At 68.8% G+C, this 53,943-nt stretch carries 54 protein-coding genes and 1 other RNA gene (1 of these 55 only partly in view); 27 read left to right on the top strand and 28 right to left on the bottom strand.

Going from position 1 to position 53,943, the window contains the following annotated elements:
• Positions 1 to 179: 179 nt before the first annotated feature.
• The 6 genes from ACXRVZ_RS00005 (at position 180) to ACXRVZ_RS00030 (ending at position 3,215) form a co-directional block, all read left to right on the top strand.
• Positions 180 to 587 carry a DUF6249 domain-containing protein gene (locus ACXRVZ_RS00005; RefSeq protein WP_457421701.1) on the top strand — a complete coding sequence of 136 codons (408 nt, stop codon included), beginning with the start codon at positions 180 to 182 and terminating at the stop codon, positions 585 to 587.
• Positions 584 to 1,126: an RNA polymerase sigma factor gene (locus ACXRVZ_RS00010; RefSeq protein WP_457421699.1), complete on the top strand. Its 543-nt coding sequence runs from the start codon at positions 584 to 586 to the stop codon at positions 1,124 to 1,126. Before ACXRVZ_RS00005 ends, ACXRVZ_RS00010 begins: the two co-directional genes overlap by 4 nt.
• Positions 1,123 to 1,440, top strand: coding sequence for a hypothetical protein (locus ACXRVZ_RS00015; protein ID WP_458232142.1), 318 nt, complete (start codon positions 1,123 to 1,125; stop codon positions 1,438 to 1,440). Before ACXRVZ_RS00010 ends, ACXRVZ_RS00015 begins: the two co-directional genes overlap by 4 nt.
• Positions 1,441 to 1,585: 145 nt before the next feature.
• Positions 1,586 to 2,179: a CAP domain-containing protein gene (locus tag ACXRVZ_RS00020; protein WP_457421695.1), complete on the top strand. Its 594-nt coding sequence runs from the start codon at positions 1,586 to 1,588 to the stop codon at positions 2,177 to 2,179.
• 29 nt (positions 2,180 to 2,208) lie between these two features.
• Positions 2,209 to 2,799, top strand: coding sequence for a GNAT family N-acetyltransferase (locus tag ACXRVZ_RS00025; RefSeq protein WP_457421693.1), 591 nt, complete (start codon positions 2,209 to 2,211; stop codon positions 2,797 to 2,799).
• 32 nt (positions 2,800 to 2,831) lie between these two features.
• The gene (locus tag ACXRVZ_RS00030; protein ID WP_457421691.1) at positions 2,832 to 3,215 is read left to right on the top strand and encodes a VOC family protein; all 384 of its coding nucleotides are present in this window, start codon (positions 2,832 to 2,834) and stop codon (positions 3,213 to 3,215) included.
• A gap of 10 nt (positions 3,216 to 3,225) precedes the next feature.
• Here ACXRVZ_RS00030 and ACXRVZ_RS00035 read toward each other — a convergent pair whose 3' ends face one another.
• Both ACXRVZ_RS00035 and ACXRVZ_RS00040 read right to left on the bottom strand, forming a co-directional pair.
• A complete protein-coding gene (locus tag ACXRVZ_RS00035) occupies positions 3,226 to 3,603 on the bottom strand; it encodes a hypothetical protein (RefSeq protein WP_457421690.1) in 378 nt (125 codons plus the stop codon).
• On the bottom strand, positions 3,600 to 3,896 hold the full coding sequence (locus tag ACXRVZ_RS00040) for an autorepressor SdpR family transcription factor (RefSeq protein ID WP_457421688.1): 297 nt from the start codon (positions 3,894 to 3,896) through the stop codon (positions 3,600 to 3,602). The genes ACXRVZ_RS00035 and ACXRVZ_RS00040 overlap by 4 nt, the downstream gene beginning before the upstream one ends.
• A 358-nt stretch (positions 3,897 to 4,254) precedes the next feature.
• Between ACXRVZ_RS00040 and ACXRVZ_RS00045 the strand changes: the two genes are divergently transcribed.
• From ACXRVZ_RS00045 to ACXRVZ_RS00060, 4 genes are read left to right on the top strand one after another with little or no spacing between them, the layout of a single operon-like run.
• Positions 4,255 to 5,247: an ABC transporter substrate-binding protein gene (locus ACXRVZ_RS00045; protein WP_457421686.1), complete on the top strand. Its 993-nt coding sequence runs from the start codon at positions 4,255 to 4,257 to the stop codon at positions 5,245 to 5,247.
• Between the two features lie 13 nt (positions 5,248 to 5,260).
• A complete protein-coding gene (locus ACXRVZ_RS00050; protein ID WP_457421684.1) occupies positions 5,261 to 6,088 on the top strand; it encodes an ABC transporter permease in 828 nt (275 codons plus the stop codon).
• 2 nt (positions 6,089 to 6,090) lie between these two features.
• Positions 6,091 to 6,912, top strand: coding sequence for an ABC transporter ATP-binding protein (locus tag ACXRVZ_RS00055; protein ID WP_457421682.1), 822 nt, complete (start codon positions 6,091 to 6,093; stop codon positions 6,910 to 6,912).
• A gap of 53 nt (positions 6,913 to 6,965) precedes the next feature.
• Positions 6,966 to 7,673: a GntR family transcriptional regulator gene (locus ACXRVZ_RS00060; protein ID WP_457421680.1), complete on the top strand. Its 708-nt coding sequence runs from the start codon at positions 6,966 to 6,968 to the stop codon at positions 7,671 to 7,673.
• 21 nt (positions 7,674 to 7,694) lie between these two features.
• Here ACXRVZ_RS00060 and ACXRVZ_RS00065 read toward each other — a convergent pair whose 3' ends face one another.
• Positions 7,695 to 8,600: a TIGR02285 family protein gene (locus tag ACXRVZ_RS00065; protein ID WP_457421678.1), complete on the bottom strand. Its 906-nt coding sequence runs from the start codon at positions 8,598 to 8,600 to the stop codon at positions 7,695 to 7,697.
• A gap of 56 nt (positions 8,601 to 8,656) precedes the next feature.
• The gene (locus ACXRVZ_RS00070) at positions 8,657 to 9,028 is read right to left on the bottom strand and encodes an MmcQ/YjbR family DNA-binding protein (protein ID WP_457421676.1); all 372 of its coding nucleotides are present in this window, start codon (positions 9,026 to 9,028) and stop codon (positions 8,657 to 8,659) included.
• Positions 9,029 to 9,165: 137 nt separating this feature from the next.
• On the opposite strand from ACXRVZ_RS00070, the gene ACXRVZ_RS00075 reads away from it, so the two are divergent.
• The 3 genes from ACXRVZ_RS00075 (at position 9,166) to ACXRVZ_RS00085 (ending at position 12,101) form a co-directional block, all read left to right on the top strand.
• Complete coding sequence (locus ACXRVZ_RS00075) at positions 9,166 to 9,915, top strand: tetratricopeptide repeat protein (RefSeq protein WP_457421674.1); 750 nt, start codon at positions 9,166 to 9,168, stop codon at positions 9,913 to 9,915.
• A gap of 37 nt (positions 9,916 to 9,952) precedes the next feature.
• Positions 9,953 to 10,870 (top strand): LysR substrate-binding domain-containing protein, encoded by a 918-nt coding sequence (locus ACXRVZ_RS00080; RefSeq protein WP_457421672.1) that lies wholly within the window; start codon positions 9,953 to 9,955, stop codon positions 10,868 to 10,870.
• Positions 10,871 to 10,946: 76 nt separating this feature from the next.
• A complete protein-coding gene (locus ACXRVZ_RS00085) occupies positions 10,947 to 12,101 on the top strand; it encodes an alpha-hydroxy acid oxidase (RefSeq protein ID WP_457421670.1) in 1,155 nt (384 codons plus the stop codon).
• 4 nt (positions 12,102 to 12,105) lie between these two features.
• On the opposite strand, the gene ACXRVZ_RS00090 is transcribed toward ACXRVZ_RS00085, so the two are convergent.
• Complete coding sequence (locus tag ACXRVZ_RS00090) at positions 12,106 to 12,678, bottom strand: ArsR family transcriptional regulator (protein WP_457421668.1); 573 nt, start codon at positions 12,676 to 12,678, stop codon at positions 12,106 to 12,108.
• Positions 12,679 to 12,769: 91 nt separating this feature from the next.
• Between ACXRVZ_RS00090 and ACXRVZ_RS00095 the strand changes: the two genes are divergently transcribed.
• The gene (locus tag ACXRVZ_RS00095; RefSeq protein WP_457421666.1) at positions 12,770 to 13,939 is read left to right on the top strand and encodes a serine hydrolase domain-containing protein; all 1,170 of its coding nucleotides are present in this window, start codon (positions 12,770 to 12,772) and stop codon (positions 13,937 to 13,939) included.
• Between the two features lie 9 nt (positions 13,940 to 13,948).
• Here ACXRVZ_RS00095 and ACXRVZ_RS00100 read toward each other — a convergent pair whose 3' ends face one another.
• Positions 13,949 to 16,711, bottom strand: coding sequence for a hypothetical protein (locus ACXRVZ_RS00100; RefSeq protein ID WP_457421664.1), 2,763 nt, complete (start codon positions 16,709 to 16,711; stop codon positions 13,949 to 13,951).
• A 39-nt stretch (positions 16,712 to 16,750) separates the two neighbouring features.
• On the opposite strand from ACXRVZ_RS00100, the gene ACXRVZ_RS00105 reads away from it, so the two are divergent.
• Entirely contained in the window at positions 16,751 to 17,908 is a 1,158-nt protein-coding gene (locus ACXRVZ_RS00105; RefSeq protein WP_457421662.1) for a serine hydrolase domain-containing protein, read from the top strand.
• Here ACXRVZ_RS00105 and ACXRVZ_RS00110 read toward each other — a convergent pair whose 3' ends face one another.
• Entirely contained in the window at positions 17,909 to 18,244 is a 336-nt protein-coding gene (locus tag ACXRVZ_RS00110) for a YnfA family protein (protein ID WP_457421660.1), read from the bottom strand.
• A gap of 94 nt (positions 18,245 to 18,338) precedes the next feature.
• Here ACXRVZ_RS00110 and ACXRVZ_RS00115 point away from each other — a divergent pair, with 94 nt between their 5' ends.
• Both ACXRVZ_RS00115 and ACXRVZ_RS00120 read left to right on the top strand, forming a co-directional pair.
• Positions 18,339 to 18,599, top strand: coding sequence for a hypothetical protein (locus tag ACXRVZ_RS00115; RefSeq protein ID WP_457421658.1), 261 nt, complete (start codon positions 18,339 to 18,341; stop codon positions 18,597 to 18,599).
• 9 nt (positions 18,600 to 18,608) lie between these two features.
• Positions 18,609 to 19,064, top strand: a complete 456-nt coding sequence (locus tag ACXRVZ_RS00120) for a MerR family transcriptional regulator (protein ID WP_457421656.1) — start codon at positions 18,609 to 18,611, stop codon at positions 19,062 to 19,064.
• Positions 19,065 to 19,068: 4 nt separating this feature from the next.
• On the opposite strand, the gene ACXRVZ_RS00125 is transcribed toward ACXRVZ_RS00120, so the two are convergent.
• Positions 19,069 to 20,403 carry a hypothetical protein gene (locus ACXRVZ_RS00125; protein ID WP_457421654.1) on the bottom strand — a complete coding sequence of 445 codons (1,335 nt, stop codon included), beginning with the start codon at positions 20,401 to 20,403 and terminating at the stop codon, positions 19,069 to 19,071.
• 91 nt (positions 20,404 to 20,494) lie between these two features.
• Between ACXRVZ_RS00125 and ACXRVZ_RS00130 the strand changes: the two genes are divergently transcribed.
• The gene (locus ACXRVZ_RS00130; protein WP_457421652.1) at positions 20,495 to 21,052 is read left to right on the top strand and encodes a YceI family protein; all 558 of its coding nucleotides are present in this window, start codon (positions 20,495 to 20,497) and stop codon (positions 21,050 to 21,052) included.
• A gap of 57 nt (positions 21,053 to 21,109) precedes the next feature.
• Here ACXRVZ_RS00130 and ACXRVZ_RS00135 read toward each other — a convergent pair whose 3' ends face one another.
• From ACXRVZ_RS00135 to ACXRVZ_RS00155, 5 genes are all read right to left on the bottom strand, one after another.
• Positions 21,110 to 23,296, bottom strand: a complete 2,187-nt coding sequence (locus tag ACXRVZ_RS00135; RefSeq protein ID WP_457421650.1) for a S46 family peptidase — start codon at positions 23,294 to 23,296, stop codon at positions 21,110 to 21,112.
• Between the two features lie 104 nt (positions 23,297 to 23,400).
• Entirely contained in the window at positions 23,401 to 23,802 is a 402-nt protein-coding gene (locus ACXRVZ_RS00140) for a hypothetical protein (protein WP_457421648.1), read from the bottom strand.
• A 72-nt stretch (positions 23,803 to 23,874) separates the two neighbouring features.
• Entirely contained in the window at positions 23,875 to 24,687 is an 813-nt protein-coding gene (locus ACXRVZ_RS00145) for a cupin domain-containing protein (protein WP_457421646.1), read from the bottom strand.
• 9 nt (positions 24,688 to 24,696) lie between these two features.
• Positions 24,697 to 25,413, bottom strand: a complete 717-nt coding sequence (locus ACXRVZ_RS00150) for a sigma-70 family RNA polymerase sigma factor (RefSeq protein ID WP_457421644.1) — start codon at positions 25,411 to 25,413, stop codon at positions 24,697 to 24,699.
• A gap of 8 nt (positions 25,414 to 25,421) precedes the next feature.
• Positions 25,422 to 25,829 (bottom strand): cupin domain-containing protein, encoded by a 408-nt coding sequence (locus ACXRVZ_RS00155; protein ID WP_457421642.1) that lies wholly within the window; start codon positions 25,827 to 25,829, stop codon positions 25,422 to 25,424.
• A 93-nt stretch (positions 25,830 to 25,922) separates the two neighbouring features.
• Here ACXRVZ_RS00155 and ACXRVZ_RS00160 point away from each other — a divergent pair, with 93 nt between their 5' ends.
• Entirely contained in the window at positions 25,923 to 26,408 is a 486-nt protein-coding gene (locus ACXRVZ_RS00160; protein ID WP_457421640.1) for an SRPBCC family protein, read from the top strand.
• 55 nt (positions 26,409 to 26,463) lie between these two features.
• Positions 26,464 to 26,865, top strand: coding sequence for a GFA family protein (locus ACXRVZ_RS00165; RefSeq protein WP_457421638.1), 402 nt, complete (start codon positions 26,464 to 26,466; stop codon positions 26,863 to 26,865).
• A 5-nt stretch (positions 26,866 to 26,870) separates the two neighbouring features.
• Here the strand turns inward: ACXRVZ_RS00165 and dcd are convergent, their stop codons facing one another.
• From dcd to ACXRVZ_RS00190, 5 genes are all read right to left on the bottom strand, one after another.
• A complete protein-coding gene (gene dcd, locus ACXRVZ_RS00170; RefSeq protein ID WP_457421636.1) occupies positions 26,871 to 27,437 on the bottom strand; it encodes a dCTP deaminase in 567 nt (188 codons plus the stop codon).
• A gap of 114 nt (positions 27,438 to 27,551) precedes the next feature.
• Positions 27,552 to 29,111 carry an ABC transporter substrate-binding protein gene (locus ACXRVZ_RS00175; protein WP_457421634.1) on the bottom strand — a complete coding sequence of 520 codons (1,560 nt, stop codon included), beginning with the start codon at positions 29,109 to 29,111 and terminating at the stop codon, positions 27,552 to 27,554.
• On the bottom strand, positions 29,108 to 31,129 hold the full coding sequence (locus ACXRVZ_RS00180; protein WP_457421632.1) for an amidohydrolase family protein: 2,022 nt from the start codon (positions 31,127 to 31,129) through the stop codon (positions 29,108 to 29,110). Before ACXRVZ_RS00180 ends, ACXRVZ_RS00175 begins: the two co-directional genes overlap by 4 nt.
• A gap of 38 nt (positions 31,130 to 31,167) precedes the next feature.
• Positions 31,168 to 31,632 carry a ribonuclease HI gene (gene rnhA, locus ACXRVZ_RS00185; RefSeq protein WP_457421630.1) on the bottom strand — a complete coding sequence of 155 codons (465 nt, stop codon included), beginning with the start codon at positions 31,630 to 31,632 and terminating at the stop codon, positions 31,168 to 31,170.
• On the bottom strand, positions 31,625 to 32,341 hold the full coding sequence (locus tag ACXRVZ_RS00190) for a class I SAM-dependent methyltransferase (protein ID WP_457421628.1): 717 nt from the start codon (positions 32,339 to 32,341) through the stop codon (positions 31,625 to 31,627). The genes rnhA and ACXRVZ_RS00190 overlap by 8 nt, the downstream gene beginning before the upstream one ends.
• A 34-nt stretch (positions 32,342 to 32,375) precedes the next feature.
• On the opposite strand from ACXRVZ_RS00190, the gene gloB reads away from it, so the two are divergent.
• Positions 32,376 to 33,170, top strand: a complete 795-nt coding sequence (gloB, locus tag ACXRVZ_RS00195) for a hydroxyacylglutathione hydrolase (protein ID WP_457421705.1) — start codon at positions 32,376 to 32,378, stop codon at positions 33,168 to 33,170.
• Complete coding sequence (locus tag ACXRVZ_RS00200; RefSeq protein ID WP_457421626.1) at positions 33,167 to 34,780, top strand: transglycosylase SLT domain-containing protein; 1,614 nt, start codon at positions 33,167 to 33,169, stop codon at positions 34,778 to 34,780. The genes gloB and ACXRVZ_RS00200 overlap by 4 nt, the downstream gene beginning before the upstream one ends.
• Here the strand turns inward: ACXRVZ_RS00200 and ACXRVZ_RS00205 are convergent.
• From ACXRVZ_RS00205 to dnaX, 4 genes are read right to left on the bottom strand one after another with little or no spacing between them, the layout of a single operon-like run.
• Positions 34,777 to 35,169, bottom strand: coding sequence for an MAPEG family protein (locus ACXRVZ_RS00205; RefSeq protein ID WP_457421624.1), 393 nt, complete (start codon positions 35,167 to 35,169; stop codon positions 34,777 to 34,779). The genes ACXRVZ_RS00200 and ACXRVZ_RS00205 overlap by 4 nt on opposite strands.
• Positions 35,170 to 35,180: 11 nt before the next feature.
• Entirely contained in the window at positions 35,181 to 35,762 is a 582-nt protein-coding gene (gene recR / locus ACXRVZ_RS00210) for a recombination mediator RecR (RefSeq protein WP_457421622.1), read from the bottom strand.
• Positions 35,763 to 35,765: 3 nt separating this feature from the next.
• Positions 35,766 to 36,092, bottom strand: a complete 327-nt coding sequence (locus tag ACXRVZ_RS00215; RefSeq protein ID WP_394483923.1) for a YbaB/EbfC family nucleoid-associated protein — start codon at positions 36,090 to 36,092, stop codon at positions 35,766 to 35,768.
• A 10-nt stretch (positions 36,093 to 36,102) separates the two neighbouring features.
• Complete coding sequence (dnaX, locus tag ACXRVZ_RS00220; protein ID WP_457421620.1) at positions 36,103 to 38,001, bottom strand: DNA polymerase III subunit gamma/tau; 1,899 nt, start codon at positions 37,999 to 38,001, stop codon at positions 36,103 to 36,105.
• A gap of 45 nt (positions 38,002 to 38,046) precedes the next feature.
• Between dnaX and ACXRVZ_RS00225 the strand changes: the two genes are divergently transcribed.
• The 4 genes from ACXRVZ_RS00225 to ACXRVZ_RS00240 all read left to right on the top strand — a co-directional run bounded on the left by ACXRVZ_RS00225 (position 38,047) and on the right by ACXRVZ_RS00240 (position 41,940).
• A complete protein-coding gene (locus ACXRVZ_RS00225; protein ID WP_457421618.1) occupies positions 38,047 to 39,156 on the top strand; it encodes an AIR synthase-related protein in 1,110 nt (369 codons plus the stop codon).
• Positions 39,157 to 39,160: 4 nt separating this feature from the next.
• Positions 39,161 to 39,547 (top strand): SirB2 family protein, encoded by a 387-nt coding sequence (locus tag ACXRVZ_RS00230; RefSeq protein WP_457421616.1) that lies wholly within the window; start codon positions 39,161 to 39,163, stop codon positions 39,545 to 39,547.
• Positions 39,548 to 39,557: 10 nt separating this feature from the next.
• Positions 39,558 to 39,654, top strand: an RNA gene (gene ffs, locus ACXRVZ_RS00235) — signal recognition particle sRNA small type.
• Positions 39,655 to 39,783: 129 nt separating this feature from the next.
• Entirely contained in the window at positions 39,784 to 41,940 is a 2,157-nt protein-coding gene (locus tag ACXRVZ_RS00240) for a prolyl oligopeptidase family serine peptidase (RefSeq protein WP_457421614.1), read from the top strand.
• A 299-nt stretch (positions 41,941 to 42,239) separates the two neighbouring features.
• On the opposite strand, the gene ACXRVZ_RS00245 is transcribed toward ACXRVZ_RS00240, so the two are convergent.
• The 6 genes from ACXRVZ_RS00245 to hrpA form a co-directional block, all read right to left on the bottom strand.
• Positions 42,240 to 42,659, bottom strand: coding sequence for a hypothetical protein (locus ACXRVZ_RS00245; RefSeq protein WP_457421612.1), 420 nt, complete (start codon positions 42,657 to 42,659; stop codon positions 42,240 to 42,242).
• Positions 42,660 to 42,696: 37 nt separating this feature from the next.
• Entirely contained in the window at positions 42,697 to 43,632 is a 936-nt protein-coding gene (locus ACXRVZ_RS00250; RefSeq protein WP_457421610.1) for an OmpA family protein, read from the bottom strand.
• Positions 43,633 to 43,649: 17 nt separating this feature from the next.
• Positions 43,650 to 44,018, bottom strand: coding sequence for a DUF4398 domain-containing protein (locus tag ACXRVZ_RS00255; RefSeq protein ID WP_457421608.1), 369 nt, complete (start codon positions 44,016 to 44,018; stop codon positions 43,650 to 43,652).
• Between the two features lie 329 nt (positions 44,019 to 44,347).
• Entirely contained in the window at positions 44,348 to 46,735 is a 2,388-nt protein-coding gene (locus ACXRVZ_RS00260; protein ID WP_457421606.1) for a protein kinase domain-containing protein, read from the bottom strand.
• Between the two features lie 12 nt (positions 46,736 to 46,747).
• Entirely contained in the window at positions 46,748 to 48,523 is a 1,776-nt protein-coding gene (locus ACXRVZ_RS00265; protein WP_457421604.1) for a serine/threonine protein kinase, read from the bottom strand.
• Positions 48,524 to 48,757: 234 nt separating this feature from the next.
• A complete protein-coding gene (gene hrpA, locus ACXRVZ_RS00270) occupies positions 48,758 to 52,714 on the bottom strand; it encodes an ATP-dependent RNA helicase HrpA (RefSeq protein WP_457421602.1) in 3,957 nt (1,318 codons plus the stop codon).
• On the opposite strand from hrpA, the gene argA reads away from it, so the two are divergent.
• Positions 52,713 to 53,943, top strand: the 5' portion of a protein-coding gene (gene argA / locus ACXRVZ_RS00275) for an amino-acid N-acetyltransferase (RefSeq protein ID WP_457421600.1). 113 nt of this gene lie beyond the right edge of the window; 1,231 of the gene's 1,344 nt are visible here — the first part of the coding sequence; its start codon is at positions 52,713 to 52,715; its stop codon lies off the right edge, out of view. The genes hrpA and argA overlap by 2 nt on opposite strands.

Raw genomic sequence — 53,943 nt, forward strand, 5'->3', positions numbered from 1 at the left:
CGCGCAGCGGCCGGGGGACACGCAGCAGCAGGTCTGCCCGTTCTCCTGCGCCCAGGCCAACCGACGCTTGAACTTCACAAAGCAATGCGCAAAGAGCCAAAGTATTTCGCCGGACCTGAATCCAAACCGCCCCGCCCGCCGCTCCAAGGAAGCAGCATCCCCCGCTTCCTGGAGCCCACATGTTCGAAATCTTCCGAAACCTCGGCCCGCTGATGATCCCCATCCTGGCGCTGCTGATCCCCATCGTCGCCATCGTGTCGCACTACATCAGCCGCACGAGCACCGAGCGCGAGCGCCACGAGACCATCCGCGAGCTGGCCCGCGCCGGCCAGCCCATCCCGCCCGAACTGCTGGGCGACGTGCAGGACAGCGACTGGCATCGCGCCAGGCGCGACACCGCCAACCCCAACCGCATCCTCATCCCCGCCATCATCAACGTCGCCGTCGGCCTGGGCCTGATGGGCATGTTCTCGGCGATGAGCCCGGGCTCCTGGCTCTGGAGCATCGGCTTGCTGCCGCTGTTCCTCGGGCTGGGGCTGGCGGTGTACTGGTCCGTCGAGCGCAAGCAGCCGCAGCAGCAGCCGTGACGCCTGCCGGCGCAGAGCAGGAGGCCCGACTCGTGGCCCGCGCCGCCGCTGGGGACCGCAGCGCCTTTGCGGCCCTCGTGCAGGCCCACCAGGGCTATCTGCGCAAGCTGCTCGGTCGCGTCTGCCGGGGCGACCAGGCCCGCGCCGACGACCTCGCCCAGGAAGCCTTCGTGCGCGCCTGGCGGGCCCTGCCCAAGTTCCGCGGTGAGGCGCGCTTTCGCACCTGGCTGACACGCCTGGCCTACTCCTCGCTGGCCGCCGAACGCCCCAGCCTGCCCCGGGTAGACGACGCCCCGCCCGAGCTGGGCGCGCACAGCGACTTCGCGCCCGGTGCCGACTGGCGCATCGACCTCGACCGCGCGCTGGCCACCCTCAGCGAACCGCAACGCCACGCGCTGCTGCTGTGCTACGGCGCCGACCTCAGCCACGCCGAAGCCGCCCTGGTGCTGGGCTGGCCGCTCGGCACCGTCAAGACCCAGGTGCTGCGCGCCAAGGCCCGCCTGCGCACCCAACTGCAAGCATGGGAGCCCACGCCATGACAGACCCTCTTCAGGACTCTTTCGACACCGCCCTGCGCCAGCATCTTCATCAAGGCGAGCCCGAGCCCGACGACGCCGGCTTCAGCTTGAACGTGATGGCCGCGCTGCCCGGCCGCGTGGCCCCCAGCGGCCGCCGCTGGGGGCGCCGCATCAAGTTCGCGCAATGGACGGTCTCCACGGTAGCGGCCTGCGGCGCGGCGACGATGTTCTCCACCGGCACCGCCAATCTCGACGCGCCCCACGCGCTGGCGGCCATCGCGCTGCTGGGGTTGCTGATCTTCTGGTCGATTCCGAGCCGGTGGACCCGGGGGTAGACAGGCCCTGGTGGACATCAGTTGTGTAGGGATGTTGCCGGCCGTCCCGGTGCGCTGCACGCGGTAACCGAGCGCGGTGCTACGCGTGCCAAGCTGGCCGCCTATGAGTTCCTGCCCTGCCGCACTCCCCGCCTCTCGCCCGCCCGTGCCCCAACTGGCCGCTGTCGCCGCGCTGGCCCTGCTGTTCTCGCTCGCCGGCTGTGGCGGCGGCGGGAGTTCGGCAACAGCGGGCGGCAGTACGCCCGCCCCCGCACCGGTCGCGCCCGTTGTGCCGCCACCCACGACCGCAGGCACCCGCATCACCTGCAACCTGCCCAACTTCGAAGCCGAGATGCTGACGGCCGTCAACACGCACCGGCGCAGCGGCGCCACCTGCGGCGCGCGGGGCAGCTTCCCGGCGGCACGCGAGCTGGCCTGGAACGCCGCGCTCACGCAGGCCGCCGTGGCGCACAGCGACGACATGGTGGCGAACAACTTCTTCGACCACACCGGCAGCAACGGCAGCACGCTGGGCACCCGCGTGACCGCCGCCGGCTACCTGTGGAGCAGCGTGGGCGAGAACATCGCCGCCGGCCAGGCTGGCGTGGCAGAGGTGGTGGACGGCTGGATGAAGAGCGACGGCCACTGCGCCAACCTGATGAACGCGACGTTCCGCGACATCGGCGTGGCCTGCGTGGCGGGCAATGCCAACACCAGCTACCGGACGTACTGGACGCAGGACTTCGGCACGCCGCGCTAGCGGCTTGTGCGACACCTGAAGGCCACGCGATGACCGACAGCGCCGCTCCACCCAAACTCAAGACCAAACCGGTCACGGCCGACACCTGGGCCGACTTCGACAAACTCTTCTGCGCCCGGGGCGGTCCCAGCTACTGCTGGTGCATGGCTTGGCGGGCCGACCACAAAGACCCCAAGATGGCCACCAAGGCTGGTCGCAAGGCTGGGATGAAGAAGCTCGTCAGGGACGGCGCGCCGGTGGGCCTGCTCGGCTACCTGGACGGCGAGCCCGTGGCCTGGTGCTCCATCGCACCGTTCGACACGCACCTCACAAAGTTGCGCAAGGTGGCCGAGGGGGAGGAGACAGCACGCATCTGGTCCATCACCTGCTTCTTCGTGCGGCGCGACCTGCGCGGCCAGGGGCTGACGAAGCAGCTGCTGGCGGCGGCGGTGAAGCTGGCGAGGAAACACAAGGCCAAGCTGGTGGAGGGGTACGGCGTGAAGCCGGAGTCACCTAGCTATCGGTACATGGGATTTGTGCCGATGTTCAAGGATGCGGGGTTCGAGGAAGTGGGAAGAGAGGGGACGAGGCGGCATGTGATGCGGATGCCGCTGCACAGGGCGAGGCCCGTGCGCGAATAGGATTGGCGCCAACCCAACACGCAGGAGTCCCCATGAAACGAGTGACCGGCATCGGCGGCATCTTCTTCAAAGCCAAGGATCCCAAGGCCTTGAACGATTGGTATCAGTGCCACCTCGGCCTGAACGTCAGCGAATGGGGCGGCGCCACCTTCCAGTGGGCCGATGACAACCCGACCGGCGCCGGCATGACGCTGTGGACGCCGTTCAAGGCGGATACCGACTACTTCGCGCCGAGCACCGCACCCTTCATGATCAATTTCCGCGTCGCGGACCTGCATGCGCTGCTGGCGGCGCTGCGGGCCGAGGGCTGCAATGTGCAGGACAAAGTCGACGAGTCCGAGTACGGCAAGTTCGGCTGGGTGGTGGACCCGGAGGGAAACAAGGTGGAGCTGTGGGAGCCGCCGGCTGGGCAGTGAGCCGACTGAATCAGGTCGCGTCCTTGAACTTGTTCCGCTGCGACAGGCAATAGGCCACCGGCACCGCGACCCCCGCCAACACCGCAGCAGACCCGACCGCGACCGCCACCGGGATGGGGGCGAACGCCCACAAGGCGACATAGACAAGCCCGCTGATGGTGATGGACCAGCCGCCGAGCCGGTTGACCTTGCGGGCCAGTTCATGCGGGAAAAAGCGCTTGGGCATTCGGTTGCCGTACCAGGCAATCATCAGCCCGTTCATGGCGATGACCACCCGCGTGACGGTGTCGCCGTCCACATAGCCCAGCTTGCGCGCCTGGGTCATGCAAAGCGCCAGGGCGATCAGCCCACCGGCCCACGCCAGACCTTCAATCAGATCCTTTTTCATCTTGCAATCTCCTTTTTGCGCGCCGGCGCCTGGGCGCCCACGCCGAATGAATGGACGAAGCCCAGCAGCGCTTCTTCGAGCACCGAGAGCTTCAGGTGATAGATGACGGACTTGCCCTCTTTCTCGGTGTGCACGAGGTCGGCCTCCTTCAGCACCGCGAAGTGGGCGGACATCGTCGGCTTGGAGACGTTGAACTGATCGCTCAGTTCGCCCGCGCTCAGCGGCCCATCGCGCAGGAGCTGCAGCACCTGGCGGCGGGTGGGGTCGGAAAGGGCTTTGAAGACCTGGCTCATGACTCGATGATTAGCTAATCATCGAAATGTGTCAAGGCACAAATCCTGATGAGGTCGTGCTTGAGCAAGTCGCGTTGGCGGCGCAGGTCGCACCACCGATGGGTGCATACCGCCCCAAGCTGATGCAGGACGGCCTCCAGCGCTGCGGCTGACAAGGGCGCACAGCAGGCGCGCAAACGGGCGGTGCCCCGCGCGCCAGAGGAAGCCTGCGAGGCTGACGCCCGGATGGCGCCCGGATGCAGCAACTGGCACGCCTGATGCTTGCGTACCAGACGGTATACCAGAACGTACACGCAGTGCGGTCGGCAGGTCGACCCGCGCCGTACCGGCACGTTCCCATCCAACCCAGGAGTTGAAGATGCCTCATTCGTCGTTGATCAAACCCCAGCGCCGCACGCTGCTCGGCGCAGCCGCCGCCATCGCCACCCTGGGCGCACCGGCCGTGCTGCGCGCCCAGACGCCCAAGATCCGCATCGGCTACTGGCCGGTGGCGGCGGGCCTGCCCTTCTACGCGGCCGTGGAGAAGGGCTACTTCAAGGAGGCTGGCCTGGACGTGGAGGCGCTGAAGTTCGCCGGTGCGCAGCAGGTGATGGAGGCCATGCTGGCCGGCCGTTGCGACGGCAGCTCCAACGGCACGGGCTCGGGCAACCTGGGCGTGGGCGAGATCGCGTCGCCGGGGCTGTTCAAGATCATCGCCACCAACCCGAGCAACCAGAAGTACGTGCTCGACCAGTTCCTCGTGCCCAAGGACAGCCCCGTCAAGACACTGGCCGAGCTGAAGGGCAAGCGCGTGGCCAGCGGCCCCGGCATCCAGAACAAGGTGCTGGCGATGGCCGTGCTGGAGCGCGCGGGGGCGCCCGGCACGAGCGTGACGGAGCTGCCCATCGGCCAGCATGTGGCCGCGCTCGCCGCCGGCCAGGTGGACGCCGTCTACACGCTGGAGCCTACCGGCACCGTGGGCCGGCTCAACGGCACGACGCGCGTGCTGGAGGCCGGCGTCATCGCCAAGTACATCCTGGGCGACCCGCTGGCGCCCTGGCATGGCGGCTCGGCCACGCTGACGACCGAGTTCATCAAGAAGCACCCGGCCGAGACCAAGAAATACATCGCCGCCTACGCCCGCGGCATCGACCTCGTGCGCAAGGACCCGGCCCAGGCGCGCGCCTTTCTGAAGGGCTACACGGCCATCGAAGGCCCGCTCACCGGTGAGGTGCCGCTGGCCTCCTACATGCTCTACAACGAGTTCACGCCCAGCGACGTGGCGCACTTCCAGAAGTTCTTCGACCTCTTCACCGAGAAGGGCGTGTTCGAGAAGAAGCTGGACGTGGCCTCCCTGCTCTACAAGTCTTGAGGGGCTGAACACCATGGAAACCTCCCCTGTTGCCTCACCGCCGTGGCAGGCCGCCCAGCAGGGCCAGCCCGCCGTGCGCCTGCCGCGCTTCAACGTCGCCAAGCTGCTGCCCTTCATCGGCCCGCTGATCCTCTTCATCATCTGGGACCTGGTGGTGCGCTTCGGCCTCATCCGTCCCATCCTGCTGCCGCCACCGCTAGCGACCTTGCAAACGCTGGTAGTCGGCCTGGCCGGTGGGCCGCTGCTGCTGGACTTTGCCGTCACCGTGTGGCGCACGGTGCAGGCCTTTTTGATCGCCGCCGTCGTTGGTGTGCCGCTGGGCGTGCTGCTGGGCAGCAACGAGCGCGCCTACCGCAGCGTCGAGTTCCTGATCGACTTCTTCCGCTCGACGCCGTCGTCCGCGCTGATCCCGCTGTTCCTGCTGATCTTCGGCGTGTCGGACATCAACAAGATCGCCATCGCCGCCTTCGGCGCGCTGCTGATCGTCGTGTTCAACAGCGCCTACGGCGTCATCAACGCGCGCAAGCAGCGGGTCATGGCGGCCAAGGTGATGGGCGCGTCGCGCTGGCAGATCTTCAAGGACGTGCTGGTGTGGGAGAGCCTGCAGCCCAGTTTCGTGGGCCTGCGCTCTGCCGTGTCGATGGCGCTGGTCATCGTCGTCGTGGCCGAGATGTTCATCGGCTCGGACAACGGCCTGGGCCACCGCATCATCGACGCGCAGCAGGTGCTGAACGTGAAGACCATGTACGCCGCCATCCTGGCCGCGGGCATCCTGGGCTATGTGCTCAACATCCTGTTCCTGGTGCTGGAACGCAAGATCGTCCATTGGAGTGGGAGGTAATCATGAACGCAGTCCTGAACGCGCCCGTCGTCGCCGACGTGCCGGTGCGCCCCTTCCAGCCCGGCCCCGCCGGCACCCACATCACCATCCGCGGGCTGACGAAATACTTCGCCGGCTGGCCGCTGTATGAGGACTTCAACCTCGACATCCCGAAGCACAAGATCGTCTCCGTCTTCGGCCCCAACGGCTGCGGCAAGAGCACGCTGATCAACATGATCGCGGGGCTCATCCCCATCGACTCGGGCCAGATCCTGTTCGACGGCAAGGGCCTGAAGGACACCAAGATCGGCTACGTCTTCCAGAACTATCGCGAGGCGATGTTCCCGTGGATGCGCACCATCGACAACATCGCCTACCCGCTGAAGATGGAAGGCCGCAGCAAGGCCGAGGTGGACCGCCGCATGGCCGAGCTGGTGGAGAGCTTCGACGTGAAGTTCGACCTGAAGCGCTACCCGTATGAACTCTCCGGCGGCCAGCAGCAGACGGCCTCCATCATGCGGGCGCTGGCGCCCGGCCCCGAGGTGCTGTTCCTGGATGAACCCTTCTCCGCGCTGGACTTCGAGATGACGCTGTTCATCCGCGAGAAGCTGCAGGAGGTCTTCATGCAGACGGGCACGACCATGATGCTGGTGTCGCACGACCTGGAGGAGGCCGTGTATCTGGCCGACGAGGTGCTGCTGCTGACCAAGCGGCCCACCCGGGTCGCCGAGATCCTGAAGTACGAGGACCCGCGGCCGCGCACGGTGGCCACGCTGTCCGAGCCCAGCTTCATCGCGGCCAAGAAGCTGAGCCTGGAGATCTTCCAGCGCGAGGTGCGGCGTTGACGATGCGCCCACCGATCTGCTGATGGCAGCGCCGGCTCGCTAACATCGGCGCCATGCGGCCTCCCCTCGATCCTTCTGCCAACAGCCGCCTCAATCTGGGCGAACAGGTCTACGCCCGGCTCAAGGCCGAGCTGAACGATTTCCAGCTGGTGCCGGGCGACCGCTTCTCGGAGGCCGAGCTGAGCCAGCGCCTGGGCGTCAGCCGCACGCCGGTGCGCGAGGCGCTGTTCAAGCTGCGCAACGAGGGCTTTCTCGACGTGGAGGCCAAGTCGGGCTGGTCCGTGCGGCCCATCGATTTCGGCCGGCTGGAGCAGCTCTACGACCTGCGCGTCATCCTGGAGCTTGCCGCCGTGTCACGGCTATGCGCCCACACCGGCACGCCGCCGCCGGAGCTGGAGTCGCTGAAGGCCATCTGGCTGGTGCCGGCCGCCGAGCGCCTGAGCGATGCGCGCACAGTGGGCCAGCTCGACGAAGCCTTCCACGCCACGCTGGTGCGCGCCGCCGGCAATGCCGAGATGGCGCGCGTGCACTGGGACGTGACCGAGCAGATCCGCATCATTCGCCACCTGGACTTCACACGCGGCCACCGCATCGAGGCCACCTATGTGGAGCACGCCAAGATCCTGCGCGCGGTGATGCAGCGCAAGGTCGAGCAGGCCCAGCTGCTGCTGCGCAGCCATGTCGAGCAGAGCAAGGCCGAGGTACGCAAGATCACGCTGGCGACGCTGCATGAGGCGCGGGAGCGGTCGAAGAACGCCTAGCTCGGGATGCTGGCCGGGCGACTAGCGCGACCCGGGCCAGACCGGGTACTTGCCCGGGTCGGCAGGCCGCGCACGACGCTGGAAGAACTCGGTCTGCTGCTTTTGGTACCGCTTCGCGACCTCGGGCGCCAGCCAGCGATTCACCGCGTTGCGATAGTCCGGCCGGCTTGACGCCTTGGCGATGGCGGCGTCGATCGCGATGATGGCCTTGCGGCCCCATTCGGTGTGCGGGCAGGCGACGCCCACCTGGATGGGCGCGGTGCCGGCCAGCGGCAGCGCCTGGAGCGGCACGCCCTGTTTCACACCGGGGTTGCGCGACTGCAGCAAGGTCAGAACGAAGTCGTATTCGATGAGGTAGTCCGCGCGGCCGAGTCGCAGCATCTTGATCAGGTTGATGCCGCCCTCGGTGGCCAGCACCGCGCGTATGCCGGAGTCGGCGCTGCGCCGGTTCAGCAGTGCGTCGAGCGTTGCCGAATAGCTGCGCTGGGGTATCACCAAGCCACGCAGGTCGGGGCGGTCGAACAGGACGGCCGGCAGAACCTCACCCTGCTCGTTACGCGGCAGCCGCTCGACGGTGTCGGCGCGGGCGAGCAGTTGCAACGGCGGCAGCAGATAGGCCAGCGTGAAGTAGGCAATGCGCTCGCGCTCGGGCGTATGCAGCGCCGAGCCGAAGCAAGCCTGAGCGCCCTCGCTGAGCATCAGCATCGCCCGTGCGGTGTTGGCCACCGTCACCTTGTGCTCCCAATCAGGCATTTCTTCAAAGACGAGCTTGAGGGCCGTGTCGTTGATGCCGTCAGTGAGCCTGCCGTTGACGGGCATGGAGCCGGGGGGCAGATCGAGCACGACCCAGGTCAGGACCGGCTTGCCAGCGGCTTGGGCACCGCACGCCGCCAGCGCCAGCGGCAGGGCCACGAGGCCTTGAAACAAAGACCGACCCAGGAACGATAGAGGCCTGTTCATGGCGCAAGCCTACGCCGTCTGCTTCAGCGGTCTGCGGCGTCTGTCGCCATCCCGAGGCTGAGCCGCAGCTTCTTCGACAGTTTGCCCGCCACCAGCTCATGCGAGCGTTTGACCAATGCCTTCAGCTCTGACAGCGGCAGCGCCTTCGCATCCGACACCGCCACCCAGTGATACCGCGCTGCATACGGCGCCGGCTTGAAGCCGGGCAGGCCGGTCAGTTCCAGGAAGCGATGCTCGTCGACCTTGAAGCTGCAATGCGTCCACTGGCCCGGATGCGGCCCGCCGACGAAGAACATCTTGCCGCCGACGCTGGCGACCCAGTCGGCGCCCCACTTGATGTCCTGCGTGGCGCCGGGCAGGTCCATGGCGAACTTGGCGAGGGCTGAAAAACTCATGGTGCGGCAAGTAGGCAGGGTGACGGCGCATTCTGCCCACGCTGGCCCCGCCCCGGGGTCGTGAATTCCTCCCGCAGCACCGGTCACTTGCTGGCAGTCACCCGGCGCCTGGTCACGGCCGTGGCCACAATCCTTGCATGTCTCCTCGTGACCTCACCGCGCCGGCACTCAGCCCCTTGCAGCAAGGCCTGGCCCTGTTCCACGCCACGCCGCCGGACTACCGGCGTGCCGTCGGCTGCTTTCGCGCCGCCGCAGCTGAGAGCAGCGACCGAGACGGCCTGGCCATGCTCGGCCTGTGCCAGCTCGAAGGCCTGGGGTTGCCCGCCGACGCGGTGCAGGCCCGGGCACTGCTGGAGCAGGCGGCGGCACGCGGCAGCGTCATCGGCCGCTACCAGCTCGGGCGGGTGCTGATGACCGGCCGCGGCGGGCCCAGCGACGAGTCGCGCGGCCTGTCGGCCTATATCGCGGCGGCGGCCAAGAACCATGCCGAGGCCAGCTTCAACCTCGCCAACTGCCTTTACGCCGGTGTGGGCTGCCTGCCCGATCGCCTGGCGGCCAAGGCGCTCTACCTGCGCGCCCGCTCTCTGGGCTGCACGCTGCGGCCCCGGGCCGTGCGGGTGCAACAGCGCGAGCTGAAGGCGGTGCGCGCGCTGGCGCTGCGCTTCGCCGACCCGCACCGGATGATCTTCCTGCTCCAGGAGCGCCAGCAGGAACTGTCGCTGGCGCTGGCCATCACGGAGCCGCAGCAGGGGCCGGGACGCAAGGAGGCCGCAAGGCACCCGCCCTGGCGCCTGGCCGCTGGCGTCGTGGCGGCCATGGCCGGCACGCTGGGCCAGTACCTGCGGCCGACTCCACGCGACGCCGGCCCGACCACCCTCACTTTCTGAAGCCTTCCGGCGCGGACCGGCTGGGTACGATCACCGCATGCCCCCGCGCCCCATCCGCCTGCCGTCGCTCGACGCCCTGCTCGCCTTCGAGGCGGTGGCCCGCACCGGCAGCTTCGAGACCGCCGCCGCCGAACTGGCCCTGAGCGCCAGCGCCGTCGCCAAGCGCGTGGCCGGGCTGGAGGAGCGGCTGGACCAGCCCCTCTTCCTGCGCCAGCCGTCCAGGGGCCTGAGCCTCACGGCGGCGGGCCACGAATACCTGCCTCAGGTGCGCCAGGCGCTGGCGCTGCTGCAGGCCATGCCGATGCACCAGCGCGCCAGCCCGCAGCGGGAGCGCCTGCGCGTCAGCTCCACGCCCACCTTCGCCCGCCAGCTCATCGTGCCCGCCCTGCCCGGCTTCGCGGCCGCCCACCCGCACATCGAGCTGGAGCTGACGCTGTCGGTCCCGCTGCTGGCCGAGGGCGACGCGGGTGCGGACGTGGAGATCCGCCACGGCGCCGTGCCGGATGACATTGCCGTCGACCAGGTGCTGCTGCACGACCGCCTCACCCCGCTGGTCGCGCCGGCCCTGCTGGCCGGCCACGGGCCGCTGGCAACGCCCGCCGACCTGCTGGCCCTGCCGTTGCTGCGCACGCCGCTGCAGCCCTGGGCGCCCTGGCTGCGCGCCGCCGGCTTGGGGCAAGCGCCCGAGCCCGACGAAGGCCCGCGCCTGGTGGACCTGGGCCTGGTGCTGGCCGCCGCCCTGGCCGGCCAGGGCGTTGCGCTGGCGCGGCTGAGCCTGGCCCGCCACGAGCTGGCCGAGGGCCGGCTGGTGCAGCCCTTTGCGCTGACAGTGCCGGCCGAGCGGCACTACGGCCTGCTCATCCACCGCCCGAGTCCGGCGGCCGAGGCCTTCGCGGGCTGGCTGCGGGCGCACTGCCAGGCGCTGGGCACGGAAAACTCTTCCGCCGCCGGCTGAGGTTTTTTCCGGCCCGGGCCGTGCGACCCGGCCTAGCATCGCGGCCATCTCCAGACTCGCCAACCTGCCCGCCGCCATGCCCGTCATCACCTGCATCGAAGACCTGCGCCAACTCGCCGAGAAACGCGTGCCGCGCATGTTCTACGACTACGCCGACTCCGGCTCCTGGACGGAAACCACCTACCGCGCCAACGAGAGCGACTTCAAGGCCATCAAGCTGCGCCAGCGCGTGGCCGTGAACATGGAAGGCCGCAGCACGGCCGTGACGATGGTGGGCCAGCAGGCCAAGATGCCCGTGGCCATCGCGCCCGTGGGCCTGACCGGCATGCAGCACGCCGATGGCGAGATCCACGCGGCGCGCGCGGCCGAGAAGTTCGGCATCCCGTTCACGCTGTCGACGATGAGCATCTGCTCCATCGAGGACATCGCCGAGCACACCTCGTCGCCGTTCTGGTTCCAGCTCTACATGATGCGCGACCGCGAGGCCATGGCCCGCATGATCAACCGCTGCAAGGCCGCGCACTGCTCGGCCTTGGTCCTGACGCTGGACCTGCAAGTCATCGGACAGCGCCACAAGGACCTGAAGAACGGCCTCACCGCGCCGCCACGGCCCACGCTGGGCAACCTCATCAACCTGGCCACCAAGCCGCGCTGGTGCCTGGGCATGCTGGGCACCAAGCGCCACACCTTCCGCAACCTCGTGGGCCATGTGAAGGGCGTCAGCGACATGCGCTCGCTGTCGGCCTGGACGAACGAGCAGTTCGACCCGCGCCTGTCCTGGGCCGACGTTGCCTGGGTCAAGGAGAAGTGGGGCGGCAAGCTGATCCTGAAGGGCATCATGGACGTGGAAGACGCGAAGCTCGCCGTGCAGGCCGGGGCCGACGCCATCGTCGTCAGCAACCACGGCGGCCGCCAGCTGGACGGCGCGCCGAGCAGCATCCACGCGCTGCCGGCCATCGTCGCCGAGGTGGGTTCGCAGACAGAGGTGTGGATGGACGGCGGCATCCGCTCCGGCCAGGACGTGCTGAAGGCCTGGGCGCTGGGCGCACGCGGCACCATGATCGGTCGCGCCATGGCCTACGGCCTGGGCGCCATGGGCGAGGAAGGGGTCGCGAAGGCGCTGGCCATTCTGCACAAGGAGCTGGACGTAACGATGGCCTTCTGCGGCCACCGGGAGCTGGCCAACGTGACGCGCGACATCCTCGTGCCGGGGACCTACCCGACGGCGTGACCGCTCAACGCCCCGGCTCGCGCACACAGGCGCCGTGCAGCAGGTAGGTGCGGCCGGCGCGACGCTTTTGCGTCCGCCAGCGCTCGAACAGCGCCCGGAGTTCCTCGTTGAACTGGTGCGCTTCCGCGGCCGACAGGCGCAGCCGCAGCCACAAGTCGGTCGCATCGGTGCGCGGCTGCGCGGTCACGAGCCGCAAGCGGGGGCCCTCGTCCTCCTCGCACAGCAGCACGCCCTCTGGTCCGCCGGCCTGCGCGAGCGCGGCGCGCAGCTCGCGCGCCATGCGCTCGCCCGGCAGGTCCGTACACCAGCGTGACGGGATGAAGTAGCTGAGCGCCGTGGCACGGTACAGCGGTGACGGACGGCCCGCGCGCGGCGCATGGCCGGTCACCGCCACGAGCCCGCGTTCGCGCAGGCGCTTCAGGTGATGGCTGAGCAGGCTGTACGACAGGCCGGTCACACGGACGAGTTCAGCCATCGCGCACTGCCGCGCAATGAGCGTGGCCATGAGCTGCTGCGCCCCTGGGCGGCTCAGCAAAGCCGCGGCGGCGGCGTCGTCGATGTCGATGCGTTCATGCATGCCGGTCTCCGGTCCAATCCGTACGTAAAGCAGCTTTCTACTTCAATTGCCAGCCTGCTTATTGAAGTTGGCTTGCGTCAGAGTGCTGCACATGAACTTCCATACCGCCCCCATCCCCCGGCCCCGCCTGTCCTGGCTGGCCGGCCTTGTCACCACCCTGGCGGCGCTGGCCGCGCAGGCAGAGCCCGCGTCGCAGCCCGACGCCTGCCTGCAAGCGCGACTGGCCACGCAGCCCGGGTTCTCCGGCGTCGCGCTGCTGCGCCAGGCAGGCCGTACCTGGGTGGCCACCCAGGGTCATGCCGACGCAGCGGGCACCCAGCCCCTGGAGGCGGACAGCCGGTTCAACCTCGGTTCGGCCAGCAAGATGTTCACTGCCGTGGCGGTGGCGCAGCTGGTGGAGCGCCAACGCCTGGCCTTGGACGCGCCCATCGGCCGCTGGGTCGATGGACTCACGCCGGAAGTCGCCGCAGTGACGCTTCGCCAGTTGCTCACGCACAGCGGCGGCCTGGGCAACTTCTTCACGCCGGATCACCTGCAAGCCATGCAGGACGCCCGAACACTCGATGACCTGCGCCCGCTGGCGCAGGACGAACGGCCGGCATTCCCGCCCGGCTCGCGCTTCGACTACTCCAACAACGGTTTCCTGCTGCTCGGCATCGCGGTGGAACGCGCCTCCGGCCAAGCCCTCGGCGACTACCTGCAGCAGCACGTCTTCACACCTGCCGGCATGGACTCGACGTCACTGCTCGCCGAGCTGCCGCGCCGGGCGGCTCAGGGCTTCACGCGCATGCCGGTACTGGGCGTCGCGCCGCCACCGCGAGCACGCGTCGATGCGCCGCCGCCTGGCGGCAATCCGCCCCCACCCAGCGGCCCGCTGCGGCCGTCTGCCGAGGCTCAGCTGCGGGGCTCATCAGCCGGGGGCGCCTTCAGCACGGCGCGCGACCTGCTGCGCTTCTTCGACGCGTTGCGCGACGCGCGCCTTGTCAGCGCGCAAACACTGCACGAGCTGACGAGGCCGCAGATCGAAGCGCGCCCCGGGCAGCACTACGGCCTCGGCTTCGGCGTCGTGCGCTGGGAACAGCACGAAGGCTTTGGCCACAACGGCGGTGCGCCTGGGCTCAACGCCGAGGCGATGGTCTTCCCTGCGGCCGACGTCACGATCGTCGTGCTGGCGAATGGCGATCCTCCCGCGGCCAGCCAGCAGCTGGCGAGCCTGCGGCGTGAGGCGCTGAGCGGGTCCCTGTGCCGTGCACCCGGCTGAACCCGGACTTCAACGCGGCTTCAACGTGACTTCTACTTTTTCAAGCAGCGTGCGGTTGCCGGCCGAAGCGGTGCCGGTGAACTGCACACCGAAGCCGCCCACGGTGCTGGTCACACGGGGCAGCGTCGCGCTGAAGTGAAGCTCGTGGGGCAGCCCGTAGCCGGCCTGCGTGCTGGTTTGCGGAGACCGGGTCGTCACGTCGGCCGACAGCACCTTGCCCACCAGCCGGAACACGAGCTTGGCGCCGGGCATGAACACCGAGCTTTCGACGTAGGCGCCCGGCAGGACCACCGCGGTGCCGTTGACGTATTCCAGCATCGAGACCCGCACCGAGTTGCCCGAAGACGGGATAGGCTGCCCGCCATTCAGCGGGTCACTCGACAGGCGCTGGAACCGCAACGCGTAGCCGGTCCGCGTGGCCGGATCCCACTTGATGTAGACCTCCAGGTATTGGTCTGTCGCGCTGCCGAAGCCCTGGCCGGCGACCTTCTCGGGCGTCAGCTCCAGCGCGAGCGCCATGTCTGAAAACACCCCCTGCGGCTGGTAGAGCAGGCGCGCGCCCTGGGTGGCGGTCGCCAACCCCGGCACAACCACGGCGCCGTCCCGGTCACCGACGACATGGGCCCAGGGCGCCGCCGTGGACGGCACCCAGGCCGGCACCACGTCGCCGGGCTTGATGGTGTCGGCGTACCAAACATCGGGCTGGTTGAGCGCGTGGCCCGCCCAGCTGATGTTGGCGAAGTCGGTGGCGATGACGTGGGGGCGCGGCACGTCGGCGGCAGTGACGGCGCGCGGGCTGGCCACCTCGATGGCGCTGGACGCCGCCGCGCTGAACTCATAGCGCGGCAGGACGACGGCCGTCAGGTAGTGGCCGACATCGCCGGCCGACAAGGCGTAGTTCCGGTACGGCACATTTCGCATCGTCACGGCCACCTGCACCGCCTTCTGCCCCGGCGCGCTGCCGCGGTACCAGGTGACGGTGGACGCGTCGGTGAACGCCGGGTGGTCGTAGGCGAGTTCCAGCCTGGCCAGGCCCGGACTCAGCGCGATGGCCGGCGTGCCCATGACCACGGGCGGGTTGACCGCGGCGGGCTGCACATGCAGCGTCACCTGCGCCACCAGGCCGTTGGGCGCCGTGGCCTTGACGACCGTGTCGATGATGCGGCCCGTCGCGTTCAGCTTCGCCCGCAAATGCAGCTTGCCGTCGCCGCTGTTGGGCAGCAGCGTGAACAGCGACTTGTCGTGATCGAAGCGGATCGCGTCGAAGGCGAACGCATTCGCCGGTGTGAAGGTCGGCGTGATGGCGACCTCGTTGGCCGGGTCGTTCGACTGCAGGCTGCTCGCGCCGGCAGCCATCGTCATCTTGAACGCACTGTCATGCCGGGCCTGCTGGCTCGAGGGGTCCCAGCCGTCGCTGCCCTTGAGCAGGTTGTGCACGTTGTAGGCCTCGCCGACCTTGAAAATCTTCAAGGCCTCGGCGCTCAGCGCCTGCGTGACCTGCGGGTGCCGCGGATCGAAGACGACGGGCGTGCCGTCGGCGTAGCGGTTGTTGTGGACGTAGTGCTTCACGTCGGGGCGCTGGATGTTCTCCCAACGGATTTCCTCCTTCGGGCCCTTGAAGACGTTGTCGATCAGCGCCCAGCTGCCGCCGCTCTTGGAGAACCAGAAGACGGGGCTGTCGTTCAGGAAGTTGAAGGTCGAGTTCAGGAACACCGCCATCGTCGACGAGCCGCCCCAGGACGGGTGGCTGCCGTGGAAGTCGAACGTGCAGTTCTCGAACACGTTCAGCGTGCCGCCGGCAATGGCGTCGTCGGTCAGCTGGAAATACGAATCCTTGAAGTAGGCGCGCACGGGGCCGACGGCGATCAGGTTCAGGAAGCTGACGAAGCGCACGTTCTCGAAGTGGAGGCGGTCCAGCGGGCCGCCAGCGGACGTGATCGTCTGCGCCTGCACGCGCGCGTCGCCGCGGCGGCGCAGGTTTTGCGACGGGTCGCGCGGGAAGACGAGATCGACCGATGCGTAGTTGCCAAAGCTCAGGTGGTAGGCCGAGAAACGGGTGCCGATGCCGATGACGTTCCAGTTGCCGTTGGAGCCCACGGAATGGCCGCGATTGCCGGCGATGCGCACGTCGTCGGCGTTGGACGTGAGGCCCTTGAAGGTCAGGCCCGATTGCGTGAACGAGATGCCGACGAGGCCCGGGTGCGCGGGCGTGTTGGCGTTGTTGGGGTCCTTGTAGTCGTCCGTCCAGTAGACGCCCGGCGTGAAGTTCACGGTCGTGTCGTTGGCAATGTTCGCGGCCTTCAACTCCTGCAGCGTCCTGAAGGTGAAGGCGTTGCGCCGGGCCTCGTCGAGGTAGGCATCGACGACGACGTTGCCCGCCGACAGCGGCACAAACTTGGGCCTCAGCGTGACGCCGGCCTTGACCTTGTCGCGCTTGAAGTCCCACATATAGCCCTCGCCCGCGTCGGCCAGGAACCAGCCGACGAAGTAGTTAGCGGGGCCGCGATCGGGCCTGGCGGGAGCCTGCAGCAAGGCCTGATCGGCAACCCTCACCTGGGTGAGCCGGCCGTCGATGTCGAAGCTCACCAGGTGCTGCGCAGCCGGCGCGGTCGTGACCGGCCCGCTGCCGCAGGCCGCCAGCAGGGTCAGCCAGGCGAGAAGCACTCGGGCGAGGATGCTCACGCTGAGCCGGCGGACGGTCTCGGGGTGCTGGGTCATGTGCGTCTCCACGGCGTTGAATGCCGTGCGGCCGGGACTGTAGTTCTTCGCCATGCGACTGCGCCGCGGTTAGGCTCGCGGCCGGAGGATTCCATGCGCCTGATTCCATTCGCCGGCCTGCTGGCCGCATTGCCGCTGCTGACGGCCCTGGCCCAGCCCGCCATCCCGCCCGGCGCGGCCATCGACGACGAAGCCAGGCGGCTGATGGCCGCGACGCAGGCGCGCGGCATGGCCGTCGCCGTCGTCAACGGCGGTCAGGTCGTGCACGTGGCGGCCTACGGCAGCCGCAACGCCGCCGGCGAGCCCCTGCTGACCGACACCATCATGTACGGCGCCTCGCTGACCAAGGCGGTGTTCGGCTACTTCGTCATGCAGTTGGTGGACGAAGGCAAGCTCGACCTCGACCGGCCGCTGGCCGCCTACCTCGACCGGCCGCTGCCGGAGTACTCCAACGTGTTGACGCCCTACTCCTGGCGGCACCTGGCGGGCGACAACCGCTGGCGCCAACTGACGGCTCGCATGCTGCTGACGCACAGCAGCGGCTTTGCCAACTTCGCCTTCCTGGAGCCCGACCGCCGGCTGCGCATGCACTTCGACCCCGGCACGCGCTACGCCTACTCGGGCGAGGGGCTGATCCTGTTGCAGTTCGTGCTGGAGCGCGGCCTCAAGCTGGACGTGGGCGCGGAGATGCAGCGCCGCGTGTTCGCGCCGCTGGACATGGACCGCACCGGCATGTTGTGGCGCGCCGACTTCCGCCCCAACCTGGCCGATGGCTGGACGCTTGAGGGCAAGGCGGTGCCGCATGACGAACGCAGCAAGGTGCGCGTGGCGGGCTCGATGGACACCACCATCGCCGACATGGCCACGATGGCCGCGGCTTACATCAACGGCCTGGGCCTGTCGCCCGCCGGCGCCGCTGCGCTGACGTCGCCGCACCTGCCGATCACGACGGCCACGCAGTTCCCGACGCTGCAGCCCGAACTCCCGCCGGCGCAGCGCCGCCCCGACCTCGCCGCCGGCCTCGGCGTCATCGCCTTCAACGGGCCGCAGGGGCCGGGCTTCTACAAGGGCGGGCACGACGACATCACCGGCAACACCTGGGTCTGCGTGAAGACGGGCAAGCGCTGCGTCGTCATCCTCGGCAACGACGTGCGCGCCGAAGCCGGTTTCCCGCGCCTCGTCGAGTTCATCCTCGGCGAAACGGGGGCGCCGTGGCGTTGGGAGTATGGGGAGATGGCGTTCGTGCGCTGATCACGCGGCCGCGCGCGGCCCGAACATGATGACGGCCATGCCCGCCAGGCACAGCGCCACGCCTATCCAGTCCGTCATCGTCGGCTTGACCTTGTCCACCACCGTCAGCCAGACGATGGCCACGCCGATGTAGACGCCGCCATAGGCCGCGTAGACCCGCCCGGCCGCCGTGGGGTGCAGGGACAGCAGCCACGCGAACAAGGCCAGGCTGGCCGCGCCCGGCAGCAGCAGCCAGACCGAGCCGCCCTGTTTGAGCCATAGCGAGGGCAGATAGCAGCCGACGATCTCGGCCACGGCGGTGACGACGAACAGGGCGAAGGTCTTGAGCAAGTCCATGCGCGCATTTTGGTCTCGGGGCTTGACCCTCAAGTGGCTTGAGGTCCTACCGTGTCGGACATGGGCGATGCGCCCCGCGACCTGGAGAACTGCAATGACGTCTTGGAAAACTTTGATGGGGCTGATGGGTCTGGGCCTGGCCTGCGCTGCCTGCTGCTCGTTGCCACTGCTGGGCGGCGGCGGCGCCCTGCTGGCGGGCGGCTCGGCGCTGCTGGCCGGCGTGAACGAAGCCTACGCCGCTGCGGCAGTGCTGCTTGCGCTGGCGGTCGTCTCCGGCGGCTTGGCCTGGCGTCGGCGCCGTGCGGCCAGGCGGCGCCCGGCCTGCACTGGCACATGTCAGATCGACTGCTCTTAGCATTGCGGCATGACTGACTTGAAGCTCTCCATCGGCGCCGCCGCCAGGCGCGCGGGCTGCAGCGTGCCCACGGTCCGCTACTACGAAGGCATAGGCCTGATGCCGCTCGCCGTGCGCAGCGATGCCGGCCAGCGCAGCTACGGCGAGGCGGACCTGAAGCGCCTGAATTTCATCCGCCGCTGCCGCGACTTCGGCTTCTCGGTGGAGCAGGTGCGCGAGCTGGTCGGCCTGGTCGATCAGCCCGCACGGCCTTGCTCGGAGGCGCGCGACATCGCCGCCGTACACCTCGCCGCAGTGCGCCGCAAGCGCCAGGAACTGGCGGCGTTGGAAGTCAGTCTGGCGGCCTTTGTCAGCGACTGCGACGCGGCCTGTGCCGGCGGCGCGGTGGTGGACTGCAGCATCCTTGACGAACTTGCGCAGCGCTCACCCGAAACAGCCGCCGCACCGTCGCGCTGCTGCGGTTGAAGCCTCAGCGCCCCGCCGCCGTCACCAGCGCCAGCGCCTCGGCCGCGTTGACCGGCCCCTCGCCAGGCACTTCGACGACGATCAGATAGCCCGCCAGGTCGGCCCGCGTGCCGGCAGCGGCGTAGGTCTGGGCGAGCATGAGGTGGCGGCTGGCCAGCAGGCGGCCGGTGGCCGGGTCCCAGCTCTCGCTGGAGATCATGCAGCCCTGCTGCGGCGTGCCGGGGAAGTAGGACGTGCCGGCGTAGTAGGCCGGGTTGATGGTCGTGCCGTGCAACAGTAACTCATCCCGCCCGGCGCGGCCGGCCAGCCAGGCTTCCTTCAGCGGCGACACGCCACGCCAGCTCTCGGGCAGGAAGCTGTCGTAGACGGCCTCGCTCCAGAACGACTTGTCGGAGGTGTCGACGTGCTCGAACTCGGCCACCGTCGCCTCGACGGGCAGCTTGCTGTGCAGATAGGGCGTGGGCCCGATGTTGGGGTTAGTGGCCGTGCCGGCGCCCACCAGGGTGAACAGGCCCTGCGGCGTGTTGCCGTTGGTGATGGTGCCGGGCAGGCCGGTGCGCGCCAATGCGAGCTGCGGCGAGGTGAAGGGCTGCCCGGTGGCGTCGCGCACGAAGCGGCCATCGGCGGCGCGCACCAGCACCAGGCCCATCTGCTGGCGGCCGGGGCGCTGCAGGCTGTAGAGCACCGGGAAGCCCGGGCGCAGCGGCGCGGCCAGCAGTTCGGGCAGCGGCGGCGGCACGGCGGCCGAGGGGCTCAGCCTGCGCATCAGCGCGGTCAGGCGCGGGTCGTCGGCCCAGGCCGGGAACTGCTGCGGCACCAGCGCGCGCAGGCGGTCGGTAGCGGCGCCATCGGCCAGCAGCAGCGTGTAGGCGGCAATGGCAAAGGGCTTGCTGGCAGTGAGCTGGGGCAACAGCGGCCAGATCAGCGGTGCGACGTCAGTGGCGTACAGCGTGTGCGCGGCGGTCAGCAACGCGCGCTGGAACTCGGGGTCTTGCTGGCCCAGCGTAGGCAGCGTATCGAGCAAGAGTGGGCGGGCGGCGGGGATCTCGGCGTTGTACTGGGCGACGAGGTCGAACAGCTTCGGCAACGCCGCATCGCGCTCGGGGCCAGGAGGCAGCGCGATGCGGGCGCGGATGTCGGCCAGCGCGGCCTCGCGCAGAGCGCGTTCGCCGTCGGTCGACATGCCCGGCCAGGCAAAGTCGGCTGGCTGCAAGGCCAGCAACTCGGCGGCGGTGTAGCGCTTCTCGGCGGGTTTCTGTTGGGGTTGCAGCGGCGCGCAGGCCACGAGGGCCAGCGTCAACAAGGCGAGCGTCAACCGGGATGTCAGGCGAAGTTTCATGGCGGCGATGATGGCCCCTGTCGAAATCAGGGCGCCTGCTTCGTCGTAGTGTCAGGCATCCCTCTCAGCCCCATCTCAAGGAGACGACCCGATGAAACACCTGCCGTTGATCGCCCTGCTCGCCACCACGCTCGCGCAAGCCGCGCCAGTCACCTACGACATCGACCCGACGCACACCTATCCCAGCTTCGAGGCCGACCACATGGGCCTGTCCGTCTGGCGCGGCAAGCTGAACAAGAGCAGCGGCAGCATCGTCTACGACAAGGCCAACGGCAGCGGCAGCGTGGACGTGCAGATGGACCTGGCCAGCATCGACTTCGGCCTGGACGCGCTGAACGCCTGGGCGCGCGGCAAGGATTTCTTCAATGTCGAGAAGAACCCCAGCGCCGCGTTCAAGGGCCGTTTCGAAGGCAGTCTTCCCGCTAAATTGGTCGGCGAGCTGACGCTGAACGGCCGCACCAAGCCCGTCACGCTGGTCATCAATCAGCTCAAGTGCATCCCTCACCCGCTGCACAAGCGCGAGCTGTGCGGCGCGGATGCGTCGGGCAGCTTCAACCGCGACGACTTCGGCCTCGGCGCTGGCAAGGACTGGGGCTTCAAGATGGAGGTGCAGCTGCGCATCCAGGTCGAGGCCATCGCGAAAGAGTAAGGCCGGAAACAAAAGACCGGCCACGAAGGGCCGGTTCTTCGCTGGGCGCATGAGGCGTTACTTCACACCCATCTCGTCTAGCAGGCGCGTGGTCTTGTCGACCGTGCTCATCTGCCACAGCATGTAGCGCGAATCGAGGGAGATGCTGCGGACCATCTTGGGGTTGAAGTCCCAGTCGGAGATGACGGCGTCCAGCGTGCCGTCGAACAGCAGGCCAACGAGCTCGGCCTTCTTGTTCAGCACCGGGCTGCCCGAGTTGCCGCCCGTGGTGTCCAGCGTGGACAGGAAGTTCACCGGCACCGAGTTCAGCGACTTGACGCGATAGTCGCCAAAGTTGCGCGCCTTGATGGCGGCCAGTTGCTCAGCCGGCGCGTTGAACTCGCCACCGGCTTCGTCCGGGCCCTTGTGCTTGGCGACGATGCCGTCCACCGTCGTGAACGGCGTCCAGTTGCTGCCGTCGGCGCCGGGCGTGCGGCCCTGCACCTTGCCGAAGCTGATGCGCAGCGTGTTGTTGGCATCGGGGTAGACGGCTTCGCCACGGCTCGCGTTGTAGTCGATCAGCGCCTGCTGCACGCCGGCGTAGGCCTTCTGCAGCTTGCCGGCGAGTTCCTTGTCGCGGTTCTCCAGGCGGCGGTCGTCGTCGTACAGCGCCACGGCGGCGCGGATGAAGGCGTCGTCGCTGGCCTTGAAGGCCGCCACGTCCTTGTCCAGCCAGGTCATGCGGAAGGCGGTGTCGGCGAGCTTGCTGCCGGCGTAGACCTTCTCCAGCGCGGCATGCACGCCGGCTTCGTCCTGACCGGCCTTCAGGCCAAGCACGTTCACCCACACCGGGTTCAGCGTGTTGGCGGGCTGGGCGAGGTACTGCGCCAGGAAGTGGGCAGCCACGCGCTTGTCGGTCTGCTCGTCGTAGCGGCGGTCCAGCGACTGCTGGCTGGCGCGCACGCGCGGCAGGTCGCGGTCCTGATAGCCGGTCTTGCGCTCGGCGTCCGGCTTGGTGCGCTCCTGGGCGACGAGGTAGAGCTGGCGCGCAGAGGTCAGCAGCGCCGGCGTCATGAAGTTGCCCAGGTACTCGACGCGCTGAATGGCCTGGCGCTCGGCCAGCAGGCTCTCGGTGGCGGCCACGTCGGCGCCGTAGCGCGCCTTGCGCTCGGGTGACGCGTTGACCCAGGCCTTGAGCTTGCCGAAATCGGCCTGCTTGCGGGCCAGGATGTCGCTGCCGTCGTAGCTCTGCTGCTGGCCTTCCAGGTTCTTGTAGTAGTTCTGCAGGCCCTGCATGCGCGACGCCATCTTGATTTCACCGTCACGGCGGCCGGCGGTCTCGGCCTTGATGAGGGCGATGGCTTCGCCCATGGCCTTGGCCAGCGCCGGCTGCTGCCAGCCGAAAGCGAAGTCGACCTCGGTGGGCAGGCGGTGGCGGTTGGTGTGGCCCGGGTAACCGGCCACCATGACGAAGTCGCCGTCGTTCAGTGGGCTGGTCTTGGGCGAGGCGACCTGCAGGTGATGCTTGGGCGCGTAGGGCTTGTTGTCCTTGCTGAACTCGGCCGGCTTGCCGTCCGGGCCTACGTAGGCACGGTAGAAGCTGTAGTCGCCGGTGTGGCGCGGCCACATCCAGTTGTCGGCATCGCCGCCGAACAGGCCCACGCCCGTGGCGGGCGCATGCACCAGTCGCACGTCGCGGATCTCGAGTTGCTTGATGAGCTGGTACTGCAGGCCATCGAAGAAGGGGTAGACGTTGCAGCGGTGGCCGGCATCGGCCTCGCAGGCGGCGACGAGCTTCTTGCTGGTCTCCTCGATGGCATCGGTGCGCGCCTTGCCGGTCAGGGCCACAGTCCTGGCGTTCAGCACGTCGGCCGTCACGTCCTTCATGTCGACGGTGACAAGGATGCGGCTGCCGGGCGCGGCGGGCAGCTCATCGGCCAGCGTCGTCGCGTAGAAGCCCGTCTTCAGCAGGTCGCGGTCGGGCTTGGAGTTGTACTGGATGCTGCCGTAGGCGCAGTGGTGGTTGGTGACCGCCAGGCCCTGGGCCGACACGAAGCTGGCCGTGCAATTGCCCAGCGAAACGACGGCGCCCATCGGGAAGGCGGTCAGGTCGTTGAGCTTGGCCGGATCCAGCGCCAGGCCGCCGGCCTTCAAGGCCTTGGCGATCTGCGGCAGCTGCTTGGGCATCCACATGCCTTCGTCGGCATGGGCGGTGGTAGCAGCCAGGGCGGCGGCGGCCAGTAGCGAGAGGGAGAAGCGGGTCATGAGGCGGTCGGCTGAAAAGCGAAACCGCGAGGTTACCCCGCGAGGCTCAGAACCACCGGGTGAGGAAAGACAGGCTTCGCCTCCGGGAAAGCCCGAGGTTCAGCTCAATGGGCTAGACCAATCCACTCGCCGGCCGCTTGATAGGCCTCGAACAGCTCGAGCGCCAGTTCGCGCAGGCCCGGGTGGTCGCTGGCGTGGCCGTCCGCCAGGCGCTCGTAGGCGTAGTGGCGGTCGTAGAGCATGCGGGTGGGGTTGATGGCCAGGCCGGCGTCGTTCATCAGCTGGCCGAAGCGCAGCAGATCGCCGGTCTTGACCGGGCCGCTGGTCGCGCCCGACACCGTCAGGCCCAGGGCACGGATGTCGCCCAGGTGCACGCCCTGCGCGATCTTGAGGCCGCTCCATGCATGGCCCGGATCGCCCAAGCCGCGGGGTTCATCGGCGGGGACGGGGATCAGGTGCAGGGGGATGAGCATGTGGGCCTCGGCGGACTTCTGGTGTGAAGCCATGGTGCCGGGGCCTCGGCAAAGCGAAGGCCGGATAAAGCCCGAAATGACCTGGCTAACTGCCGCTGATGCCGCTCAAGTTCCGTTGAACTGCAAATCGAGATCGCCGTGGGCGTAGATGATGACGCCCGTATCTGTCTCGGTGACGCGGTGGCCCGTACCCGCCGGGGCGAGCTGGTAGTCGCCCGCCTGCAGCAGCAGGTCGTCCAGGAAGATCTCGCCCTGCACCGTCATGCATTCCTCGTCATGCCCGTGGCCGTGGCCGGGCACCTTGGCGCCGGGGTCGGCGCGGTAGAGCAGCGCCGCCTCGCCGCCGGCCGTCCACAGCACGCGGCGGGCGATGCCGGGCGCGAACTCGGGCCAGCCGGCCTCGCGGTCACGCACCAGCGTGCGTTCGGCGCCCTGCCCTTCGGCCTCGCGCACAAAGACATGGGCGCCATCCGCACTGGCCAGCACCGTTGCGCTGCCGGCGGGCAGCAGCAGGAAGTCGCGCAGGTCCAACAGCTCGCCGTCGACCTCGACACTGCCACGCAGCACAAGGAACTCGCGCAGGCCGCTGGCCGGCAGCGACAGGCGGGCGCCGGCCTGCAGTTCGATGACGCTGGCCGCACGCGGCTCGCCCGGGCGCGGGGCACGGTCGGCGGGTGCGCGATAGAGCCAGCGCTGCTGCACGCCGTCAGCCAGGGCTTGCGCCTCGGCCTTGCGGCGGCGCACGGTCACCATGCCCTGCTCGGCCTTCAGGGACTGGGCCAAGCGTTCGCCCAGGCGCTCGCCGAGCCGGCCGGGCAGGCCAGGCACGGGAGCATCCCAGGCGCGGGCGAAGGGTTCGCTGAGCAGGGGGCTCAGGTCGTCGTCGTTGGAATTCGTCTTGGTGGACATGGTGGTCATCGCGTCACCTCAGGCCGGCAGCGCGTGCGCGCCAGTGTCACCGAGCGTCTCGCGCAGCGTGATCAGCGCGCGGCGGATCTGGGATTTGACCGTGCCGAGCGGCAGATGCGTCTGGCTGGCGATCTCCTCGTGCGACAGGCCGTTGAAGAAGGCCAGCGCCACGAGCTGGCGCGGCTGGGGCTTGAGCAGCAGCAGCGCGCGATGCAGCTCGGCATGGCCCTGGGCCACGGCCAGCAGTTCATCGCCCGACTCGGTGGCCGGGGCAGCAACCGGCGAAGCCTCCTCGTCCAGCTCTTCATGCTGGAAGCGGGCCTCGCGGCGGATGGCATCGATGGCGCGCGAACGGGCCATGCCCAGCAGCCAGGTCAGCGGCCGGCCGCGTGCGGCGTCAAAGCGCGGCGCCTGGCGCCAGACCTGGAAATAGACCTCCTCCGCCACCTCCTCGGCGAGCTGCGAGCGCCGCACCAGGCGCAGCACCAGGCCGTAGACGCGCGACAGCGTGGCTTCGTACAGGCCCAGCAGAGCGCGCTCGTCGTGGTCGACGATGCCGGCGATCCAGGCTTCCAGTTGGCTGTCGTCCGGCGCCGGGCAGCCGGGCATGCGGGCGGCCGCCTGAACTTCCGGGCAGGCCTCGACCGCGTCGCCGTCTTGCGGTTCAGCGTCGTCGAACAACAACGCCACCTCGGGCGGAGAGTCGTCGGGCTCTATCGGGTGTGGAAGGGCCATGTCAAACCTCAAACCAGCAGTTGATCCGCATGCGGCTCGGCGCCGCGCAGGAAGATGGTGGCACCGGTGTCGGTGGTGATGCTGGCATGCAGCGTGCCCGCCCGCGCCAGGTGATAGCCGCCAGCGGCCACCTCCACGCGGCTGCCCACCTTGAGCACACCGTCCAGCACCACACATTCCTCGTCCACCTCATGGCGGTGCGCCTCCAGGCGGGCGCCGGGCGAGAAACGCAGCAGATAGCTCAGAATGCCCTCGTTCTCATGCAGCACCTTGATCTGCACGCCGTCCACGAAGGGCCGCCAGCCCGCCGCGCCCGGGGGCACGGTCAGGTGGCGGTTCTCGGTGTCGGCCACGCGCTCCAGCAGGCGGCGGCGGATGGCGCGGGCCTGGATGGGGGTGGCGGAGGACGAGGTCATGAGTGGTGTACGCAGCGGACTTGAATCCGGATGCAGCGTACTCCTTCACTGTGGCTAGCATCCACGCCACGACGCCGGTCGTATTCCTTTCACATGACCCAGATCGCTTACTTCGACCTCGTCAGCCATTGGCGCCTGGATGCGCCGGTATCGCATGTCTGGCGGGCCATCACTGAAACCGAGCACTGGCCCCGCTGGTGGCCGGGCGTGGTGGGCGTGCAGAAACTGCGCAGCGGCGACGGTACGGGCGTGGGGCTGCTGCAGGAAATCACCTTCCGCACCGGCCTGGGCTACCGGCTGCACCTGCAGCTGGAAGTGACCGAGGTGCTGAAGGAAGACCGCCTGCGCGCCAAGGCGGCCGGCACACTGGCGGGCGAAGGCATCTGGCTGATGAAGCAGGCCGCCGCCGAGGCGGGCGGGCACACCGACGTGACGTTTGTGTGGCGCGTCACCCTGCCGCCGGGCATCCTGCGCTGGACGGCGCCGCTGCTGGGGCCGCTGTTTCGCTGGAATCACAAGCGGGTGATGCGGGCGGGGCGGATGGGGTTGATTCAGTATCTGGCGTTGATGGTTGGCTGAGCTGGTTGGTGGCATGCTTCGCGGCGTTCAGACAGCCGCATTTGGAGCCACGCCCATGAAGATCAACGGAGCCTGCCACTGCGGCGCCATCGCGTTCACGGCCGAGATCGACACGTCACGCGTCGTGGTCTGCCACTGCACGGACTGCCAGGTGATGTCCGGCGCGCCTTTCAGGGCGATCATTCCTGTGCCCATCGAGAACTTCTCGCTGCTCAAGGGCACACCCAAGAGCTACATCAAGGTCGCGCAGAGCGGCAACCGGCGAGCGCAGGTGTTTTGCGCAGACTGCGGCACGGCGCTGTGGGGCACATCAGCCGAGAACCCCACGGCGCTGGGGATCCGGCTGGGCTGCGTCGAGCAGCGCGCCCAGCTCAAGCCGGGTCGCCAGGTCTGGCAGCACTCCGAGCAGCCGTGGGTGGACGAACTGCGTGACGTGCCAGGGTCGCCTCAGCAGTAGTCGGCTCAGGCTTTGGGCAATGTGACCCCGACCTGCCCCTGGTACTTGCCCTTGCGGTCCTTGTAGCTGACCTCGCAGACCTCGTCGCTCTCGAAGAACAGCACCTGGGCGCAGCCCTCGCCCGCGTAGATCTTGGCCGGCAGCGGCGTGGTGTTGCTGAACTCCAGCGTCACATAGCCTTCCCACTCGGGCTCGAAGGGCGTGACGTTGACGATGATGCCGCAGCGGGCATAGGTGCTCTTGCCCAGGCAGACGGTGAGCACGTTGCGCGGGATGCGGAAGTACTCCATCGTGCGCGCCAGCGCGAAGCTGTTGGGCGGGATGATGCAGACGTCCTTGTTGATGTCGACGAAGCTGTTCTCGTCGAAGTTCTTTGGGTCCACCACCGTGCTGTGGATGTTGGTGAAGACCTTGAACTCGGGCGCGCAGCGGATGTCGTAGCCATAGCTGCTGGTGCCGTAGCTGACGATCTTGCGGCCGTCCTGCTCGCGCACCTGGCCGGGCTCGAAGGGCTCGATCATGCCGTGCTCCGCGCACATGCGGCGGATCCATTTGTCGCTCTTGATACTCATATTGATCCTCTTAGAAATCCGTAGTGCATTCCCAAGCGGCTGCCATGGAACCGGCTTTGCCGGGCCATCGGCTGCGCCCCTTGAGGGGACCGGCGAAGCCGGTACGGGGTGGTCTCATTTCGGCAGGGCCCCGTCGAAATACATGCTGCCGTCGAGTTCAAGGATGAAGCCCCTGACCGACGCGCGCTCCGGCACGGCGGGCTGGCCGTAGGCGATGGGGGTCCAGGGCAGTTGCTCCATCGCCAGGCGCTGGGCTTTGGCGTAGATGGCCTTGCGCTCGTCCTGCTTCAACGCCTGGCGGGCCTCGGCCAGCAGCTTGTCGTAGGCCGGATTGCACCAGAAGGTGCCGCTGGCCGCGCCGCAGGCGAGCTGGCCTGCCGTGCCGGCGGGTTCGGGGTCACCGTTCCAGCCCACGAGCGCCGCGTCGTGCTCGCCGGCATCGATGCGGCGCAGGTACTCGCCCCACTCGTAGGTGACGATGCGCGCCGTGACGCCGACCTTGGCCCAGTCGGCCTGGATCATCTGCGCCATCAGCTGGCCGTTGGGGTTGTAGTTGCGCACCACCGGCATGGCCCACAGCGTGAGCGTGAGCGGCAGCACGCCGGCCTTCTGCAGCAGCGCGCGGGCCTTGGCGGGGTCATGCGGCACGGGCTTGAGCGTGGCGTCATGCGCCCAGTTGGCGGCCGGGATGGGGCTGGTGGCCAGCGTGCCGACGCCGCCGTAGACGGTGCGCAGGATGGCCGCCTTGTCGATGGCCATGTCCAGCGCCTGGCGCACTTCCAGCTTCGCAGTGGCCGGGCGCCTGGTGTTGTAGGCCAGGATGCCCACGTTCATGCCCGGCGTCGTGGCGAACTTGATGGCGGGGTCCTTCTTCAGCTCGGCCTGCTCGATGGGGCCGACCGGGTAGGCGATGTCGCACTCGTTGCGCTTGAGGCGCTGGGAGCGCACGTTGGCGTCGGGCGTGATGGCGAAAACGAGCTGGTCGGCGCGCGGCACCTCGTTCTTGCGCCACCAGTCCGGGTGTTTGGTGTAGCGGATGATGCTGTCGAGGCGAAAGCTCTTGAGCTGGAAGGGGCCGGTGCCTATGGGCAGCTGGGCGATGCGCTGCGGCGTGCCGGCCTTGAGCAGTTGCGCGCCCAGTTCGCTCGACTGGATGGCCGCGAAGGCCAGCGTCAGCGCATGCAGGAAGGACGCGTCGCGCTCGGCCAGCGTGATGCGCACCTGGTGCTCGCCGAGCTTCTCGACCTTCTGGACGAGCTTCTCCCAACCGTAGGACGCGACATAGGGCGACACGCCAGGCAAGGCCTTGGCGAAGGCGCTGTCACGGTTGAGCAGGCGGCCGAAGGTGAAGAGCACGTCGTCGGCATTGAACTCGCGCGTGGGCTTGAACTCGTCGCCGGACTGCCAGGCCACGCCGCGCCGCAGGTCGAAGGTGTAGGCCAGGCCATCGGGGCTGATCGTCCAGGTGGCGGCGAGGCCGGGGATGAACTGGTCGGTGCCGCGCCTGATCTCGACGAGCGTGCCGAAGATGGGCAGGTGGGCGACGTGGTCGATGCCGCTGTCGGTCATCGACGGGTCGAAGGTCTTGGGGCTGCCGGCGGCGCAGAAGCGCAGCGTGGTGTCAGCGCTGGCCAGCAGGGGCAGCGCAAGCAGCAGCGCGGCCAGCCGTCTCACTTCAAGACCTCGGCGGCGGGTACGAAGGGCAGGATGCCCATGGATTGGTAGAGCGCGGCAGGTGACAGCGCCTTGTCGCCCTGGATGACCAAGGCCACGCGGCGGATGGCACGGATGTCGGCCACCGGGTCGCCATCCACCAGCAGCAGGTCGGCGCGCTTGCCGCGTTCGATGCTGCCAATCTCACCCAGCCGGTCGCTGTACTTGGCGCCGTTCCAGGTCGCGATCTTCAGCGCCTGGGCGGCCGGGATGCCGGCTTGTACATACAACTCCAGCTCACGCTGGAAGGCGAAGCCGGCCGTCGCATCGGTGCCGGCCACCAGCGGGATGCCGGCCGCGTGCATGCGGCGCAGCAAGTCCATCATGACCTTCCAGCTCGTGCCCCAGCGCTTGGCCTTGGCGTCGTCCATGTCGACCTCGGCCGACAGGAAGCTGCGCTGCACGACGGCCGGCAGGTTGGCCGCCACCATCGCGTAGCTGGGGCTGGGCTGGCCCTGGCGCTGGGTGTAGGTGGCCTCGAAGGTGGTCATCGTCGCGTCGACGACGGTGCCTTTCTTCTTCAGCAGCGCGATGAAGTCCTGTGTGCGGCGGTCGTTGAGCTTGAGGTCGGCCGCCTTGTCGCCGACGAGGTTGAAGCGCAGCAGCGTGCGCGTGTCGTCGCCCTTGCCGACGAGGAAGTTCAGCGTCACCTGGTTGATGTGGTGCAGCTCGTCGTAGCCCGCCTCGACGGCCTGGGCCGCCGTCATGAAGGCCGGCACATGGCCACCGGTGCGCAAGCCCAGCTCGCGCGCCCGGGCCACCATGGGCTTGACCCACTCGGGACGGATGGAGTTGTAGAGCTTGAGCTGGCGGTAGCCGTGGGCGGCATACCAGTCGATGGCGGCGAGGGCGCCCTCCAGGTTGTCGGGCACGAAGTCGGCCTGCATCGAGAACGGGCTCTTGCCCTCGATCAAGCCATTGGCAGAGATGCGCGCGCCGAGCACCTCACCGCGCTCGATACGGCCGCGCAGTTCCGCCAACTCGGCGTTGTTGTTGCCCACATCGCGCACCGCCGTCACGCCGGCAGCCAGGTTCAGCAGCAGGTCGCCCGGCGTGACGTGGGCATGCATGTCGACGAAACCGGGCAGCAGCGTGCGGCCCTTGCCGCTGATGCGCTGGGCCGGCGCGGCCGTCTTCAGGCTGCCGGGCTTGGCGATGAAGGCGATGCGGCCTTCCTGCAGATAGACGTCGGACGGGCCGCGGAGTTGCGCCGCCTGCGAGTCGAACCAGCGCACGCCCTCGATGACGGTCAACCCAGGCAGCGGCTGCGGCAGCTCCTTGGCGATGCGCTGCAGATGGGCGAGTTGCGCGGCCTTCTGCGCATCGCCGAGGCGGTCCAGTTCGCCCTCGAAGCCTTGCAGCACCGTGCCGCCCCAGCCGGGATCGACCTTGGCGAAGAGGGCGCGGTTGTCCTCGCGCAGCCACAGATAGCTGGGCTCCAGCTCCATGCCGGTGATGGCGTAGAGGCCGATCTCGTAGGCCTGCCCCGGCACGGGCAGGCGCTGCACCCGCTCGATGGACAGCCGCCCTGCGGGCAGCACCTCGGTGCGAGGCGTCTTGGCGGCGAGCAGGCTCTGCGCCAGCCGCGCGGCCCAGGCCGGGCTGCCCTGCACGGGCAGGTAGACGGCATCGCGGGCCAGGCCGGGCCGCTCACCGCTGTCCACGGGCGAGCGCCACACGGCCTTGCCATCGGCCTTGCGTTCGAAGCTCTCGGCGATGCGCGCGCCGTAAGTCGCCACGCCCTCGGTGCGGTAGGCCAGCCAGGCGCCGTCGGGTGCGAACTCCAGCGTCTCTTTCTGGTCAGGGCCGCGGCCGTTGTTGCGATAGCTGTAGTCCGTCTCCAGCTTGCCGGCGCTCTCGGTCGCTTTCAGATGGCCGCAGGGCGTCTTCACGCAGAGGACCGTGTAGGTCTGGGTCTGCGCTTGGGCCGCGCCAGCCGTCATCAACAGCGCGGCCAGCAGGGTGGGCAACAGCTTCATGGGCGATCCCCGGGACGTTTAGGTGGAGCGCACTGTACTTAGCGTGGCACACCCTTGTTCGCCAGCATGTCCGCCCGCTCGTTGCCCGGGTCGCCCGCATGGCCCTTGACCCAGCGCCAATCCACGGTGTGCAGCTTGCGCAACGCGTCCAGCCGCTGCCACAGGTCGGCGTTCTTCACCGGCTTGCCGTCGGCTGTCTTCCAGCCACGGCGCTGCCAATTGATGATCCATTCGGTGATGCCCTTCCGCACATATTCGCTGTCCAGGTAGACGACGACATCGCAGCTGCGCTTGAGCGAGGCCAGCGCCTCGATGGGCGCCATCAGCTCCATGCGGTTGTTGGTCGTCTCGCGCTCGCCGCCGAAGAGTTCCTTGTCGTGTCCGGCGCTGTGCAGCCACGCGCCCCAGCCGCCGGGGCCCGGGTTGCCCTTGCAGGCGCCGTCGGTGTAGATGGTGACCTGCGGGCGCTTGATGGCGAGGGCAGGCTTGGTGGCTTCAGTCATGCTTCTTGTGGTTGTTGTTCAGCGCAACGGCAGGCGACTTCTTGGCCGCCGCGCGCGAGTTCTTGGCCAAACCGATCATGCGCATGCCGTGCACGCGCTTGACCGCCTGGATGAAATACACGGCGCCCAGCACCGGCCACCAGCGCGAGCCCACGCCCTCGGTCCACTGCCAGCGGTCCAGCCAGGCCTCGCTGCGCAGCGGCGGGCGGTAGACGCCAAAGCGCGCCGCCTCGACCTCGAAGCTCAGCAGTTTGAGCCAGTCGCGCAGCCGCCAGTAGCCGATGAACTCGCCGTCCGGCCCGAGATCGGGCAGATACGGCTGGCCACGGCGCCTGAACCGGCCCAGGTTCTGGCGCAGGCCCCAGAGGCTGGCCGGGTTCAGGCCGAAGACGATGAGCCGCCCCTCGGGCCGCAGCACGCGCTCCACCTCGCGCAGCAGCGCATGGGCGTCGCCGGCGAGTTCCAGCGAGTGCGGCAGCAGCACCAGGTCCAGGCTGGCGCTGTCAAAAGGCAGGGCCTCGAAGTCGCAATGCAGGTCTACGCCGGCCAGCCAGCGATGCGGCATGCGGTTGGTTTGAAGACCGTTCAGTTCGGGCATGCCGAGCTGCAGCGCGTGGAAGCCGAACAGGTCGGCCACGGCCACGTCGACCTGGGCCTGCTCCCAGCCCAGCAGGTATCTGCCCGGCGGGGTCTGCAGCCAGGCTGCCAAATCTATAATCGACCCTTTACTGGTGACGCTCACGTTGACGCTCACGCCTCTCCCCGCTTTCGACGACAACTACCTCTGGCTGCTGGACAACGGCCGTGAGGCCTTGGTCGTCGATCCCGGCGACGCGCTTCCGGTGGCCGCAGCCCTCGACGCCCGCCGCCTGACGCTCGCCGGCATTCTATTGACCCACCACCACGCCGACCACGTCGGCGGCGTCGACGCGCTGCGCCCGCGCCTGCAAGGCCCCATCTACGCCCCGGCCCACGAGAAGATGCCGGAGCCCGTGACGCGCGCCGCAACTTGGATTCAGGGCGGCGACACGGTCGAGCTGCTGGGCCTGCGCTTTGCCGTCATGGACGTGCCCGGCCACACCGCCGGCCACATCGCCTACTTCGCTGAAGTGCCAGGCGCAGACCCCCTGCTCTTCTGCGGCGACACGCTCTTCAGCGCCGGTTGTGGCCGCTTGTTTGAAGGCACGCCGGCGCAGATGCACGCCTCGCTGCAATCCCTGGCCGCGCTGCCGGCCGAGACGCGCGTCTGCTGTGCCCATGAATACACGCTGTCCAACCTGCGCTTTGCGCGCGAGGTGGACCCGACCAACGCGGCGCTGGCCGCCTACACCGCCTGGTGCGAGACCGAGCGCGCCGCCGGCCGGCCGACGCTGCCCGGCCGCGTCGGCACCGAAGCCCGCATCAACCCCTTCCTGCGCTGCGCCGACCCCGCGCTGCGCGAGGCCGCGCGGCGCCATGCGCCCCTGAAACTCCCGACCGCGCCCAGCCCGGTCGACGTCTTCGCCACGCTGCGCGAATGGAAGAACGGATTCCGATGACGCTGATTCACCGACTCTCTCCTCTCGTGTTGGCCGTTTTGCTTGCCGCATGCGCCACCACCACCCCGCCCCCGCTGGACGAAGCGCCGGCCACACCACCCTCTTCACCTGCCCTGCTCGCCCAGGCCAGTGCCACGTCTGAACCCGCCGCGACGCCGGTCGCCGTGCGCGCCGTGGCCGCCGGGCTGCTGGAAGACAACCTCCGCCCCGGCGAGAAGATCGACCTCGACGCGCCCGATGCCAGCGCCGACCTCTGGGCCCGCCTGCGCACCGGCTTCCAGCTGCAGGACCTGGACGACGACTGGGTGCGCAAGGCCGAGGGCTGGTACAGCGCCCGGCCCGACTACGTCGAGCGCATGACGACGCGCGGCAGCCGCTACCTTTTCCACATCGTCGACGAGGTCGAGAAGCGCGGCATGCCCGCCGAGCTGGCCCTGCTGCCCTTCATCGAGAGCGCCTTCGTCACGCACGCCGTGTCCAGCGCCAAGGCCACCGGCATGTGGCAGTTCATGCCCGCCACGGGCCGCGACTTCGACCTGAAGCAGAACATCTTCCGCGACGACCGCCGCGACGTGCTGGCCTCCACCCGTGCCGCACTCGACTACCTCGGCCGCCTGCACAAGCAGTTCGGCGACTGGCACCTGGCACTGGCTGCCTACAACTGGGGCCAGGGCAATGTGAGCAAGGCCATCGCGCGCAACCAAAAGCTCGGCCTGCCGACCGACTACGCCAGCCTGAAGATGCCGGACGAGACGCGCTACTACGTGCCCAAGCTGCAGGCCGTGAAGAACATCGTCCTCCACCCCGACCGCTACGCGCTGGCGCTGCCGACGGTGGCCAACCACCCCTACTTCCTGAGCGTGAAGATCGAGCGCGACATCGACGTGGCGCTGGCCGCCGAGCTCGCCGGCATCACGCTGGAGACCTTCCAGCAGTTCAACCCGCAGATGAACAAGCCTGTCATCCTGGCCGCCGCCACCTCGCAGGTGCTGCTGCCTTATGACCAGGCCAGCGCCTTTGCCGAGAACCTGGCCCGCCATGGTGGCCCGCTGGCCACCTGGACGGCCTGGGTCGTGCCCAAGACCATGAGCCCGTCGGAAGCCGCCAAGCGCACAGGCATGGCCGAGTCGGCGCTGCGCGAAGTCAACCGCATTCCGCCCAAGATGGTCGTCAAGGCCGGCTCCACGCTGCTGGTGCCACGCGGCGCGCATGTGCACGACGACGTCTCCGAACGCCTGGCAGACAGCGCCAGCCTCAACCTCGCGCCCGACGCGCCGCCGCTGCGTCGCGTGAGCCTCAAGGCTGGCAAGGCGGACACCGTCAGCACCATCGCAGCCCGCTACAAGGTCCGCACCGAGCAGGTGGCGCAGTGGAACAAGGTCGGCAACTCGGCCCGCTTCAAGCCGGGCCAGGCGGTCGTCGTCTACACCGCCTGGCAGCCGTCGGTGGCCAAGGCCACGGTGGCCGCACGCCCGGTCGCCAAGGGCAAGACCAACAAGACGGCGAAGACCGTGACCGCGCGCGCCGCCAAGCCGGCCGCGCCGCGCACCCTCGCCAAGGACCGTGGCGGCAAGGGCCGCAACAACGTGGTCGCGTCGGCGGCGCCCTAAGCGACGAAGTAGAGCGCCACGCTGGCGCCGATGCCGCCGAGCCACAGCAGCGAGCGCAGCGTGGCCTGGTCGGCGAGATAGAGGCCGACATAGGCCAGGCGCGCGAACAGGAATCCCACCGCCAGCGCGTCCACCGTGGCCTGTGCCGCTTGGTGCTGGTGGGCGACGAACAGCCCTGCGATGAAGATCGGCAAGGCTTCCCAGCTGTTGGCCTGCGCCGCGTTGGCGCGCGCCTGCCAGCCGTCCAGCCGGGCCAGCCACTCGCGCGGCTGGTGGTTGTCGAAGCCGCCGTCGCGGCGACGCTTGCCGAAACCCCTGGACTTCGCCAGCCATGAGCAGCCCAGAGGCAGGGCACAGGCGACCAGCAGGCAGAGTTGGGCTATGGTCATCGGGGTGTCTTTCAGCGTCTGTCGGTCAAGGCATGGGCGATGGTGCCCAGGTCCACGTATTCGAGTTCACTGCCCACCGGCACGCCGCGCGCCAGCCGCGTCGACTTGATGCCGCGCGCCTTCAGCGCCTCGGCCAGCACATGCGCGGTGGCCTCGCCCTCGGCGGTGAAGCTGGTGGCCAGGATGACTTCCTCGACACCGTCCTCCGACGCGCGCGCCAGCAGCTCGGCCGCGCCGATCTGGCGCGTGCCTATGCCGTCCAGCGGCGAGAGCCGGCCCAGCAGCACGAAGTAGTAGCCGCGGTAGGACGCTGTGCGCTCCAGTGCGGCCTGGTCGGCCGGTGTCTCGACGACGCAGAGCAGCCGCGCGTCGCGCTCGGCGTCCGCACAGACGCCGCAGATCGGCGCCTCGCTGAAGGTGTGGCAGCGTTCGCAATGCTTGATGTTCTCGCCGGCCGCCGTCAGCGCGTCGGCCAGGCGCGGCATGGCCGGCCGGTCATGCTGCAGCAGGTGGTAGGCCATGCGCTGGGCCGACTTCTGGCCCACGCCGGGCAGGCGCTTGAGCGCCTCGATGAGGGTCTCGAGCGCCGTCAAGGTTTAGAAGGGGAACTTCATGCCGGGGGGCATGGGCATGCCCTGCGTCAGCTTGCCCATCTTCTCGCTGCTTGTCGCCTCGGCGCGGCGGGCCGCGTCGTTGAAGGCGGCAGCGACGAGGTCTTCCAGCATGTCCTTGTCATCGGCCAGCAGGCTGGGATCGATGGTCACGCGGCGGACTTCGTTCTTGCAGGTCATGACGACCTTGACGAGGCCGGCGCCGCTCTGGCCCTCGACCTCGATGGTGGCGAGTTCGTCCTGCGCCTTCTTCAGGTTGTCCTGCATCGCCTGGGCCTGCTTCATCAGACCGGCGAGTTGGCCTTTCATCATGGTGTGTTCCTTAGGTGGTGATCAGAGGTTGGATCGAGCCCGGCAGGATGCGGGCCGAGGGGAACTGGGCCAGCAAGGTGCGCGTCATCGGGTGCTGCTGGGCGAGGTCTTCGGCCGCGCGCTGCTGCGCGTCGGCACGGGCAGTCGTGCGCAACGCAATGGAGTCTTCGGCAACGCCGGCTTCAACGTCAAGCCGCGCATCCAGCGCCGCTTCGAGCTTGGCGACCAGGGTGGGCTGGCGCAGCGATTCGCGCTCAACGCGCAGCGTCCAGACCTCCCGGCCATCGGCGGTCACGCAGCCCAGCGCCTGGGCCTGGCGCGCCAGCTCGCCGGTCATGCCCGGCAGGTTGAGGGCGGCGATGCGCTCGGCCCAGAGCGCGCCTTCTGGCGATTCGACCAGCACGGCGCGGCGTGGGGTATCGGATTCGCGGGCAGCCGGTGCTGCGGCCGGCGCGTCGTCGGCTTCCATCCACGGCGGCGGCGCATCGTCGGGCGGCGGGCCGTCGAGGTCCATGCCGTCTTCGGCCATGGCCTCATGCTCGACGGGCTTGGGCCGCAGGCGATCACTGAAGCTCGCTGCGGCCGGCTCGGCCGCCCGGGGCGGAGCGACGACCGGCGCCGGCGCGAAGGCCTTGGGCGCGGCAACTGGCGCAGCAATTGGCGCGACCACAGGAGCCGCGACCTGTGCGACAACGGGGGCGGCCACCGCAACCGGCGGCGCCATCCTGGGCAGCGGCACCGCCACCACGGCCTTGGCCACGGATGGCGGCCGCACCAGCGCCGCAGCCTTCACCGGCCTGGGGTTGGTGCCGACGGGGCGAAACGCCAGCATGCGCAGCAACACCATCAACAGGCCGGCGTATTCGTCCGGCGCCAGATGCAGCTCGGCGCGGCCATGCAAGGCCATGCTGTACATCAGCTGGATCTCGTCGGCCGGCAGCGCAGCGGCCAGGCGGCGGATCTCGGCGGTCTCGTTGTCGGCATCGTCCAGCGCCGTCGGCGCGGCCTGCGCAAGCGCCATCTGCTGGAACAGCGTCGCCAGATCCTCCAGCGTGCCGGCGGCCGACAGGCCGGCGCCGCGCAGCGCATCGGCCTGGGCCACGACCGCCTCGCCGCTGGCCGCCGCCAGCGCATCGACGATGGCCACGACATGGCCACGGTCCACGCTGCCCAGCATCTGGCGCACGCCCGCCTCGGTCAGCGAGCCGGCACCGAAGGCAATCGCCTGGTCGGTCAGCGACAAGCCGTCACGCATCGAGCCCCGCGCCGCCCGCGACAGCAGCCGCAGCGCACCCGGCTCGGCCGGCACGCTCTCCGCGCCCAGCACATTGCCCAGGTGCATCTGCACATCCGCCGCCGCCATCGGCCGCAGGTTGAACTGCAGGCAGCGCGACAGCACGGTGACGGGCACCTTCTGCGGGTCGGTCGTGGCGAGCACGAACTTCAGGTAGTCCGGCGGCTCCTCCAGCGTCTTCAGCATCGCGTTGAAGGCGGTGTTCGACAGCATGTGCACTTCGTCGATCATGTAGACCTTGAAGCGCCCGACCACCGGCTTGTAGACGGCCTGGTCCAGCAGCTGCGAGATCTCCTCGACGCCGCGGTTGGACGCCGCGTCCAGCTCCACGTAGTCGACGAAGCGGCCCGAGTCGATGTCGCGGCAGGCGTGGCAGACGCCGCAGGGCTGGGCCGTGATGCCGCCGGTTCCATCGGCGCCGACGCAATTGAGACTCTTGGCCAGGATGCGCGACACCGTCGTCTTGCCGACGCCGCGGGTGCCGGTGAACAGGTAGGCATGGTGCAGGCGCCCTTGCGTCAAGGCGTTGGCGAGGGCCTGCACGACGTGCTCCTGGCCGACGAGCTGCTCGAAACTCTGCGGACGGTATTTGCGGGCCAGGACCTGATAACTCATAGCCGATGATTCTATGGGCGGGGTCACCGCGGATAATCCCGCCCCATGACCTCGCAAGCCCCCCTCACCTACGACCAAGCCGGCGTCAACTACGACCTGATCGACCCGCTGAAGATCACGGCCCAGCGCGCCGCCGCCGCCACCGCCTCCCACCTTGCCGGCCACGGCTTCACCGAAGTGAAGGCCTCGCGCGGCGAGTCGGCCTATGTTGTGGACGTGGGGCCGTTCTACCTGGCCTCCATCGTCGAATGCCTGGGCACCAAGACGCTCGTGGCCGATGAGATGGCCAAGCTGACGGGCAAGAGCTTCTTTGCCGGCATCGCGCAGGACACCATCGCGATGGCAGTCAATGACCTGATCACCGTCGGCGCCACGCCGCTGGTCGTGCAGGCCTACTGGGCCGCCGGCGGCAGCGACTGGTTCGGCGACGCCCAGCGCGCCCAGGCCCTGGTGGCCGGCTGGAAGGCCGCCTGCGACACCTGCCAGGTCGCCTGGGGCGGCGGCGAGACACCGGCGCTGGCCGGCATCGTCGAAGACGGTCGCATCGACCTGGCAGCCTCCTGCACCGGCCTCATCAACCCCAAGGAACGGCTGTCGGTCGGCGACAAGCTCGGTGCCGGTGACGCCATCGTGCTGCTGGCCTCCAGCGGCATCCACGCCAACGGCCTGAGCCTGGCCCGCAAGCTCGCCGAGCGCCTGCCTAGCGGCTATCTGACCGAGATCGCACCCGGCCTGAGCTATGGCGAGGCGCTGCTGGCACCGACGGCGCTGTACTCGCCCGTGACGGAGGCGCTGTGGAAGGCCGGCATTGCGCCGCACTATTGCGCCAACATCACCGGCCACGGCTGGCGCAAGCTGCTGCGCCACCCCAGCCAGCTGACCTACCGCATCCACACCGTGCCACCGAAAACGGCGATCCTGGAGTTCATCCAGAGCCAAGCCGGCCAGGACGACCGCGAGGCCTACTCCACGCTCAACATGGGCGCTGGTTTCGCGATCTTCGTGAAGGCAGAAGACGCAGAACGCACGGCCCAGGTCGCGCGCGACTGCGGCATCGAGGCTTGGGTGGCCGGCACGGTCGAGGCGGGCGAGAAGCAGTTGCTGATCGAGCCGCTGGGCATCCGCTTCAGCGAAGACGACCTGGCGTTGCGCTAAACCCGTGACGTGGTTCTACACGCAGATGGTCCAGTGGCATGTGCTGCTGGCCTGGTGCAGTGTGGCCCTGTTCTTCATGCGCGGCCTGGTGTTCCAGTTCGGCACGCCGCGCGCGCACGAGATCGCCAAGGACGCACGCCTGCTGGTGCTCGTCTTCGGCGTCAACGCCTGCCTCGTGGTCACCGGCCTGAGCCTGTGGGGCGCCATCGGCTACAGCCCGGTGCGCGACTGGTGGCTGGGCGTCAAGCTCATCGCCCTCATCGGGTACGTCGTCTGCGGCCACTGGGCCATGAGCCGCGCGAGCCTGCATCTGCTGGGCTATGTCACCGCTCTGGCGCTGCTGGCGTTGGCGATGGACCTGTCGATCAATAGGGCGTTCCTGGCCGGTTAGAATCTCGCTCGACGGGCCTCCCCGCATGGAAGCGCGCCCAACCGGGTCAGGTGGGGAACCAAGCAGCCCTAAGCGTTGCAACCAGTGCCGGGGTCAGGCTCGTCACCCTCCCCTCCTCAAGTCGTCGCCCTGATGCCCGTGGCATCCCATCAAGCATGGGTGCCGCCCGCCCGTGATGGGCGTAGGCTCGCGGCGCACTTCAAGGGGACGCGATGAAAAGCAACGACAGACTCGCAATGCTGGCCCGACTCAGCTTGGGCCTGGCACTCGGCGCGGCCGCGCTGCTGGCCCAGGCCGCTGACAAGGGCGCGCCGGCAACGGCAGTCAAGCCCGTCACCGATGTCTACGGCGACGTGACCGTCAGCGACCCCTACCGTTGGTTGGAAAACGCCGCCGACCCGAAAGTGAAGCAGTGGAGCGCCGCGCAGGACAAGCGCACCCGCGCGTATCTGGACAAGCTGCCAGCCCGCAAGCCCATGTTCGACCGGCTGATGAAGCAGGCGACGGCCAGCTCAAGCAGCTACTTCGACCTGCACGCCGCCGGCGGCCAGCTGTTCGCGCTGTACAACCAGCCACCCAAGCAACAGCCCATGCTGGCCGTGCTCGGCCAGGACGCCGACCCCGCCAAGGCCCGCATCGTGCTGGACCCGAACGCCCTCAATGCCAAGGGCGCCACGGCCATCGACTGGTATGTGCCCTCGCCCACAGGCAAGCTGGTGGCGGTATCGATGTCGGAGAACGGCAGCGAGGACGGCTCGCTGCACATCCTGGACGTGGCCACGGGCAAGACCGTGGACCCGGTCATTCCACGCGTGCAATACCCCACCGGCGGCGGCAGCGTGGCTTGGCGGGATGACGGCTCGGGCTTTTGGTACACGCGCTATCCGGCGGCCAGCGAGCCGGCCGAGCGCCACCATTTCTACCAGCAGATCTACTACCACCGCATCGGCGACGATCCCGCCAAGGACGCCTATGTGCTGGGCAAGGACTTCCCCAAGGTCGCCGAGATCGCGCTGCATGCCGGCACGGGCAAATGGGCCGTCGTCGCGACCGTGGCGAACGGCGACGGCGGCGAGTTTGCCCATTACCTGCTGGGCAAGGACGGCACGACGCGCCAGGTGACGCGCTTCGAGGACAAGATCGTCGGCGCGGCCCTCGGAGCCAACGCGCTCTACCTCATCTCCCGCCAGGGCGCCCCGCGCGGCAAGCTTTTGAAGCTGCCGCTCAGCGACTTGGCGCTCGATCACGCGCAGACCATCGTGCCGGAGTCCGAAGCAGCGCTGGAGCCCGGCGGCGAGTTCGGCGCGGCGTCCATCACCATCACGAAGCGCGCCATCTACCTGCGCCAGATGGTGGGTGGGCCGTCCCAGGTGGCCGTCTATGACCTCGACGGCAAACCGAATGGCACGCTGCCGCTGCCCAAGGTGTCGGCGGTGGATGAACTGGCGGCGCTGGACGACGGCAGCCTGCTGGTGGCGGTGAAGACCTATCTGGAGCCGCCCCGCTTCGTTCGCATCGACGAGGCCAGCGGCACGGCCACGCCCACGCTGCTGCGTCAGACCAGCCCGGTGTCCTTCGGCGACGTGGAGGTGGTGCGCGAGTTCGCCACATCCAAGGACGGCACGCGTGTGCCGTTGAACATCGTGCGCCGCAAGGGCGTCAAGCTCGACGGCCACAACCCGCTGCTGCTGAACGGCTACGGCGGCTACAGCGTCAGCCTGGTGCCGCGCTTCCTCGGCCCGTCCATCAGGATGTGGCTGGATGCCGGCGGCGTCTACGTCATCGCCAATCTGCGCGGCGGCGGCGAGTTCGGCGAGACCTGGCACAGCCAGGGCGCGCTGACCAACAAGCAGAACGTCTTCGACGATTTCGCGGCCTCGGCGCAGTATCTCGTCGGCCAGGGCTACACGACGCCGGCGCGCATGGGATCAATAGGCGGCAGCAACGGCGGCCTGCTGATGGGGGCGGTCTTCACTCAGCACCCCGAGTTGTTCCGCGCCGTCGTCTCGACGGTCGGTATCTACGACATGCTGCGCGTGGAGCTGGACCCGAACGGCGCCTTCAACGTGACCGAGTTCGGCACCGTGAAAGACCCCGCGCAGCTCAAGGCGCTGCATGCCTATTCGCCCTACCACCATGTGCAGGACGGCGCGAAGTACCCGGCCATCTTCATGGCCACCGGCGAGACCGACGGGCGCGTCAACCCCATGCACTCGCGCAAGATGATCGCGCGGCTGCAGGCCGCCACCGCCTCAGGCCGGCCGGTGCTGCTGAGCATCAACGCCCACGCCGGCCACGGCATGGGCAGCTCGCTGTCCATCCGCCTGAATCAGACGGCCGACATCTACTCCTTCCTGTTCGATCAGCTCGGCATGAAATACCCCGCCAATTGAACCTAGATCCGGCAGTTGACCGCTCGCTAGTCATCGAGAGTCTTGGCGCATCAACACCTTGCTCACTTTGCGCTGTTCACCACTTCGGTGACAAGCGCTGCACGCCCGCTGGTCTGGCGCTTCGGGCTGCTGGCTGCGTTGCTTCTCCTTGTGGGCAGGGGCCCACTGCGTCGGCGCGCCTTGCCAACAGCCCGCCTCGCCAGCCCCTCGGCCGCGCCCAACTGCCGGACCTAGGTTGAAAAACCGGCCGGATCGCATCGTCTGCGGTCCGGCCGGCCTTGAGGCCCTTGAGGCGGCGATCAGCTGCCAGGCGACTTCGGGATGTCCGTCGAGCGCACGGTCAGCGTGCTCAGTTGGCCACCGCCCTCGACGCTGCCGACGACCTGGCCTTCACGGACGCGGCGCTCGCAAAGCTCGCGGTCCTCAACAGGCTGGGCAAGGCAGCGCTTGAGCGCATTAGTCGCCCACTGATCGGCGCTATCGCCCGGCGAGATCAGCTTGCCCTGGCGGGCCTGGGCATAGGCCGCCCCGGCTTCGCGCAAGCAGACGTTGCGCGGCTGGCTGGTCTTGCCGGTGATGCAGTCGGCCCGTTCACGCTCGTATTGCATGCGCAGGGGGTCGACGTGCTTGGCCGCAGGTGCTGCCTGGGCGGCGCCGCTCAAGGCGAGCAGCGCAGCGCCAAGCCACGTGGCGGCGGAGTGACATCGGTGAGTGTTCATCGCAATCTCCTTCAAGGGAAGCGGCGCTGGGCCGAAATCAACCGCGAGCGCGAACCGGCTGGTTGTCGTTCGAGATGTAGACCTCGACACGGCGGTTCATCGCGCGGTCAGACGTGCTGGCATTGCTGGCGACCGGGTACTGCTCGCCGTAGCCGCGTGTGGCCACGCGAGCAGGGTCGACGCCTTGGGCACGCAGCGCGTCAGCGACAGCCTGCGAGCGGCGCTGCGACAACGTCAGGTTGGTCGCATCGCTGCCGGTGCTGTCGGTGAAGCCCTCGATCAGCACGCGGCGGTCCGCATGCTCCTTCAGGTAGTTGGCCAGCTTGCCGATGGCGTTCTGCGCGGCGGGCTTGATCTCGGCACGGCCGGTCTCGAACAGCACGTCGCCCAGCGTCACCAGCATGCCGCGGTCGGTCTGCTTGGCTTGCAGATCGGCCAGTTCGCGGGCCAGCAAGGCAGCCTGTGCCTGGGCCTGGGCGGCTTGGGTCTGCGCCTGGGCGGCATCAGCCTGGGCAACGGTGGCCTGTTGGCGGGCAGCGCTGGCGTCGGCATTGGCGTTGGCCGCAGCCATCTGCGCGTTGGCGGCCTGGTTCTGGGCGACGTTGGCGCGGCGCGCGTTGGCGTCGGCGCGGGCGCGCTCGCGGTCAGCTTCAGCAGACTTGATGGCTTCTTCTTCGGTCGCGGCCTTGGCCAGGGCCAACGCCGTGCGAGCCTGGGTGGAGGCGATATAGGCGGCGGAGTCGATGTCGGCAGGCGACTCGCGGCTGGCGCTCAGTTGCTCGGCACGGCGCAGCGAGTCACCGGCCTTCTTCACGTCCAGCGAGGCGTACTTCAGCGCGGCCGGGTCGGACTCGGCGCTGCGCACATTGGCGCGTGCCTGCTGCAGCGCAGGGGTGACGGTGGGGGCGCTGGCGCAGCCGGCGAACAGGGCGGCAGCAGCGGCCAGGGCGGTCAGGCGGGCAATGGTTTTCATGGTGCTTGTCTCCGAAATCAGGAACGGTTGAGCTGCGCTTGCAGCTGCTGGATGCTTTCGCGCACTTCGGCGAGAGCGCGGCTGGAGCGGGCGGTGCGCGCCGTGGCCTGAGCGAGCGCTGCGTCGGCCGCGGCCTCGTCGGCCAGCTGGCGGGCGGCCACGTAGTCCTTGCGGGCAGCGGCGGCGTTGGCGCGGGCCAGCTTGTCGCGGGCGGTAGACAGCTCAGCAGGTGCCTCGGCGGCGTTGCCGGCGGCGTTGTCGACGGAGGCGTTGGCCACAGCCAGCTGCTCCTTGGGCTCGGGTGTCGAGGCACAGGCCGCCAGTGCGAGGGCGGCGCAGGCGACAAGAACTGCCCGGCAATTCCTTGTTATCGAATGCGGATTCATGGGGGACTCCTGGTTGTGTTTTGACTGTCGATGAAGCTCGTTCACCGAATCAGTTCGGGTCTGCAGGCTGCCAGACCAGTATTCGCGCTGGCGGTCCCGCCCCCAGTCGGAGACGGCCGCGTGCGTGGTCGGCGCCTGGCCCCACACGTTGTGGGACAGCCCCTACGCCCCCGTAGGGCGGTCTGTAAACGCGGGCCGAGCGCCGGGCCGCTCCCAAGCCGGCCCGCGGGCGATGTGCGTGCGGCTCAATGCCGCATGCATCGCCCTCCCCCAGGGGGACCGACCAGGCTTGCCCGCGTCCAGCGCGGCAAGACTGGGCGAGGGGCTCGTTACTTGACTTGCCGGAAGGCCATCACGGCCTGGTTGCGCAGCGTGCGCAGCAAGGAGAGCTCCTTGTCGCCCAGTTGCACGGCACCAGCCTGGGCATGGTCGGCGTAGATGAGGCCCAGGGGCGCGCCCTTGAGCATCAGCGGCAGCAGCAGGAAGCTCTGTGCCTGCATCTCGCCTTTGAACCAGCTCGGCAGCCGCGCGGCGATGTTGGCGGCGCGGGCGTCCTGGATCAAGGTGTCGGCGCCCTTCAAGCAGACAGCGGCGAGCAGGTCGGGCGGCTGGTGGGTCAGGTCCACGCGCAGCAGCGGCGCGAGGCGCTCGACGTCCATGCCCACGCCCAGGCGGCCGGTCAGCGTCTGGCCGCGCGCATCGCGCAGGCAGAAGATGACACGGCGCAGGCCCAGGGCGCGGTAGATGGTCTCCAGGATCATGCGCAGCACGGCGTTGAGCTGGAAGCTGTTGACCATCGCGTCGGTGATCTCCTGGATGCCCGCGGCCAACAGTTCGCTGGCCTGCTGCGCATTGAGCGGCGCGCCGAGGACCTCGGTGCGCTCCAGCACCAGCGTCGACGTGAGCTCGTGGGCGGTCAGCGAGTCGTGCACCGACGGCGTCAGCGGCGCCAGCAGGCGCTGGGCCTTGGAGTTCTGCGGCAGGCGCATGTCCAGCGCCTCGGTCATCTGCGTGAGGCGTTGGCGCGCCGTGTCGGCAGCCTTCTCGAAGGATTCGGCGTTGATGCCCAGCGCACGCGCATGGCGCTGCGCCAGGGCCTTGACCTTGGCATGCGCCTGCTCCGGTGGCGTGTGCAGGATGAGGTCAGCCATGTCGTTGGACGCGCGAGCCAGCCAGCGCTGGCGCTCGGCGGCATCGTCGATCAGCTTGGTCGGCGCCTCACCGCCAGGCCGGCGCATGGCGCGCTGCAGGCTGTCGGGCAGGCCCCACTGGCGCGCCACGCCCAGGCCCAGGGCCTCGTAACTCATGCCCAGCACCTGCGCCGAGGCGGCGGCCTCCGTGATCGCCACGCCGTCGCCTGCGGGGCTGACGAGGCGGCGCACGGTCTCGGCTTCTTCAGGGAAATAGAACTCGGTCAGCGTGCGGCCGAGGTGGTGCAGCATGGCGCCGAGAAAGGCCTCCTCGGCCTCGCGTTCGCTCAGGCACAGCTCACGCGCGACCGACGCGGCCATCAGCGAGCGCAGGAAGTCCTCGCGCAGGCGCTGGGCGTGGCCCTTGTTCTCCATGCGCTCCAGCAGCACGAGGCTGAGCGCCAGATTGCGGATGCCGGCAAAGCCGATCAGCGCGACGGCGCGCGAGATGGTGCTGATGCCACCGCCGCCCGTGTGCCGGTAGGCGGCCGTGTTGACGATGCGCAGCAGCTTCTGCGTCAGCGCCACGTCCTTCAGGATCTCGTTGGACAGGCTGGCCAGGCTCTCGTTCTCGGACTGCGTCAGTCGCTGGATGCGCGTGATGGCGTCCGACAGCGCCGGGAAGTCGCTCTTGTGGCGCATGCGGCGCAGCAGGAAGTCCAGCACCGGCGCGTCCTGCGCTTCGGCATCGGGCTCGGCCACGGGGCGCAGCCAGGCACTCAGCGCGGCGTGCAGTTGCCCGGCGCTGGGCCAGCGGGCTGTGGGGCTGCGCGCCAAGCCGCGCTGCACGATGGCGCGCAGCGCGTCGTCCACGTCGCTGGCGAGGCCCGAGGGCAGCACGAGGTCGACGGTCTGCACGCGCTGGACGGCACGCCAGGGGTCGCTGTCATGGTTGAGGCGCTGGCCGCTGAGCATTTCGGCCAGCATGACGGCGGCGGCGAACACGTCCATCTGCGGGTGCGGCGGCGCGCCCGCAGCGGCCTCGGGCGAGATGTAGCCGGGTGTGCCGACGATGCGTGTCGGCGCGTTCGTGGCCGGTGACACCCGGGCGGCAATGCCGAAGTCCATGACCCGCGCGCGGCCCCTCGCGTCAATGAGGATGTTGCTGGGCTTGAGGTCGCGGTGCACCAGGCCGGCGGCGTGCGCAGCGGTCAGGCCATCCAGCACGCCCAGCAGCAGCGTGACGGCCTCGGCCGCCGTCAGCTTCGGGCCAGCGCGCAGGCGCTGGCTCAGCGTGCCGCCGGTGACGTATTCGAAGACGAGGTAGGAGTGGCCGCCCTGGGTGTCGGCCTCGAAGACCGGCACGATGCTGGGGTGCGTCAGTCGGCTGACGGCGCGGGCCTCGTGCAGCCATTCGTCCACGCTGCCGGGCTCGCTGGCCTCCACGCCCTGGGGGTTGAGCAGCTTGACGGCGACCTCGCGGTCCAGCAGCGGGTCATGGGCCAGCCAGACGGTAGCCTGCGCACCTTCGCCCAGGCGGCTCAGCAGCCGGAAGCGGCCGAGCTGGGGAGGCAGGTCGTCGGCCATGGCGGAGTTACTTCAGGAGCTGCGGCCGGCCAGGCGGTTGCGCAGGGAGCCCGGCTCGGTGGCCGGCGCAGCGGCGGGTGGCGGAGAAGGCTGGCCCGGCTTGTGCGCGCCGGGGTTGAGCGCCTCCATCACCTCGCGCAGGCCCAGGCCCAGCGGCTTGGCATAGCGGCGCGTCGCGGCTTCGACGGCCGGGCGGCGTTTGGCTTCGGGCAGGGCCAGCGCGTCGATCAGTTCATTGGCCAGGCCGCAGGTCAGGCGCAGCGTGTCGGCGTCGCTGCGCGGCGGGTGCACGGGCGCGTCCAGCGGCTGGCGGCGGATCATCTGCAGCAGCTCGTCGCCCAGGCCCCAGTGGCGGGCCACGGCGGTGCCCAGCGCGTCCAGGTCGCAGCCCAGCACGGCGTAGGCGGCAGCCTGCTCGCTGAGGGACGGCGGATTGGGCTGCTCCTCGGTCGGCTCGGGCGGCACCATCAGCTGGCGGATCTGCTGGGCATCGTCCGGGAAGTGATATTGCAGCAGCAGCCGGCCCAGGTTCTGCATGACGGTGATGAGGTAGACCACCTCGGCGTCATAGCCGGCCGGGCGCAGCGCCTGAGCCACCTGGGCGGCCTTGGTGACGCGGGCCATCACCTGGCGCAGCATCTCGGCCGCCACCGGCGCCAGCGGCCCCGGCCAGGGCTTGAGCGCATTGGCCGCCAGCTGCAGACCCTCCAGGCCCAGCATCTGGATGGCACGCTGCATGTTCAGCACGGTCTCGCCCTGGTGGCCGCTCTGCTTCAACGCGTTGTTGACGCGGCGCACCAGCTCCAGGCTGAGCGCCATGTCCTTGAGCACCAGGTCGGCCAGCGCGCTGGCGTGCTGGCTCTCCATGCCTGAGCCGCCGGTGAAGCGATGCATGCCCGTGGTCGTCGTCGGCAGGTGGCCCTGGCGCTGCAGCTTGTCCAGCAGCAGCACAACGGGGCCGCCGTCGTCGTAGGCGGCGGCCTGGCGCCAGCCGTCCAGCGCGCGCCAGAAGCTGCGCGCCAGGTGGTAGCGCTGACGCAACTGCCGGTCGGTGGCGCGGTTGCAGATGGCGCGCAGCGGGTCGGGGATGGGGTGAGGCGTCTCCCAGCCCAGGCGCACCATCTCGCGACCGATGGGTTGCATCTGCTGCACGACGTGCTGCAGGTCGTTCTCTTCCAGCACCGGCTTGCCGCTCAGGATGCGGTTGAGGATGAGGCCGACGCAGAGCACGTCTTCCTCGGCCGACTCGCGCACCGCACGGCGGGTGACGGCGTTGAAGTCCACCGTGGCGGGGAAGACCTCCTGCGCGACTTCCAGGCCGACGAGGCGCACCTTGTCGTTGGCGTCGATGACGAGGCTGGCGGTCTGCAGGTCGCGGTGGGCGTGGCCGGCTTCGTGGGCAAAGGCCAGGCCCTCCAGCAATTGGGCCACCCAGCCGGCGGCGTCCAGCGGCAGGGGTGCGTTCTGGCGCGCCAGGCGTTCGTCCAGCGTCTCACCCAGGGCGCGGTCGTAGGCGACATAGGGCCAGTTCTCGACCTGGCCGATCTCGAACACCGGCGCCAGATTGGGATGGTGCACGCGCCCGCCGGCCTGGGCCATGCGCAGCCAGTGCTCCAGCGCGGAGGCACTGTTGGGCTTGTCGCGCGGCATGCACAGCATCAGCTCCTGGCCGTGGCGGGCGTCGAAGACGCGCCAGATCAGGCTGCGCGCGCTCTTGGAGAGCAGGGCGCGCAGCTCGAAGCGACCGAAGCTTCTCAGCGGCGTGGCGGCAGGACTGGTTTCAGGCACAGCAGATATGAGCGAGGTGATAACAATTGTTGCCGCTGCATTGGACTCCACGCCAGCTGGCTGGAACCTGAAAGAAGCGGCGAAATGCGACGGATTTCCACCGGCTCATCCTGCAATCGATGGCTTGTGTGCATCAGCGCACGAAGTGAACCTAAGCCGGTCAGCTGACTCCAGACCTTGTAGCTGCGACATAACTTGCCTGCGGCAAGTGAGTCTGCGCCGCGAAGTCTGGTCTCAGCTGGACAGCTGAGACCAGACTTTGTCCAGCCGCTTCACGCTCACCGGCTGCGGCGTCCTCAGCTCCTGCGCGAACAGGCTGACACGCAATTCCTCCAGCTGCCAGCGGAAGTCGTCCAGCCGCGCATCGCGCACGCCCTTGAGCTCGGCGACGCGGCGCGTGTAGCGCTGCTCCAGCGGCTTGACCTCGCTCATCAGCTTGGTGTCGCGGGCCGGGTCGGCGCGCAGCTTGTCCAGGCGCGTGGTGATGGCCTTGAGGTAGCGCGGCAGGTGCTGCAGCTGGGCCCAGGGCGTGTCTAGCGCGAAGCGCTTGGGCACCAGGCGCTGCAGCTGCGCGGTGATGTCGTCGCCGACCTCTTTGGCCGGGCGCGAATCCTTCAGCTTGCGGGTGGCGTTGGCCAGCTCCTGCAGCACGGCGTGCACCGCGCGGGCCACCTCCTGCGCAATCAGGTTCAGGCGGCTGCGGCCCTCCTCGATGCGCTTCTTGAAGCTCATCGGGTCGGTGGGCAGCGGGTCGGCCAGGAAGGCACGGTCCAGTGCCACGGCGATGACCTGGTCGCGCAAGTCCTCGGCCGTGCCCAGGCCCATGTAGAGCACGGACATGCGCTGAAGGTCGGGAACATTCTTTTCAAGGAACTTCAACGGCTCCTTGAGCTGCAGCGCGATCAGGCGGCGCAGGCCGGCGCGGTGCTTGGCGGCGGCGACCTCGGGTTCGTCGAAGACCTCGATCTCGACATGCGCGCCCTTGTCGATCAGCGCCGGGAAGCCGATCAGCGTCTGGCCGCCCTTGCGGACTTCCAGCAGTTCGGGCAGCTCGCCGAAGGTCCAGTCGGTGTAGGCCTGGCTGGCGTCACGCGCCGGTGCGGCGGGCTTGACGATTTCGGCGCGGATGCCACGTTCGGGCTGGGGCTTGGGCGCCGGCTCCGATGCCGGCAACTTCAAAGCCGCCAGCGCCTGGAATGCCGACCGCGCCTGCCCGCCCAGCTCCGCCTTCAAAGCGGCGAGCTGGCGGCCCTGCCCGAGCTGGCGGCCATGCTCGTCGACGACGCGGAAGTTCATGAACAGGTGAGGCTGCAACAGCTCCAGCTTGAAGTCGTTGCGCTGCACGGCGATCTGGCTGCGGTCCTTCACGGCCCTGAGCAGCGTGTCCACCAACCCACCCTGGCAGAAAGGCTGAAGCTCGATGAACTCAGCGACGAAGTCCGGCAGCGGCGTGAGGCGGGCGCGCGGCTTCTGGTGCAGGCTCTTCAGCAGCGCCGTCACCTTCTGCGCCAGCATGCCGGGCACCAGCCACTCGGCGCGCTCCTCGCTGACCTGGTTGAGCGCAAAGATGGGCACGTCGACCGTCACGCCGTCGCGCGCGTCGCCGGGCTGGTGCAGGTAGGTCGCCACGCAGTCCACGCCGCCCAGGCGGATGACCTTGGGGAAGGCCTCGCTGGTGACGCCTGCGGCCTCGTGGCGCATCAGCTCGTCCTGGCTGAGCTGAAGCAGCTTGTTGTCGGCCTTGCTGGCCTCGCGCCACCACTTCAGCAACGTGGCGCCGGAGAACACGCCCGCCGGCAGCTTGTCGTCGTAATAAGCGTAGATCAGCTCGTCGTCCACCAGCACGTCCTGGCGGCGCGACTTGTGCTCCAGCGCCTCGACCTTGGCGATCTGGCGGCGGTTGTGGGCGAGGAAGGGCAGCTGCCGCACGAGATCGTCCGGCAGGTCGTCGTTGACCAGGCCCTCGCGGATGAAGATCTCGCGCGCCGCCTTGGGGTCGACGCGACCGAAGTTCACCTTTTTGTTGCTGTAGATGACGATGCCGTAGAGCGTCGCCCGCTCAAGTGCCACGACCTCGGCGGCCTTCTTCTCCCAATGCGGCTCCAGCAGCTGCGTCTTGATCAGGTGGCCGGCGATGGACGGCAGCCACTGCGGCTCGATGTTGGCGATGCCGCGGCCGTACAGGCGCGAGGTGTCCACCAGCTCGGCCGCGATGATCCAGCGGCCCGGCTTCTTGCTCAGGTGGGCGCCGGGATGGCGGTAGAACTTGATGCCGCGCGCGCCGAGGTACCACTCCTCGTCGTCGCTCTTCTGGCCGATGTTGCCGAGCAGGCCGGCCAGCATGGACAGGTGCAGCTGCTCATAGGTTGCGGGGCTCTGGTTCAGGCGCCAGCCGTGCTCGGCAACGACGGTGTGCAGCTGCGAGTAGACGTCGCGCCATTCGCGCACGCGACGCGGGCTGATGAAGTTTTCGCGCAGCAGCTGCTCGTGGCGGCGGTTCGACAGCTTGTGTTCCGCGCCGCCGCCCTTCGATTCTTCCAGCCATTTCCAGAGCTTCAGGTAGCCGCTGAATTCGCTCTTCTCGTCGTCGAACTTCTTGTGCTTCTCGTCGGCGGCCTGGGCGGCTTCCATGGGCCGGTCGCGGACGTCCTGGCCAGTGAGGGCCGAGGCGATGACCAGCACCTCGGACAGCGCCTCACGGTTCTTGGCCTCCAGGATCATGCGGCCCACGCGCGGGTCCAGCGGCAAGCGCGACAATTCCTTGCCGAGTGGTGTCAGCTCGTTGTCGTCGTCGGTCGCGCCAAGTTCGGCCAGCAACTGGTAGCCGTCGGCAATCGCCTTGGGCCGTGGCGCCTCCAGGAAGGGGAAGCGCTCGACCTCGCCCAGATGGAGCGCCTTCATGCGCAGGATGACGCCCGCCAAGCTGGACCGCAGGATTTCCGGGTCGGTGAACTTCGGCCGCTCGTTGAATTCCTTCTCGCTGTAGAGCCGAATGCAGATGCCATTGGCGACCCGCCCGCAGCGGCCTGCGCGCTGGTTCGACGCCGCCTGGCTGACTGGCTCGATCAGCAACTGCTCGACCTTGTTGCGGTAGCTGTAGCGCTTCACGCGGGCCAGGCCGGGGTCGATGACATAGCGGATGCCCGGTACCGTCAGCGAGGTCTCGGCCACGTTGGTCGCCAGCACGATGCGCCGGCAGCCGTGCGAATCGAACACGCGGTCCTGCTCGGCCTGCGACAGCCGCGCGAACAGCGGCAGGATCTCGACGCCCGGCGGGTGGTGCTTGCGCAGCGCCTCGGCCGCCTCGCGGATCTCGCGCTCGCCGGGCAGGAAGACGAGCACGTCGCCCGCACCCTCGCGCCACAGCTCGTCCACCGCATCGGTGATGGCGTTGTTGACGTCGTACTCGCGGCTTTCCTCGAATGGCCGGTAGCGCTGCTCGACCGGGTAGAGGCGGCCCGACACGGTCAGCACCGGCGCAGGCCCCTTGCTCGACGCGAAGTGCCTGGCGAAGCGGTCCGCGTCGATGGTGGCCGACGTGACGACGATCTTCAGGTCCGGCCGGCGCGGCAGCAGCTCGCGCAAGTAGCCAAGCAGGAAGTCGATGTTGAGGCTGCGCTCGTGGGCCTCGTCGATGATGATGGTGTCGTAGGCCTTGAGCAGCGGGTCGCTCTGCGTCTCGGCCAGCAGGATGCCGTCCGTCATCAGCTTGACCGACGCGTTCTTCGACAGCCGATCCTGGAAGCGCACCTTGAAGCCGACGACCTCGCCGAGCGGCGTCTTCAACTCCTCGGCGATGCGCTTGGCCACGCTGCTGGCCGCGATGCGCCGCGGCTGGGTGTGGCCGATCAGCCCGCCACCGTTGATGCGCCCACGCCCCATCGCCAGCGCGATCTTGGGCAGCTGGGTGGTCTTGCCGGAACCGGTCTCGCCACAGACGATGACGACCTGATGCTCGGCCATCGCCTGCGCGATCTCGTCGCGCCTCGCCGAGACCGGCAGGCTTTCAGGGAAGGAAATGGAAAGAGCCGGTTGAATTTTCTGGCCCCCACGCCCGTCTTCCGACGGGCTGCCCCCCGAGGGGGCTGCGCCGCCTTGGGAGCGGCCCTGCGCCGGCGCGTCCCGGCTCTCTCTGCGTTCTGAACTCATTGAACGCGCATTGTCCCGCAGCCATGGACAATCCGCCGCCATGACCGGTCTCGTCTTTCCCCACACCTTCGTGCCCTGGTTCCGCGCCGTGGCGCCCTACATCCATGCCTACCGCGGCGAGACCTTCGTTGTCGGCATGCCGGGCGAGCTGGTCGAGGCTGGCAAGCTGAACGCCTTCGTGCAGGACTTGTCCATCCTGCACGCCATGGGCATCAAGATCGTGCTGGTCCACGGCTTCCGGCCGCAGGTCAACGAGCAACTGCTCGCCAAGGGCCAGACACCGCGCTACAGCCATGGTCGCCGCATCACCGACGCCGTCGCGCTGGACTGCGCCCAGGAAGCCGCCGGCCAACTGCGTTTTGAGATCGAGGCCGCCTTCAGCCAGGGCCTGCCCAACACCCCGATGGCCAATGCCACCGTGCGCGTCGTCTCCGGTAATTTCCTGACCGCCCGCCCGGTCGGCATCGTCGACGGCGTGGACTTCCAGCACTCCGGCCTGGTGCGCAAGGTCGACGGTGCCGCCATCCAGCGCGCCATCGACATCGGCGCCATCGTGCTGCTGTCGCCCTTCGGCTTCTCGCCCACCGGCGAGGCCTTCAATCTGTCGATGGAAGACGTCGCCACCTCGGCCGCCATCGCGCTGCAAGCCGACAAGCTGCTGTTCGTCTGCGAGGTAGACGGCGTGCCCGAGGATCCGGACGACCCCGAAAGCCCCATCGACACCGAACTGGCCTTGGCCGATGCCGACCGCATGCTGGCCAAGGCCGGCCCCGCGCCCGAGCCCACCGACGTGGCCTTCTACCTGCGCCACTGCGCCGAGGCCTGCCGCGCCGGCGTGGAGCGCTCGCACATCATCCCGTTCGCGGTGGACGGCGCGCTGCTGCAAGAGGTCTATACCCATGACGGCATCGGCACCATGGTCGTCGACGAGAAACTGGAAAGCCTGCGTGAGGCCAGCTCCGACGATGTGGCCGGCATCATCCAGCTCATCGAACCCTTCGAGCGCGACGGCACGCTGGTCAAGCGTAGCCGCACCGAAATCGAACGCGACGCCGAGCTCTATACCGTCATCGAGCATGACGGCGTCATCTTTGGCTGCGCCGCGCTCTACCCTTATGTGGAAGCGCGCACCGCTGAAATGGCCGCGCTGACCGTATCCGCCGAAGTACAGGGCCAGGGTGATGGCGACCGCTTGCTGAAAAGAATCGAGCAGCGCGCCAAAGCCTCCGGCCTGGACAGCATCTTCGTGCTGACCACCCGCACCATGCACT

The organism is Roseateles sp. P5_E8, from assembly GCF_054177665.1.

What these genes read in the sequence shown, in the direction of transcription:
- ACXRVZ_RS00225 (WP_457421618.1), top strand. Translation starts at nt 38,047, where the DNA reads ATGACCTCGCAAGCCCCCCTCACCTACGACCAAGCCGGCGTCAACTAC.
- ACXRVZ_RS00080 (WP_457421672.1), top strand. Translation starts at nt 9,953, where the DNA reads ATGCCCCCGCGCCCCATCCGCCTGCCGTCGCTCGACGCCCTGCTCGCC.
- ACXRVZ_RS00100 (WP_457421664.1), bottom strand. Translation starts at nt 16,711, where the DNA reads ATGGCGAAGAACTACAGTCCCGGCCGCACGGCATTCAACGCCGTGGAG.
- ACXRVZ_RS00255 (WP_457421608.1), bottom strand. Translation starts at nt 44,018, where the DNA reads ATGAATCCGCATTCGATAACAAGGAATTGCCGGGCAGTTCTTGTCGCC.
- ACXRVZ_RS00125 (WP_457421654.1), bottom strand. Translation starts at nt 20,403, where the DNA reads ATGAAACTTCGCCTGACATCCCGGTTGACGCTCGCCTTGTTGACGCTG.
- ACXRVZ_RS00120 (WP_457421656.1), top strand. Translation starts at nt 18,609, where the DNA reads ATGACTGACTTGAAGCTCTCCATCGGCGCCGCCGCCAGGCGCGCGGGC.
- rnhA (WP_457421630.1), bottom strand. Translation starts at nt 31,632, where the DNA reads ATGACTGAAGCCACCAAGCCTGCCCTCGCCATCAAGCGCCCGCAGGTC.
- ACXRVZ_RS00040 (WP_457421688.1), bottom strand. Translation starts at nt 3,896, where the DNA reads ATGAGCCAGGTCTTCAAAGCCCTTTCCGACCCCACCCGCCGCCAGGTG.
- ACXRVZ_RS00150 (WP_457421644.1), bottom strand. Translation starts at nt 25,413, where the DNA reads ATGGCCCTTCCACACCCGATAGAGCCCGACGACTCTCCGCCCGAGGTG.
- ACXRVZ_RS00030 (WP_457421691.1), top strand. Translation starts at nt 2,832, where the DNA reads ATGAAACGAGTGACCGGCATCGGCGGCATCTTCTTCAAAGCCAAGGAT.
- ACXRVZ_RS00160 (WP_457421640.1), top strand. Translation starts at nt 25,923, where the DNA reads ATGACCCAGATCGCTTACTTCGACCTCGTCAGCCATTGGCGCCTGGAT.
- ACXRVZ_RS00110 (WP_457421660.1), bottom strand. Translation starts at nt 18,244, where the DNA reads ATGGACTTGCTCAAGACCTTCGCCCTGTTCGTCGTCACCGCCGTGGCC.
- dnaX (WP_457421620.1), bottom strand. Translation starts at nt 38,001, where the DNA reads ATGAGTTATCAGGTCCTGGCCCGCAAATACCGTCCGCAGAGTTTCGAG.
- ACXRVZ_RS00055 (WP_457421682.1), top strand. Translation starts at nt 6,091, where the DNA reads ATGAACGCAGTCCTGAACGCGCCCGTCGTCGCCGACGTGCCGGTGCGC.
- ACXRVZ_RS00140 (WP_457421648.1), bottom strand. Translation starts at nt 23,802, where the DNA reads ATGGCTTCACACCAGAAGTCCGCCGAGGCCCACATGCTCATCCCCCTG.
- ACXRVZ_RS00165 (WP_457421638.1), top strand. Translation starts at nt 26,464, where the DNA reads ATGAAGATCAACGGAGCCTGCCACTGCGGCGCCATCGCGTTCACGGCC.
- ACXRVZ_RS00180 (WP_457421632.1), bottom strand. Translation starts at nt 31,129, where the DNA reads ATGAAGCTGTTGCCCACCCTGCTGGCCGCGCTGTTGATGACGGCTGGC.
- dcd (WP_457421636.1), bottom strand. Translation starts at nt 27,437, where the DNA reads ATGAGTATCAAGAGCGACAAATGGATCCGCCGCATGTGCGCGGAGCAC.
- ACXRVZ_RS00085 (WP_457421670.1), top strand. Translation starts at nt 10,947, where the DNA reads ATGCCCGTCATCACCTGCATCGAAGACCTGCGCCAACTCGCCGAGAAA.
- hrpA (WP_457421602.1), bottom strand. Translation starts at nt 52,714, where the DNA reads ATGGCGGCGGATTGTCCATGGCTGCGGGACAATGCGCGTTCAATGAGT.
- ACXRVZ_RS00240 (WP_457421614.1), top strand. Translation starts at nt 39,784, where the DNA reads ATGCTGGCCCGACTCAGCTTGGGCCTGGCACTCGGCGCGGCCGCGCTG.
- ACXRVZ_RS00155 (WP_457421642.1), bottom strand. Translation starts at nt 25,829, where the DNA reads ATGACCTCGTCCTCCGCCACCCCCATCCAGGCCCGCGCCATCCGCCGC.
- ACXRVZ_RS00015 (WP_458232142.1), top strand. Translation starts at nt 1,123, where the DNA reads ATGACAGACCCTCTTCAGGACTCTTTCGACACCGCCCTGCGCCAGCAT.
- ACXRVZ_RS00060 (WP_457421680.1), top strand. Translation starts at nt 6,966, where the DNA reads ATGCGGCCTCCCCTCGATCCTTCTGCCAACAGCCGCCTCAATCTGGGC.
- ACXRVZ_RS00050 (WP_457421684.1), top strand. Translation starts at nt 5,261, where the DNA reads ATGGAAACCTCCCCTGTTGCCTCACCGCCGTGGCAGGCCGCCCAGCAG.
- ACXRVZ_RS00035 (WP_457421690.1), bottom strand. Translation starts at nt 3,603, where the DNA reads ATGAAAAAGGATCTGATTGAAGGTCTGGCGTGGGCCGGTGGGCTGATC.
- ACXRVZ_RS00135 (WP_457421650.1), bottom strand. Translation starts at nt 23,296, where the DNA reads ATGACCCGCTTCTCCCTCTCGCTACTGGCCGCCGCCGCCCTGGCTGCT.
- ACXRVZ_RS00045 (WP_457421686.1), top strand. Translation starts at nt 4,255, where the DNA reads ATGCCTCATTCGTCGTTGATCAAACCCCAGCGCCGCACGCTGCTCGGC.
- ACXRVZ_RS00025 (WP_457421693.1), top strand. Translation starts at nt 2,209, where the DNA reads ATGACCGACAGCGCCGCTCCACCCAAACTCAAGACCAAACCGGTCACG.
- ACXRVZ_RS00250 (WP_457421610.1), bottom strand. Translation starts at nt 43,632, where the DNA reads ATGAAAACCATTGCCCGCCTGACCGCCCTGGCCGCTGCTGCCGCCCTG.
- ACXRVZ_RS00005 (WP_457421701.1), top strand. Translation starts at nt 180, where the DNA reads ATGTTCGAAATCTTCCGAAACCTCGGCCCGCTGATGATCCCCATCCTG.
- ACXRVZ_RS00200 (WP_457421626.1), top strand. Translation starts at nt 33,167, where the DNA reads ATGACGCTGATTCACCGACTCTCTCCTCTCGTGTTGGCCGTTTTGCTT.
- ACXRVZ_RS00205 (WP_457421624.1), bottom strand. Translation starts at nt 35,169, where the DNA reads ATGACCATAGCCCAACTCTGCCTGCTGGTCGCCTGTGCCCTGCCTCTG.
- ACXRVZ_RS00070 (WP_457421676.1), bottom strand. Translation starts at nt 9,028, where the DNA reads ATGAGTTTTTCAGCCCTCGCCAAGTTCGCCATGGACCTGCCCGGCGCC.
- ACXRVZ_RS00130 (WP_457421652.1), top strand. Translation starts at nt 20,495, where the DNA reads ATGAAACACCTGCCGTTGATCGCCCTGCTCGCCACCACGCTCGCGCAA.
- ACXRVZ_RS00245 (WP_457421612.1), bottom strand. Translation starts at nt 42,659, where the DNA reads ATGAACACTCACCGATGTCACTCCGCCGCCACGTGGCTTGGCGCTGCG.
- ACXRVZ_RS00115 (WP_457421658.1), top strand. Translation starts at nt 18,339, where the DNA reads ATGACGTCTTGGAAAACTTTGATGGGGCTGATGGGTCTGGGCCTGGCC.
- ACXRVZ_RS00215 (WP_394483923.1), bottom strand. Translation starts at nt 36,092, where the DNA reads ATGATGAAAGGCCAACTCGCCGGTCTGATGAAGCAGGCCCAGGCGATG.
- ACXRVZ_RS00075 (WP_457421674.1), top strand. Translation starts at nt 9,166, where the DNA reads ATGTCTCCTCGTGACCTCACCGCGCCGGCACTCAGCCCCTTGCAGCAA.
- ACXRVZ_RS00090 (WP_457421668.1), bottom strand. Translation starts at nt 12,678, where the DNA reads ATGCATGAACGCATCGACATCGACGACGCCGCCGCCGCGGCTTTGCTG.
- ACXRVZ_RS00145 (WP_457421646.1), bottom strand. Translation starts at nt 24,687, where the DNA reads ATGACCACCATGTCCACCAAGACGAATTCCAACGACGACGACCTGAGC.
- ACXRVZ_RS00105 (WP_457421662.1), top strand. Translation starts at nt 16,751, where the DNA reads ATGCGCCTGATTCCATTCGCCGGCCTGCTGGCCGCATTGCCGCTGCTG.
- ACXRVZ_RS00260 (WP_457421606.1), bottom strand. Translation starts at nt 46,735, where the DNA reads ATGGCCGACGACCTGCCTCCCCAGCTCGGCCGCTTCCGGCTGCTGAGC.
- ACXRVZ_RS00095 (WP_457421666.1), top strand. Translation starts at nt 12,770, where the DNA reads ATGAACTTCCATACCGCCCCCATCCCCCGGCCCCGCCTGTCCTGGCTG.